This is a genomic window from Shewanella profunda (assembly GCF_023283765.1).
GTDB lineage: Bacteria > Pseudomonadota > Gammaproteobacteria > Enterobacterales > Shewanellaceae > Shewanella > Shewanella profunda.
Window position 1 is genome coordinate 1 of record NZ_JAKILG010000027.1, and the last position, 57,671, is coordinate 57,671.

Below are 57,671 nucleotides of genomic sequence, written 5' to 3' on the forward strand. Positions count from 1 at the left end.
TTCCACTAATTTATGCATAGGCCCTCCGGTGTGATGGGGTTTCTCTTGGTCGAAAGATCCGATCACTTGGAGGGCTATTAGTTCAAATTTTCTTATCCCGAGTTCAGGTTACTTAGACTAAGCGCAAATTTGTTTATCTGTAAAAACCGTTTTACCGCTATCGTTTTCCGGTAGTAATTAAGCCGCTTCTGGCATTCATAGATAACAAGTGCGCATCTTAGGGTGCGCGCTTTTTTTCGTTAACCCTTCCCGGCTTTTTATCCCACGATTATCAACCAATCCAAACCTCGCCATAACGACTGCATAAAACTGTGTGGTATATTAGCCAGCATTCTCGTGTCCCACTCTTTAAGTATTGAATCAAAAAGGTCTCCCATGAAAATTGGAATTATTGGCGCAATGGAGCCAGAAGTCGCTCACCTGATCGCCGCCATGACAAATGCAACATCGCAAACGATTGCTGGTATTGAATTTATTTCAGGCACCCTCGCGGGTAAAGACGTTGTCGTGACTCGCTCAGGTATTGGTAAAGTGGCCGCAAGTATTGCGACAACACTACTTATCGAAAAATATGCGCCGGATGCGGTGATCAACACAGGATCTGCCGGTGGTTTTGTTGATACGCTGGCGATTGGCGATATCGTGATTTCTTCCGAAGTGCGCCACCACGATGTGGATGTCACCGCCTTTGGTTATGAAATTGGTCAAATGGCACAGCAACCTGCTGCATTTATCCCTGCCGCACATTTAGTTGAAGCCGCCAACAAAGCCATTGCCCAACTGGGTGAAGTCAAAGCGATTGAAGGTTTAATCTGCACTGGCGACAGCTTTATTTGCGATCCAATTCGCACCCAAGCCATGTTGAAAAACTTCCCGACTATGGCTGCCTGCGAAATGGAAGGCGCTGCAATTGCCCAAGTGTGTCATCAGTTTGGTGTGCCATTTGTGGTTATCCGCTCACTGTCGGATAACGCCAATAATGATTCACCCGTTGATTTTGATTCCTATATCGTCAAAGCGGGTTACCATTCAGCGCTAATGGTGATGCTGCTGCTTGAGCAGCTAAAATAGTCAATCTAGAATAGTCCCCTAGGCGGAAAAGTATCGAATGCACAGTTCTTTTTATCAACGACTTATTGAGATTGATGGTGCTTTGTTTGAAGGCTTTTTGATACTTTTTTGTGCTTTACTACTCGCACGTTTAGCACCTTTACCGCGGGAAATGCAGCCGCTTATTTGGTTTACCCATTTAGCCAAACAGCTCGCGGCTAAAGTGAATCGCTCAGAACGTCCTGCAAGCCAACAAGCCACCGCTGGCTTTTTAGCAATGTTGCTGTTGGTATTTCCGTTTTGGGCCATTATTACCTTTTTACTCGAACTTGCCGCTTTCCCGTGGTTTTTTGAGTTTTTAGTACTTTATCTCTGCCTCAGTGACGCAGGTTTCAGTCAAGTGGCAGATGAAATCGCTAAGGCCCTAAAACGCCAAGATAATGCAAGCGCCAAAAAACTACTCCAGCCCTGGGTTGTCCGTGATACAGATAATCTATCGGAGGTCGGACTGGCTAAAGCCACGATAGAAAAACTCGCCACAGCGCCTATTTACGGGATTGCTGCAACGATTTTCTTTTTTGCAATAGCTGGTGCGCCTATGGTTCTTGCGGTGCGCATGATTAAACAGCTCGAACTCAGTTGGCCACCAATACAACCGAAATACCAACATTTTTGTAGTACAGTCAATAGTCTATCAACTGTTTTATTGGCAATTCCAGCGTGGCTTTGGAGCCTATCCATTGCCATTCAGGGTGGACCTAAGGCGATGACAACGCTTTTTAGCTTACCTAAAAATCACCCTGCTTTACGGGGTTATATTCTCAGTGTGGATTTGGTGGCCAGAATTTTACATATTGAATTGGGTGGGCCGCAAAAATTCTCAGGTCAACGTATCGATGTAGCCAAAATCACCTACGGGCCACAGCCCACCAACAACAATATTGCCTCAGCGATTCAACTAACCTCCCGCGCGAGTACCATATGGTTTAGTTTTGTTATTGTACTTCCCCTGTTATGGGCAGGTTTACGCTGGTTACAAAGCCTGTGATATGATGCAGTTTCCCTTAGCACTTGGTTAAAGGCAGACCCTCTTGTTCGAAAATATGCATGTTTCATTAACAACCCCAGCGTTGCTATTTCCCGCTATATCGTTATTACTACTGGCTTATACCAATCGATTTTTTGCTCTTGCTGCATTAATTCGTAACTTAAGTAATGGTGATAAGCCAGTACATAAAGATCAAATTAAAAATCTTAGCCAACGGATCCGCATCATACGAAGAATGCAAGAAGCAGGTGTTTCCAGTTTTGCGCTGTGTGTTTTATGTATGATTTTTATCTATATTGGTTTAAATAAAACGGGCTCTGTTATCTTCGGTGCCAGCTTATTACTACTGCTGTATTCACTGATTTTATCTGTGATTGAAATTCGTATCTCCGTGGATGCCTTAAATATCCATATCAAAGAGATGAGTAAATGATTCATTGGATCTACTTTTTTGACTTATGTGGCACAGCCGTTTTTGCCTTATCCGGCGCACTCGCCGCAGGGCGCCATAGAATGGATCCTTTTGGCGTAATAGTCCTTGCCTCGGTCACCGCTATTGGTGGCGGTAGCATCCGCGATGCTCTGATTGGTGCGACACCCGTATTTTGGATCCGCGATCCTAATTACATCATAGTGATCCTCGCGACCGTGCTCGCCTGTCTGCTATTGGTCCGTCGACCTCGCAAGGTGCCCGAGTACATTTTACCTGTCGCAGATGCCTTTGGATTAGCCCTTTTTACTGTGATTGGTGCCGAAAAAGCCCTCAATATGGGTTTGAGTGGCATGATTGCTGTCGTGATGGGCTTGATCACTGGCGTCGGAGGAGGCATTATTCGAGACTTGCTCTGTAGACAAATACCTATGGTATTACGCACAGAAATATATGCTACGGCTTCAATCATTGGTGGCATAGGTTATACCGTCAGTTTAGCCTACGGTATGAATGAAAAAACGGCGCTGTTTTTGGCGATGACCAGTGCCCTAGTTATCCGCTTAAGCGCCATCAAATGGCATCTATCTCTACCAGCCTTTGATCTCAAAACTAAGAGGGAATAGTTTGCGAATATTGTGTCTTATTTTGTGCCTCATTTTTGTTCCAGCCCTCAATCCTGCAGCGGCGCAAGCCAACTCAGGTGAAATGCCACAGGAACAACAGCTAGCCGTAAAGTACATGGATGCACTAACCGAGCACGACTACAAGACACTCAGAAAATTCTATAACCGCGAAAGCGTCTTCTTCGATAAAACCGCCAACCGTAAATACACTGGCGGCCGCTTTATCATCGACTTTCTCGAGCGCGCCCATGAGGGCGTGCTCGAGTATGACTTCAACATAGAACATATGTATAACGCAGGCTCTTTAGTGGTGATGATAGGCAACTATCACTTCAAAGGGCCCGGCGAACAATTCGGCAAACCTGGCAAAATTATCGATGTAGCCATTCCCGCTGTCACCAGTCTAAAGCTCGATATGCTCAACCATAGAGTGACAGAACATGTCGATCTTATTGATTACCAAACCATGTCAGACCAATTGGCGATGCAGTAATCACAAAATTTGTGCCTCCTTGAAACTTGAGACCAAGACACAGGTCAAAGCTAACAATGAATCAATCTCCAGATTGCTATGCATTCACTAGATTTACAGCATTGTTGCAATGAGGTATGTATGAAGTTTTTTGGATTATGTGCCCTAATCGCCTTTTATGGCTTAATCTTGGCACCCAAAGCACAAGCACAACAACCAATTATCGTTTCCTACGCCGTTCAACCTGTTAATCACTTCAATCAACAATTACGTATTGCGCAGGAGCAACAGCAAGCGTGGGCAGAAGATCCAAGCAAAATTAGTAGCCAATACGCAGGTAATCAATTTACCTTAGTGCGAACCCAAACTCATAAAGACAGCATTCTGACTTACCAAATGAGCGAAATATCTAAACAACAGCCACAAATGTTGCTGATTGTATCCCTTAAGAAAAATGCGAAACATTGGCAGGTGGATTCTGCGCAGCTGGCGTGGAAATGCAGTGATGCGCAGTACTTTGGCACCGACAGATGTAATATCGCCAAGCATGAAGCTAACACTGCGCCTTAATCTTGTGGTGTGAAAAAACTTAAAAACAAAGAGCGCCTTAAGGCGCTCTTTTTGTTCGTTTAAACTAATTCTGTGGCTTAAACCAGAGTCACTTTAGCAAACTTGCGTTTACCCACTTGGAATACGGCGACTGTACCTACTGGCAGCGTCATACGGCTATCATCCAGCTTTTCACCGTCCATCTTCACCGCGCCTTGCTTAATCATCCGCATGGCCTCTGAAGTCGACGACACTAAGTCCGCATCCTTCAATAAATTAGCAATCGCTAACCCCTCACCCGCAACTAACTCGATTTCTTCGATATCGTCAGGGATCATGCCCTTAGAGCGATCGACAAAGGCTTGGTGAGCACTTTCGGCAGAAGCTTCATCGTGGAAACGGGTGATGATTTCCTTCGCTAAGGCAATTTTAGTGTCGCGAGGGTTAGCACCATTAGCCACATCTTGCTTAAACTGTTCAATTTCAGCCAGAGGGCGGAATGACAACAGTTCAAAGTAGCGCCACATTAAATCGTCCGAAATCGACATCAACTTGCCAAACATTTCGTTGGCAGGTTCGCTCACACCAATATAGTTGTGCGCCGATTTAGACATTTTTTTCACGCCGTCTAAACCTTCGAGCAGCGGCATCATAATCACAGCTTGCGGCTTTTGACCCTCGGCTTTTTGCAGTTCACGACCCATTAATAGGTTAAACTTTTGATCTGTCCCACCAAGCTCAACATCGGCCTGCAGTGCAACTGAATCATAACCCTGAAGTAAAGGGTACATAAACTCATGGATAGCAATAGATTGACCCGATGCATAACGCTTCTTAAAGTCATCGCGCTCCATCATGCGCGCAACGGTTTGCTTGGATGCGAGGCGGATCATACCCGCAGCGCCCAATGGCTCTAACCAGCTTGAGTTAAATACGATACGGGTCTTAGCAGGATCAAGGATCTTATAAACCTGCTCTTTATAGGTTTCTGCATTGGCTAATACTTGCTCGCGGGTCAGCGGTGGACGTGTGCTGTTCTTACCGCTAGGATCACCGACCATACCGGTGAAGTCACCAATTAAGAAAATGACTTCATGACCTAACTTTTGGAATAATCTTAATTTATTTAAAATTACTGTATGTCCAAGATGGATATCCGGAGCGGTAGGATCTGCGCCTAATTTGATCCGCAGTGGACGTCCTTCCTTCAGTTTTTCCAGCAGATCCGCTTCGAGTAAAATCTCATCGGTACCACGTCTAATTTCTGCTAATACTTGGTCTAAATCAGCCATCTCGGCAGGGACTCCTAAGGCCACGATCATAAAATGAGGAGACTTATGTTACTTGTTAGCCAGCACAATTGAAAGTGTGTACACTAACGGGATTATTCAAGCTTCAGGTTATCGGTATCGGTGTCAATGGGAAAGGTTATTACGTTATTTAAATTGTTGCCTAAAAAGCATCAAATTCTCCTCAGCATTCTTTCTGTTATCACTATGATAACCATGCTCCTGCCCTCTGAAGAAGCTCAAGCTTCAAGACAAACCACAGGCCTAGATGGGCAAGCACAAACCAACATCCGTTATGATGTGCCCTTAGCCTTTCGCTCACCACAACGCCCAGAGTCGATTGAAGGTCAACCGAGTGATGCACCCGCAAATGCAGAACCTTTATCCTCGACGGATGCTCTGGCCGCAGGAAATGCCAATAATCAAATTGCTGAATCCATTGAAAGTGCGCACCACAGGGATGTTGAACATTTTAATGTCAAAAATGGCGATACCCTAGCTGCGGTATTCGATCGCGCAGGCTTAAGTAGTAAAGACGTTTATGAAATAACCCAGTTACCTATAGCAAAGCAAAATCTACTCATGATTATGCCGGGCGAAGAAATTGTTATTTCAAAGGATGCCAAGGGTGATTTAACTGAAGTGCGTTACCGAATCAATGCGATTTCTACACTGGTGATCAGTAAAAACCAAGGGCAATACCACGAGAAAATCTCTGAAAAGGATGTGGAAATTCGCACCCATTTCACCAGCGCTCAAATCAAAAGTAACTTTTGGAATGCCGCCGTTGATGCAGGAATGACAGCTAACCAAATCATGCAGTTATCGACAGTATTTGGTTGGGATATTGACTTTGCCTTAGATCTGCGAAAAGGCGACACTTTTGCCATTATTTATGAACAAGAATATGCCGAAGGAGAATTTTTGCGTAATGGCAATATTTTAGCGGCGGAATTTGTTAACCAAGATGAGCGTTATACCGCAATCCGTTACACCGATGGCAACTACTACTCAGAAAATGGCACTAGCATGCGCAAAGCCTTCCTGCGCTCGCCCGTTGATTTTAAATATGTCAGCTCAAACTTTAATCCAAAGCGTTTACATCCTGTGACAGGGCAAGTGAAAGCCCACCGAGGCGTTGATTATGTTGCGGCTATCGGCACACCAATTAAAGCAGCGGGTAGCGGTCGCGTGATCGAGTCTGGCTATAACCAATTTAACGGTAACTATGTGTTTATTAAACACAACGATACTTACACTACTAAATATTTACACCTCACAAAACGTAATGTCAGCAAAGGCGCAAACGTTAAGCAAGGCCAAATCGTTGGAACCTTAGGGAAAACAGGACGTGTTACCGGAGCGCATCTACACTACGAATTCATCGTTAATGGTGTGCACCGCAATCCAAGAACGATCACTTTGCCTAAAGCCGAATCAATTGCGAGAAAAGAAAAAAATCAATTCGATGCACTCAGCAAACAATTAATGACTACACTTTCGCAAAACAAACAAACGCAATTGGCCATGCAATAACCGACGGACGAATCCCTCCCAATGAAAAACGCTTATTATATTGGACTTATGTCAGGCACTAGCATGGACGGCGTCGATGCGGTATTAGTCGACTTTTCTGGCCCGCAGTCACAGCTAATTTGTAGTCATACAGAGGCAATTCCCTCTCATTTGCTTAAAGGGCTACAGCGTTTATGTTTACCCGGTGCCGATGAAATAAACCGCCTTGGACGGTTAGACCGTAACGTAGGGCAATTATTTGCTCTGGCAGTCAATAATCTGCTAGCAAAGTGCAATATTGCGAAAGAAGAAGTGATTGCCATTGGTAGCCATGGCCAAACTGTGCGCCATATGCCAAACCTTGAAGTCGGCTTTACATTGCAAATTGGCGATCCTAATACCATTGCGACCGAAACAGGCATAGATGTCATTGCTGATTTTCGCCGTAAAGATATTGCCCTCGGCGGCCAAGGCGCGCCCTTAGTACCCGCATTCCACCAGCAAACCTTTGCCGAAATCGGCAAAAAACGCATTATTTTGAATATCGGTGGTATCGCCAATGTCACTTACCTTCCCGGAACGAGTGAGCATGTGCTTGGTTTCGATACAGGTCCAGGCAATACCCTTATCGATGCGTGGATCCAGCAGGTGAAAAGTGAGCCTTTCGATAGAGATGGTGAATGGGCTGCATCGGGGAAAACTGACTCAGACCTATTAGCTCAGCTATTATCTCACCCTTATTTTTCGCTTGCTTACCCTAAAAGTACAGGCCGTGAATTATTTAACCAAGCTTGGTTAGAGCAACAACTATCGCCCTTCAATCATTTAGATGAAGAAGATATCCAATCGACACTATTAGATTTGACTTGCCATAGTATCGCTAGGGACATCATCAAGTTATCCCCTGAGGGAGAACTGTTTGTCTGCGGTGGCGGCGCCTTTAACACCCAACTAATGCAGCGTCTCAGGGCTCTGTTACCGGGTTATAAACTTGATACAACCTCCGCTCTTGGGGTTGATCCTAAATGGGCCGAAGGTATCGCCTTTGCATGGCTTGCCATGCGTAACCAGTTAGGCTTACCCGCCAACCTCCCCGCTGTTACGGGCGCCTCCCGCGAAGCCGTGCTCGGCGGACGATTTAGCGCTAAATAATTGCTATTGCCTTCCTAAAAGGTTTAGAACGATACCCGAAACAAGAGCTTCTAAATGAAGCTCTTGTTACATTTAAGCCTAGACTGACCACTTATCCCTTTTCCTTATCTAAATTGCTCAAGAAAATTAGCAGTCATTTCAAAGCAATCTATTATTAATCGTTGAAGTAGCAATGACTAAAGCATCAATCAGTTAAATATGAGTCATAGAAGCTTAATCTAGTCTCGATATAGTAAATGCTGATACTGATATGAGCCTAAAACAACTCAAATTCTCGGTCATTGTCTCACTGCAGTCGACAACTAACTGGTTGTAAGAAAAAGATTATCTACTGCGCGATGTTGATCTGAGCATCTACTCAGATGAAATCTACAAATAGACAGTCAATTTAGGAATAAAGACGCCTCTTTTAAAAAAACGAGCGTCTTTAAAATAATAGGAAATCAATCGATGAATATGTCACAAAAAATGACGGCGGAATTTCTTGGCACCTTGTGGTTAGTCCTTGGTGGGTGTGGCAGTGCAGTACTTGCCGCCGCATTTCCAGAGGTGGGTATAGGCTTACTCGGCGTGGCCCTAGCATTTGGATTAACGGTTCTCACTATGGCCTTTGCCATTGGCCATATTTCAGGTTGTCATCTCAACCCTGCGGTGTCATTGGGCCTTTGGGCTGGCGGACGTTTTCCGGCGGCACAATTATTGCCGTATATCATTGCCCAAGTAGCGGGTGGCATTGCAGGCGCTGGCATCTTGTATCTCATCGCTTCTGGGCAAGAGGGATTTTCACTCGCCGGCGGATTTGCCTCTAACGGTTTTGCTGAACACTCTCCAGGCGGTTATAGCATGCTGTCGGTCATGATCTGTGAAGTCGTTATGACGTTATTCTTCTTGATCATTATTTTAGGTGCAACCGATGAACGCGCACCCAAAGGTTTTGCCCCGATTGCCATAGGTTTAGGCTTAACCTTAATTCACCTTATCAGTATTCCAGTGTCTAATACCTCAGTAAACCCAGCTCGCAGCACAGGTCCTGCGCTGTTTGTCGGTGACTGGGCGGTATCACAACTGTGGCTATTTTGGGTAGCACCTATTGTCGGTGCCATTTTGGCGGGCTTTATCTATCGTTACTTCCGCCCGGCAGAATAAAAACCGAAGATCCAACACAACAGCGCCCTCTCGGCGCTGTTGTTCTTTTTCTAATTCCGCTCTAATGTTACCATTCAACCAACTCGCGAGTTTTTGCTGTGCCACTTTATCGGTGAGCGTAAATCAGTACAACAAATTCCGCCCAATCAATGCCAAGCTTATCTAAGCTAAGCGAATATGAGTAAAGAGATCTATTTCATGAGCAAAACTGTTAAAACCCTCGCTGAGACAGCAGCAATGACACCAGAAGGTCGTTACGATTACCTCGTTGAACAAGTCAAAGAACACAAAGTACTGTGGACCTTACAGGACCAGGACGGCTGCGTGATGCTAACAACCGAAGACGAAGATTGTATTCCTATGTGGCCAACGGAAGATGCCGCTGAATCTTGGGCTGTGGATGAGTGGAACGACTGCCAAACGTTAGCCATTCCCTATGACGAATGGCATGAAAGATGGGTGCCAGGCATGGAAGATGATGATCTGTTTGTTGCTGTATTTCCTGTACAGGACGACTTAGGAGTGGTTATTCCCCCTTACGAGTTAGATCAGCGTTTACTGCCCAAACAAAGCCACTAATCGCATTAACCGTTAAGCGAGAATGTCGATGAGCGAGCAAGAATCCCCTTCGCCAACGCCAGCAATAGATCTGACTAAGGACACATGTTTGCCAAAACGCTTGATTGCCCTGCTGTTACTTTATGTTGCGGCTTCAGTAAGTGGCTTAATTGCCAAACAAGGCGTGTTATTGTGCCTATTAACACTGTTTATGGTAGTTGCGATTATTGGTCGTCAGAAGGCTGGGCTTATCATGTTACGTGGCTATACTCTGGTGCAGTTAGCCTTAGTCAGTATGTTGCCAGTGATGCTATACGATCCTGATAATTTAGTTGTAGGCCCAACAACGGTACATTTAGGTGAATGGCAGGGGAAACTCCCTGACTATGTGATTTTTATCGCCTTGATAGCTTTGTCATTAATACAAGTGTGGATAGCATTTAATGGCAAAGTTAAAGCATGGTTTAAACCTAAGTTAAACCTAAATATTATGAACTAGCTCATTGTTATATAGTAAAAAAAAAAACAAAAATGCCGTCATTGCGACGGCTTTTTTAATCTGATTTAACGCCCTGCTAGCATAAAATAAGCAAAGCTTAAACGGAGAAACTGGCTCCACAACCACAGGTCGTTGTCGCATTCGGGTTTTTCACAAAAAAGCGGGAACCCTCGAGTCCTGAGGTGTAATCGACTTCACCGCCCACAAGATACTGCAAACTCATAGGGTCGACGACTAATTGGACACCTTGTTTTTCAACTGTAAAATCGCCTTCGTTGACCTTTTCATCAAAGGTAAAGCCGTACTGAAATCCAGAACATCCACCACCAGTCACATAAACGCGTAACTTAAGTGCAGGATTTTGCTCTTCTTCTAGCAAGCCTTTTACCTTAGCGGCAGCCGCATCAGTAAATTGGATTGGCATTGCTGCATCAGCTTGATCAGTCATTACTACCTCTTACATCAGTTTTCTGGGGCAAATTATCCATTACCTGACTATTTTGTTCAAGTATTACCCGCGGTTCTTTTTCACCCTGCAATAATTCAGGGACGCTATAAACATGTTCTGTCTGTGAATTCTTCGTCCAACGGCTTGATGGGACAACAACTTTCACTTTTACCTGCAATAAATTGAAGCCTGCTGGCACTGTCACTTTGGTATCTATGACCTGAAAATAGCGAAAATCAAATTCAAGCTTAGAGCCCGTGAGTTTGTTCACACTTAACTCAACAGATTTCCCCTCTTGCACACCGATTAGGGTTAATTCCGTGCGCCCTTGAATGGCTTGCTTACGCTTTTGCAACTGGGTCAGGATCAACTTTAGATTGTATTCATCGGCTAAGGCGCCCTGTGTCATCTCAAGCCCATGAATGGCGACACCTTCAGCATTATCTTCTGGCGACATAATACTGCGATAAAACGCTAACTCATACTCAAGTTCTTTTTGCTTTTTTATTTGCTGCCCAAACATCTCTTGCATTTGAGCATTCGCCTCACGCTCAATGGACAGCTCTAAATTTCGCGTTGCGAGCAGTTGAGTCTGCTCTTCCAATTCTGCTGTTAACCTTTGGGATTTATTACTGCCAATGTGTTTAACTACAGATTCGTCGCTACTCAAGATACAAAAACTTACCCAAGCACCTAAAAGAAAAGCAACTAATACTAAGAGTAATAAATATACTGAAGATGGACGATACTTGCTGTCAATCCCTTGCAGCCGATCTAGCCAACGATGATAATTTGGCATTAGGTAACAGCCCCTTATATAAAATACAATCAACTCAAGACGAGTTAGATACAATACAACTCAGGCCAATGCAGTGCAATTAACGATAAATAAAGTCAAGTTTCAACGTGCCATAGTCACAGCTAAGAAATACTTTGCAAATGAGCTACGTGACCATTTATCCCAAGCTAAAATTAGCGTCCAGCTGTGCATACTCGCATTGCTATTTGCTATTTTGGCTTCCAGTGTGATCCTGCTGTTTCGACTCATGCTCGTCTGGGCCAATCATTATACCCAAGTCGAAACGTTGGATTTTACGGGGAACATCACCGACTGGCGAGCCCTGTTACCCCTTTTAGGGGCAATATTAATTTGGATAGTGGCTAAACTTGGCTCAAAACGCTACAGACGTATGGGAATTGCCTATGTGTTACATAGAGTTAAATTGCACTATGGCAAGATCCCACTGCAATCTGCCGCAGGGCAGTTTTTTCAAGCGCTCTTTGCCCTAGGCACTAATTTCTCCGTCGGCCGTGAGGGCCCAGCTATTCATCTCGGTGCTGTAAGTGCTAGTGTACTAGCAGAAAAATTTAACCTCCCAGATAACAGTGTACGTATCATGTGTGCCAGCGGCATAGCAGCTGGGATTGCAGCAACCTTCAACGCTCCCTTAGCCGCGGTGATTTTTGTACTCGAAGTGATAGTGCGCGAATATAAAATCCATTACTTTTTCCCGATTATGCTATCGGCGATTTGCGGAGCCGTCTCAAGCCAACTGATATTTGGTAATGTGCACGAATTTGACCGTATTCAAGTGATCCACATTCCCTTAGACCACTACCCTATTCTCGCCATTGGCGGAATTGTTTTGGGCTGTGCTGCAGCATTTTTCAATTACTCACTCCTTAAAGTTACAGCAACAAGTCAAAACTGGCCCTTAATCTATCGTCTACTACTTGCAGGAAGCATCACAACATTGATTGGCCTAGTGTTACCTCAGGCATTGGGTACGGGGGATTTAGCCATCAGTGAAGCCATTAGTAAACACCCAAGTTTATTACTGTTAATAGCCCTGCTGGCAGCTAAAATCATCGCGACCGTCGCGGCTATAGGCTTAGGTATTCCAGGAGGTTTAATTGGACCGCTTTACGGCATAGGTGCCTTAATCGGGGCAATTTTAGCCTTAGTAAGTGCGATTATGTTCCCATCCATCGCCCCCTATGTGGGGTTGTATACGGTAATCGGCATGACGGCTATGATGGGGGTATGCTTAAGTGCTCCACTAGCAGCCTTAGTCGCCCTATTAGAAATGACCAATGATGCCAGCATTATTTTGCCAGCAATGTTCGTCACAGTCCCTGCCTTTTTGATCGCTTATCAAGGCTTTAAAACCGACTCCATTTTCTTTAAACAATTAGAAATTATGGGGCTAGGTTACAAAGTCGCACCGGTAAATCTAGCGCTGCAGAAAAAAGGCGTACGAGCCTTAATGGATAAACGCTTTGTAATCGTCAATAACAATGATGAATTATTACTGGAAGTGCTAAAACGCGCCGAAGGCCGCCCAGTACTTGTTCGTAATGCGGATGGTGCAATAGAAATGCTCAGCCTTGAAATGCAATCCTACGATGACAATACCACACTGTCACGTCATCCTATGCAAGGTCTGAGCGATACAGTCACCTTAAATGAAGCCTATTTATTATTGTCACCAAGCCGCAGTGGTGAAGTTTTTATTTATCAAGGTTCAGCCGATAATGTGGTTGGAGTGATCAGTTGGTCGAACCTACAACAGGAAATTCGAGCAGGCCAAGCCTAACCTAAGCAGAGAAATGAACTGTAGTCACAAAACCGATGGCTTTATCGCAAAAATCTAACACAGTGACAATGGGCTATTTCGTTGCCACTGTGCATCTGCTACAATCGCGCCTCAGCCACCCTACATAACATCAGGGCAAATAAGCGCGATAACGCAGCTTAAAATGCCCCCTAGCAATTGGAAAACAGGCTGATGAATCAGTTCGAAGGATCTCATATCCTCTCCGTAAACCAGTTAAACCTTGACTCAATCCAAACTATTTTTAATGTCGCTAGCCGCATGATGCCCTACGCTCTTCGAGAGAAGCGCAATAATGTGCTCGATGGCGCCATTTTAGGTAATCTGTTTTTCGAACCCAGTACCCGTACCCGCGTGAGTTTTGGCTGCGCCTTTAATTTACTTGGCGGTCATGTACGTGAAACCACAGGAATGGCCTCATCATCTCTGTCTAAGGGTGAGTCTCTGTATGACACGGCTCGGGTGCTATCCACCTATTCCGATGTGATTGCCATGCGCCATCCTGACTCTTACTCTGCAAAAGAGTTTGCCGAAGGCAGCCGCGTCCCAGTCATCAACGGTGGTGATGGCTCGAACGAACACCCGACCCAAGCTTTACTCGATCTGTTCACTATCCAAAAAGAACTCAAGTGTGCGGGCCGCGGCATAGATGGCATGCATATCGCTATGGTGGGTGATTTAAAATTTGGCCGTACGGTACATTCACTGTCACGTTTACTCTGCATGTATAAAAACATCAGCTTCACGCTAATTTCACCGGCTGAATTAGCAATGCCAGACTATGTGATCTCCGACATTGAAAATGCTGGCCATAGCATCAAAATAACAGACCAACTTGAAGGCCATTTAGATAAAGCAGATATCCTATATCTAACCCGCATTCAAGAAGAGCGCTTTCCTTCACAGGACGAAGCGAATAAATATCGCGGCAAGTTCCGCTTAAATCGCAGTATTTACACTCAGCATTGCAAATCTAACACTGTCATTATGCATCCGCTTCCAAGGGATTCACGCGCGCAAGCCAATGAGTTAGACAATGATTTGAACAGCCATCCTAACCTTGCCATCTTTAGACAGGCGGACAATGGGCTGTTAATTCGCATGGCTTTGTTTGCATTGACACTCGGCGTTGATACGCAACTCGAAAAATATGAGTGTCCGGTTAATTGGTATTCACGTAAAGCCGATCGCTAATTGGCTACAGACTTTAAGGACTAAACATGACCCGTTCCGAAGCGCTATTTGAACAGGCTAAAAAAACCATCCCCGGCGGTGTTAACTCTCCGGTTCGTGCATTTAATGGTGTAGGCGGTTCGCCTCTGTTTATTGAAAAAGCCAACGGCGCTTATATTTACGATGCCGATGGTAAAGCTTATATCGACTATGTCGGTTCTTGGGGCCCGATGATCCTCGGCCACAACCATCCTAAAATCCGTGCAGCCGTATTAGCGGCGGTGGAAAATGGCTTGTCTTTTGGTGCGCCAACCGAGCTTGAAGTGCAAATGGCCGAGAAAGTCATCTCTATGGTGCCTTCTATCGAACAAGTACGCATGGTGAGCTCAGGCACTGAAGCCACTATGAGTGCTATCCGTTTAGCGCGCGGTTTTTCCAATCGTGACAAGATCTTAAAATTTGAAGGCTGCTACCACGGCCACGCAGACTGCCTGTTAGTCAAGGCAGGTTCTGGTGCTTTAACCTTAGGCCAACCTAGCTCACCGGGTATACCTGAAGATTTCGCCAAACACACCCTAACCGCTGTGTATAACGACTTAGATTCTGTTAGAACCCTGTTTGAGCAGTATCCAACTGAGATTTCTTGCATCATCATCGAGCCCGTTGCTGGCAATATGAACTGCATTCCACCTATCCCAGGTTTCCTTCAAGGTCTGCGTGATATTTGTGATGAGTTCGGCGCCTTAATGATCATTGATGAAGTGATGACAGGTTTTCGCGTATCACGAAGTGGCGCTCAAGGTTACTACGGCGTAACGCCAGACTTAACGACACTCGGCAAAGTCATTGGTGGCGGTATGCCAGTGGGTGCTTTCGGTGGCCGTAAAGATGTGATGCAATTTATAGCACCTACGGGTCCGGTTTACCAAGCGGGTACGTTATCTGGTAACCCAATTGCAATGTCAGCGGGTCTGGCACAAATGGACGCGTTGTGTGAGGAAGGTCTATACGAAGAACTAAGCGCGAAAACCAAACGCATTGCTGAAGGCTTTAAAGCAGCAGCGGATAAGCACGGTATTCCAATGGCTATCAACTATGTTGGTGGCATGTTCGGTTTCTTCTTCACAGAACAACCGGAGATCACCCGTTTTGACCAAGTGACCCAATGTAACATCGAACAGTTCCGTATTTTTTACCACGGCATGTTAGACGAAGGTGTTTACTTAGCACCGAGCGCCTATGAAGCCGGGTTCCTCTCTATGGCCCATGGCGAAGAAGAAATGCGCTTAACCTTAGAAGCGGCTGACCGCGTATTAGCAAATATGAAAGCCGCAAGCTAATTTCCTGAACCACTTAGACAACAGAATAAAGGGACGCTAATGCGTCCCTTTTTAACTGCATCAGAAAAGTAGCTCGAATTAAGAAACATTAATTGAGAAATCACTAACCAACGACTTAGACTTTAATCGTAGTTCTCGCTTTACACACAAACCGCATCCAGCACAAAATACCAAAACACCATTTTTAATGGCTACATTTCAGTGCAAAACACCAGAAAGCAACCAATATCCACGCGATACATGTCACAAAACAACCAAGAATTGAGTTATAGCCAGCAGTTGCGTTATTTCCCCCATTATGTTCTGATCCGCACGCGTTAACACGGCAAGCTTAATTTAGCCTTGAAAACGCCAATCAATCGCTTGCCTTTGGCCTGCTACGACATTAAAAACAGCAGTTGGAATTGCAGTTATGTTAAATACCTTTCTCATCATACTGGCCGTGCTCGCCCTGCTCAGTATTATTTTCGAAGAAGTCACCCACCTTAATAAAGCAAAAACCACCTTATTCTTTGGCTGTATTTCTTGGGTAGCGCTGTTTATGGCTGCTGGTGATCCTGACCATGAGAAAATTATTGCCCATCAACTCAATGAAAACTTGCTTGAAATTGCCACTCTTTGGCTGTTTCTGATGTCAACGATGACCTTTGTCGCGTACCTGAACGCAAAAGGCATGATCCAAATCATGGTACAAAAGCTGTTTCCGCAAAAAGTCTCAGTACGAATGTTGATGATCCAAGTCGCCTTATTTGCACTGGTATTATCGGCATTTTGCGATAATGTCACAGCCACATTAGTATCCCTTGGCTTATTAACGACCTTTAAACTCGATAAGCAAATGCGTCGTAGAATGGCGGTATTGATTATTTTCGCAGTCAACTCTGGTGGTGTTGCATTAATCACCGGTGATGTTACCACTTTGATGATTTTCTTAGGCGGACATGTGCATATGTCCGAGCTATTGATACTGTTTATTCCCTCTGCCCTTAGCGTTATTTTGCTGGCAACCTTGTTTTCACTTAAGGCCGAAGGTGTTGTGAGCACAACACCTATCACACATACCTATCAAACGGTTGATGTGCTGATTGCTCTGGTATTCTTCTGCACCATTTTAATGACCATGTTACTCAATATTCTCTTTGGGATCCCACCAGTACTGACATTCCTAACGGGTCTATCTGTTATGTTCCTCATTGGTCACACTACGCGCAGCGATAAAGAAGAAGTCAAAATTCTTGAATATATTCGTCAAGTTGAATATGACACCTTATTGTTCTTCTTAGGTATCTTACTGCTTGTTGGTATGCTTAAAGAAATTGGCACCTTAGATATGCTGACTGAAGCATATGCTATGTTTAATCCGAATATTTCCAACTTTGTTGCGGGTATGGGCTCAGCCTTAATCGATAACGTGCCATTAACTGCTGCATTATTAAAAGCTGAACCAGTGCTGAGTACGCCACAATGGCTTGGTTTAACTTACAGCGTAGGCGTGGGTGGCTCCTTACTTGTCATAGGTTCTGCTGCGGGAATAGTCGCGATGAGTAAAGTGAAAGAATTGACATTCGTCAGTTACTTGAAATACGTGCCTGCTTTGTTCCTATGCTATAGCCTAGGTTACTGCCTGACCTTATTCTTGGCTTATCAGTTTTTCGCTCAATAAATATTCATAATTATGCGACTACCTATCACATAAGCAAAAGGCGCCTCTCGGCGCCTTTTCTATTTACTCTGGGGTATCACTTAAATAGCTGGCACCTTAAATTGTGTTCCTTGAATGTCTAACACTACATCCCTTGGACGGATAGAAACTATTGTCAATTTTCCACCAATCATATCCCCTTCTTGTAATTCCGCGCCGTCCACATTTAACCAGCGTTTGTTAGGGTCCGTGGAATATACATGAGCAACGATATTAAATTCAGGTACTTGTAGTTGTAATCCTGCAGGTAACTGACCATATTTAGGAATATCATCTCCCTCTTGTTTGGGGATAGGATCTAACTTAGGTTTAGTCACTGGGGTTTTAGCCGCATTGCTGTATTCTACATTTTTCAACGCATCCTGAAATGTAGAGACTAATTCATCATCTTTACGACTCTGGTTAGTTTCCAGCCCGACATCTACGGCAGCGGCACTCACCTGCTGACGTAACGCTTCCAGTTGCGCCAACCCCTGACGATTAGGATTTGCCCCCAATATAATCGGCTCTTGCATCTCTTGATATTCAGGCTGATCAAATTGATTTAACGTATTACTATCGTCTGTACTTGGTTTCGGTGCAGTGCGAGTATTAGCGTCAACCTGTGCCGAGGTAGCAAGATAATCATCATAGCTTGGATCACGCTGTTGATTGTTTACAACTCCAGTTGTAACGGGTAAAACTTGCCCTGTCTGCATACTGCCGACCTGTGGTAACTCCTGTGCCCTTGGCAACGCGACTTTTCCCGCTAACCGAACTCCAGTCGAATTTGCATCGACAACTTCACTCTCTGGTACTTCAATTGGTGATACGGTTTGTTGTGGATTTACAGAGGATAAATTAGCCTGTTGAGTTACCTCTCGGGTAGTTGGCTTTATGGCCGTTGCAGCTCCAGCTAAAACACCTGTCATCGGCTGTAAAGACTTATCACCTTGCTCTAACACACTCACACCCCAAGCTATCCCAACCCCAATGGCAACTGCCAACGCTAATAGCGACAGTTTAGCCAGAGGGATGCTAGCCTTGCGGGACTCAGGATAATTTGTCCGCGGCGTTAACACGGCATCGGGTAAAGGAGATAACTGTTGTTGCTTATTACGCATTACCGCATCGAGTAGAATGGACATTAGCCATGTGCTCCATTATCGGTTAAACGCGGGCCTTGCTCACTTAAATACAAGTTCAGTCTCACTAATGTTTGGGTTCCTGCAATACCATCGGCCTTCAAGCCATGCTGACTTTGAAAAGCCTTAAGATCATTTTCTAATTTAAGATCAAACTGGATTACCCTTCTCGCATTACGATTACCCACATGGGCAAGCGCATTTTCCAACCACTGAAGTTGTCCTAGGCTCGACTTTTGGCTGATCTCCATCATAGGTAAACTAGGTGCCTGCCATAAAATCTCAAAGGTACCGCTAAAATGCTGATTAAACCACGCCTTATCTACCCACAGTTGTTGCTCACCCAATTGCATAAGTAATTGTTCACCATCAACAGCAAGCACTGCACCGTAAAAATCCTGTTGATTATCATCTACTAAATATACTACTGCAGGATAATTTAACCGTGTAAGGGACATCCAATTTCCCTGTTGTTGATAACAGGAAAGCCCTTGCTCAATGGCCGATTGACAGGCTGTTAGGCCTTTAAAGGGCACTTTACCCCAAACACTGAATAATCCAGCAAAGGCTGTATCGATTTGACGACTTTGATTTATTGCCTCATTTAACACTCTTTGGCTTGGATCGGGTTTGGCGATTGTAGGTGGGGTGTTCGACGGCTCAATTAAAACCTGATTTTGCTTGGTTTCGCTATTTGTATCTTGGGCAACGGCGCTAACATCTAGAGGTGGTTGGATCTCCTGAGTGGAAGCTTGGACACTCATAGTGCTTTGATTGGCGGTAAACTGCCAATAGGACACGCCAAAGGCAATGGCGAGAGTGGTGACGATAGCTGTCGGCCATAGATATTTATTCTGTTGCTTTTCTTCCTCACCTAAAACTTCAGCAGCGGCTTGCCTCACCATACGATGATCGAGTGGCACTCTGGATTGTGCATACCCAGCCATTAAAGCGCGCTCACAGAGCAAGTTAATTAGGCGTGGAATTCCTCCACTATATTTTTGTAGCACTTTAATCGCTTTACGGGTAAACAGTGGCTCAAATCGACCAGCAACCTGCAAACGGTGTAACACATAAAGCGCAATTTCATCTTCATTTAGCGGTAATAAATGGTAACGCGCAGTAATGCGTTGAGCTAGCTGTCTTAATTCTTGGCGCTTCAGCAGTAATTGCAGCTCAGGTTGACCAATCAAAATCACCTGTAACAATTTTTTAGTATCGGTCTCAAGATTCGTGAGTAACCGCAATTGCTCTAACACTTCAGGTCGTAGATGCTGAGCTTCATCAATAATCAGTACCGTATTACGGCCTTTCTCATGGTTAGCGAGTAAAAAGCGGCTTAAATGATCGGTCAACTGCTTGAGTGTAGGGTTTTCTCCATAACTGATCTTTAACTCATCACAGAGAGTGGCTAATAATTCCAATTCAGTAAGCGAGGGGTTAAGGATAAATGCAGTATCGGTATTATCGGGCAATTGCCCAAGCAAACAACGAGACACCGTTGTTTTACCCGTCCCCACTTCACCTGTTAACAGCACAAAACCACCCGTTTCACCTAAACCATAGGTTAAATGGGCTAAAGCCTCTCTGTGCCTATCACTCAAAAACAAATAATGGGGATTGGGTGCAATTGAAAAAGGGTTATCACTGAGTCCATAAAAGGCCTTGTACATACCACCAATCATCCTTATCTAAAAATAACGCTCACGTTAAAGCGTCCTAGTGCTATTGTCAAAACATCTGCAACATCAATGTGACATCTAAATGGCAGATAAATTTCTGGGCTAGATTAATCTCTGTCCGCTATGGTCATGTTAAGCTACCACTATGACACATAGCCGAAGCATACCTGTGAAAATATACTTAGTCGGTGGTGCTGTACGTGACAGCCTGCTCAATCTCCCTATCAAAGATAAAGACTATATGGTGGTTGGCGCCACACCAGAGCAAATGCTGCAACTGGGTTACCGCCAAGTGGGTAAAGATTTTCCCGTATTCCTACATCCAACGACTCAGCAAGAATATGCGCTCGCCCGTACTGAACGTAAAGTTGGATTAGGCTATGGTGGTTTTAGTTGCTATGCCAGTCCAGATGTCACACTTGAGCAAGACTTACTCAGGCGAGATCTGACGATCAATGCTATTGCACAAGATGAAGATGGCAACCTACACGATCCTTTCAATGGTATTGAAGATATCAAAGCACGCCTATTGCGCCATGTCTCCGAGGCATTTGTTGAAGATCCACTCAGAGTATTGCGGGTCGCGCGGTTTGCCGCACGATTTCACCATTTAGGTTTTCAAGTCGCACCAAGCACACTCCAGCTCATGCAGCAGATAAGCCAAAGTGGTGAGTTAAACGCCTTAACGCCCGAACGCGTCTGGCAGGAAATCGATAAAACCTTAAGTGGCCCAAACCCTGAGGTATTTTTTGAGGTATTACGTCAATGTGGTGCACTTAACGTACTGCTCCCAGAACTAGAAGCCCTATTTGGCGTCCCACAACCGGAGAAATGGCATCCAGAAATCGATACTGGTGTGCATACCTTAATGGTATTAGCCCAAGCTGCGATACTAACGCAGGATAAAGCGGTTCGTTTTGCCGCACTCGTTCACGACCTAGGTAAGGCGTTAAGTCCAAAAGAAAATTTGCCTAAACATTATGGCCATGGACAAAAGGGGCTGCCCATTATCAAAGATCTGTGCGCACGTCTACGTGTTCCTAATGAGTTCAGAGATCTTGCATTAATTGTCAGTGATCAGCATCAAAATGTGCATCAAGCCTTCGAACTAAGGGCTGAAACGATCATTAAAATATTTGATAAAGCCGATTTTTGGCGCAAACCTGAGCGCCTAAAGCAACTCGTACAAGCCTGCATCGTAGATATGCGCGGTCGTACAGGATTTGAACATCGAGATTATCCGCAAGGTGAATATCTCAGCCAATGTTTTGCGGCCGCGACTAATGTCAACATTAACGCCATTATCAAAGCGGGCTTTCAAGGGGAAGAGATAAAACAGATACTCCACATGCATAGAATCGACGCAGTTAATCAGTTAAAACGTGATAAACAGAATGCTGTGGAATAGTGTGCACAGTCAAATAGTAACAACTTTGTAAATACGTCTCTATTTTACGGTAAATTAGCGCCAATTTCCGTTCAAAAATGATGATATAACCAATAAAAAATACTTTAAAAAAAAATTTATATGTCTATAGTAGATAAACCCATTAATATTCGTAGCAAATTAAAATAGCTATGTCATAATTAGGCAGTTTCGATTACAAAGTGGCGAAACATTCAAATCCAACCTATTTTAAGGGATTTTTTACAATGAACAAAAAAGTACTGATGATTGCTGGTTTAGCAATGACTGCCCTGCTAGGTGGTTGTGCAAACACTACTGCTCTGGAAGAAAGCGTTGCTACTCTGGGCAACAAAGTTGATCAATTGTCAGCTGATGTCGGCTCTCTGAAATCTGAGCAAAGCAAACTGTCTGCAGACGTTAAAGATGCTAAAGCAGCAGCTATGGACGCACAAGCAGAAGCTAAACGTGCTAACGACCGTCTAGACAACGTTGCTACTCGTTACAAAAAGTAATGATAAGTAATTTAACCTATAATTTATTAGGTTAGCATAAAAGGCTTGGGAGTGATGAAAGCGAATAGCGCATCTATCCAAGCCTTTTTTTATGCCTGTTATTCAGGTAATTTTATCTATATACCCTTAAATCTATGGCCTAGACTAATGCCAGAGTTATCGGTAGACACTCTGCACACGATCGCCCCTTTACCCCTCACTATTTTAATTATCTTGCAGTATAAATCAGCTCACTCATACCTATTCACTTAAGCATTTTTGTGCCAATACTAATATAAAATCAATTTCGAGAGAGTCAAAGTAACTGGCTTGAATATTATGTTTCATCTTATCTGTTGCCCGCCAAGCGAAGGGGGTCATATCCAATAATGTTAAAGCTTGCTCACCTGTGACTGACAAGGTAAAGCGTAGTGTTTGAGTTTCTTTTATCAATAATTCGGAGGGTAAATTTATTTGCACTGTCTTTTCGGCCAAATCAGAATAGATATATTGTTTCAGTTGCCATAAATGCCTAGCTCCAGGTAATACTAACAGCATCAGCCCATCTTCTTTGAGCACACGCACAGACTCCTTACCCTTAAGTGGTTTATCGATCACAGTAATAACATCAATACAACTATCGCTAAAAGGCAATACTTTTGAGGTGCTCAAACATAAGATCCCTGGTGTTTGTGCTTTAGCGGCAGAAAATATGGCATTTTCAGCGTCCGCTACACCCACGTATTGAATAGTTAATCCATTTGCAATATCGGTCAGCTTTGATGACAAAGCACGTAAATAGAAACCCTCGGCACACTCGTAATCCAACAGACTTATATCATTTTGCAATGAACCCACTAGCATTGCGGCCATTTTATCAATTAAAGGAGCAAAAAAACCTGACTCTAACAGGAAACGTTTAGCCCGCACTTGCTGACGAGAATCTCCCGTTGGCTTTTGTCTTTGGGGCTTAGTGAAAACCCAATAACCTTGTTCACTCTTATCGAAATGATGTTTATTAGTACAGTAAAAGCCTTGTGATGATTGATGTTGTAGTAATGACTGACCACATGTCGGACATTGAAATTTAAGACTCATGGTTAGCTCCAAAAAAGGGAAATACCCAAAATATAAAAATCGGGTACTAGACCCGATTCTTCAAAAGGATTGCAAATAAGGTATTACAGAAATATAAATCCACATAATACAGCACCAAGTACAAGGCGATAAATAACGAAAGGTGTCATCCCTATCCGGCTGATTATTTTCAAGAAATAATGAATGCAAAGATATGCGGCAACAAAAGAAACCACAGTTCCTAGGGATAGTGCTTGATAATCAATAGGAAGCGAGCTTTCAGATAAGTCTTTACCCACTAAAATAGCAGCACCTAAACTCACAGGAACAGACATTAAGAATGAAAAACGGGCTGCGGCATCACGGCTTAATCCAAGCATAAGGGCTGCAGTCATAGTGGCGCCAGAGCGTGAAGTGCCAGGGATTAATGCCAGCGCCTGCGCAAAACCAATCAACAACGCCTTACGCCATCCTGTTTGGTAAACGGTTAAGTCTTGGCGTGACATCTTATCTGCCCACCAAAGCAATAAACCAAAAACGATGGTGGTAACAGCAATCACTTCAGCACTACGTAAATGGGTCTCAATAAAACCTTTTGCCATAAAACCAAAAAATACTGCAGGTAGTGTCGCGAGGATAATCCACCAAGCAAGTTTACTGTCGTCCGAATGCTTACCTTTAAATATACTGGCAATCCAAGCATTAGACATGTTCCACAGTTCATGTCTAAAATAAATCACGACAGCAAATAACGAACCTGTGTTTACGGCCACATCGAAGGATAATCCTTGATCTTCCCAACCTAAAAGCTCGGCGGGTAAAATTAAATGAGCAGAACTGGAGATGGGGAGAAACTCAGTTAACCCTTGAATTAACGCTAAAATAATTACCTGAAACGTATCCATGACAACCCTATCAATAAATTAAAACGTCAGCCCAGAGGGCCATTCAAACGTCACAGGCCAAAGTCGCTGTGCATCTTTATCGTACTCATCCCACAATGTTGCATAGGTTTGCTGGACTAAGGGGTGAACGAGATCCGGAGCTAACTCCGCTAAAGGCCACAATACAAAAGCGTTATTGACTATCTCAGCTCGGGGTAACACCACTGGGATTTGGCATACTATGTCATCATAAAGTAACAAGTCTAAATCTAATGTTCTTGGACTAAACTTCTTAGCGCCAACAAGCCGGCCGTGATTTTGCTCGATTTGCTTAAACTGCGCAACTACCGCTGCGATATTCAAATCGGTTTCAGCACTTGCCACCATATTTAAAAAATTTGTGCCACTAAACCCAACTGCTTCACTCTCATACATGGAAGAAAGCCTTAGCGGGCCAAAGCATTCTCTGAGTGACTGTAACCCTGCCTGCAGATGCCTAGTGGGCTCAATATTACTACCTAAACTAATGTAAATACATGCCATGCTGTTGTCCGAATCGTCTTTAAACGACTATCACTCGTCACTATTATTCATTGAACATTACTGAATAATCTCTAGTAATAAGAGTTAACGTGAACGCTCAATTTCAACCCCGACAGAGGCTGCCGTAGCAACAGCACCGGGTTTCATCACCACCACTTTGACCCAAGCCACATTAAACTCGCTAATTAAACAGTCGGCAACGCGTTCTGCAACGGTTTCAATAAGTTCGATGGGCTGCTCAGTAATAAGTTGGGTAATCCGTTTAGATACAGTTTCATAACACAGCGCAAACTGGTAATCATCACTTGCCGCTGCCGCTTTGTTATCCCAAGCCATATCTAAATCTAAAAATAAGCTCTGCTGGATTTTCTTCTCCCACTCATAGACACCAATCACAGTATCAACTCGTAATTGTCGTATAAGCACCTTATCCATATTGTCTCCAACTAACTTATGACTATGAGGTCTGATAAGCTAAGCGTGATTAAGCCTGTATAATTCGCAATGTTCTGAGAGATAACTAATTTACTTTCTACTCGAGCAAATCCGAAGTAGGATAACGTCCTAAAAGGATTTGTTCGTTCAGAAATGACCTCTGCTTTCGACTGCGGAGTTATCGCTTTAGCCTATGACTGAATATACAAGCCAAACAGGCTTATTAAATTGTTGCGCGATAATACCTTAAGACGCGTAAGGAAACCAATGTGAGTCAATTAACACTGACACTTTTGATGATTGTGTCCGCCTATTTGGCAGGTTCTGTCTCGAGTGCTGTGCTGGTATGTAGGATGAGAGGTCTACCAGACCCAAGATCCGAAGGTTCTGGGAACCCAGGAGCGACGAACGTGCTGCGTATCGGCGGTGCAAGTTCGGCTGCCATGGTGCTATTTTTCGATATGCTTAAAGGCGCGCTGCCCACGTATATTGCTTATTTAATGGGTATTGATGCCATCTCCCTTGGCCTTATCGCCATAGCGGCATGTCTTGGCCATATCTATCCCATCTTTTTTGGTTTTAAAGGCGGTAAAGGAGTCGCGACAGCCTTTGGGGCCATGGCGCCCATTGGCGATGACCTTGCCATCTGCCTTATGGCTTCGTGGGTGGTGTTATTGTTAATCAGTCGCTACTCATCCCTCGCCGCCATAATTACGGCCCTACTCGCCCCTCTTTATACTTGGTGGCTAGACGAACGATTTACCATTCCCGTGGCGATGTTATCCGCGCTTATTATTATCCGCCATAAAGAGAACATCCAGCGACTACTCAAAGGCGAAGAGTCAAAGGTATCGCGTAAAAAACGTCCTAAAAATCCTTAATCAAAATCGTAGACCTATAAAAGAAAAACTGCGCTCAAGGCGCAGTTTCTTTTTAGAAAATATGACGTTTCATCAAGGCGATTAGGTCAGCGGCGGTAAAGTATCTAGCGGCCATCTTGGTTGACCTTTTACCGCGAGATCTTCACGCTGTCCCGCCTTTAAACGCTGTAACCCCGCGTAAGCAATCATAGCGCCATTGTCGGTACAAAACTCTCCTCGGGGGTAATAAACTTTCCCACCGATTGAAGTCATCACTTCAGCTAGCGTTTCCCGTAAGCGAGTATTCGCACTCACTCCACCAGCGATCACCAAACGGTTATAACCCGTCTGCTTTAAGGCACGGCGACATTTAATCGCTAAAGTATCAACCACAGCTTCTTCAAAGGCGCGAGCAATATTGGCGCGAGTCTGCTCATCATCAGGTTCTGCGGCTATGGTATTGGCCGTAAATGTCTTTAGGCCGGAAAAACTAAAATCAAGACCGGGTCTATCCGTCATTGGACGCGGAAACTTATAGCCTGCAGGTAAGCCTTTGGCGGCAAGTTTTGCTAAGCGCGGGCCTCCCGGATAATCTAAGCCCATCAATTTAGCCGTTTTATCAAAAGCTTCACCCGCAGCATCATCCACAGACTCGCCCAAGACTTCATAAAGACCGATACCATCGACTTTAACCAGCATGGAATGACCACCTGAAACTAATAAAGCAACAAAGGGAAACTCAGGCGCATCCTCTTCGAGCATAGGGGCGAGAAGGTGTCCTTCCATATGGTGCACACCAATAGCTGGCTTATCCCAAGCAAAAGCGAGCGAGCGCCCAACGCAAGCTCCAACCAAGAGAGCACCAATTAAACCGGGGCCTTTAGTGTAGGCAATACCATCTAAATCGGCGATTCTAGTATTGGCATTTTTTAGGGCTTGGCGAATAAGCGGCACAATTTTACGTACATGGTCGCGGGAGGCTAACTCAGGTACTACTCCACCATAATCGGCATGCAACTTAACTTGGCTATATAAAGCATGGGATAGTAACCCAAGCTCATCGTCATAGACGGCAATGCCTGTCTCATCACAGGATGTCTCAATACCTAAAACCCGCATGGTGCCTCATCAAAAATAACCAAAGGGCGCTAATTCTACCTGCATGCTGACAATTACTCCAGTCGTAGACTTCTTATCTTATTCATCAGCCAGAAAGTTGAACTCAGTATTAGGGCTTTACAAGCCATGTAGTCTCGGTATAAAATTCCGCACCATTTTAAATAGACTTGGTTCGAGTGATTGAACCAGAACAACCTACACCTAAGGGGTGATGGCGTATGCCAATTATTAAAGTACGTGAAAACGAACCATTCGACGTAGCTCTGCGTCGTTTCAAGCGCTCTTGTGAAAAAGCTGGTATTTTAGCCGACGTGCGTGCTCGTGAATTCTACGAGAAGCCAACTACTGCACGTAAGCGCGCAAAAGCGGCTGCAGTTAAACGTTTAGCTAAAAAGCTTTCTCGCGAAAACGCACGTCGCGTACGTTTATACTAATCTCTTATGAGCCTAATTGATCAGCTAAAAGACCATATGAAACAAGCCATGATCGTCAAAGAGAAGGCGAGATTGGGAACTATTCGTATGGCGTTAGCCGCCATCAAACAGATTGAAGTGGACACCCGCGAATCTCTGACTGATGAACAGGTTATAGCGGTCTTAACCAAAATGGTGAAACAACGTCGCGATTCGATTGCTCAATTTGAAGCAGCTGGACGTAACGAGTTGGCCGAAGCGGAAGCAGCAGAGATTCAAGTTATTGAAACTTTCCTGCCAACTCCCCTCTCAGAGGCGGAAGTCGCAGCGTTCATCGATGCAGCTATTGTTGAAATAGGTGCATCCACCATGGCGGATATGGGCAAAGTAATGGGAGCATTAAAACCTAAAGTTCAAGGACGTGCAGACATGGGCGCTATCGGCGCTATGATCCGTGCAAAATTGCAATAATTAGCGTTTCAATGTATGAACAAGCCGTGCCTATGCGCGGCTTGTTTGTTTAAATTCGCTTTAGGCGAGATTTTAAGCACTTAATGGCAATACCTCGTGATTTTATCAATGAGCTGATCGCTCGCACCGACATCGTCGAGCTAATCGATCGTAAGGTGCCCTTGAAAAAGGCGGGTAAGAACTACTCGGCCTGTTGTCCTTTTCATAGCGAAAAATCACCTTCGTTTACCGTTAGCCGTGACAAACAGTTCTATCATTGCTTTGGCTGCGGTGCCCACGGCAATGCCATCGATTTTGTAATGGAATATGATCGACTCGATTTTATTGATGCCATCGAAGATCTGGCCGGACAACTTGGATTAGAAGTTCCAAGAGAACAAGGTACCGGCAAACGCCATGATGATGGTTTAAGTCGCGACTTATACCAACTAATGGAAGAAGCGAGTCGTTACTTTCAAACCCAACTTAGACAACACCAAGATAAACAAAAAGTTATCGATTACCTCGCCTATCGCGGCTTATCCGATGATGTAGTAGAGCATTTTGGTATTGGTTTTGCACCAGACGGTTGGGATGGCTTACTGAGCCGCTACCGTCAGAACCAAGATGCGCAGGATAAACTGCTGACCGCTGGCATGCTCATCAGCAACGACAGTGGCAAACGTTACGACAGATTCCGTGACCGACTGATGTTTCCTATCCGCGATCGACGCGGACGAGTCATTGGTTTTGGTGGCAGAGTTTTAGGTGATGGCACACCCAAATACTTGAATTCGCCAGAAACGCCCATATTTCATAAGGGTAATGAGCTCTATGGTTTATACGAGCTAAAGCAGCGCCATCGCGATCCTGACAAGGTTTTGATCGTCGAAGGTTATATGGATGTGGTCGCACTCGCGCAATTTGGTATCGATTATGCGGTCGCTTCACTGGGCACTTCAACCACAGCAGAGCAATTTCAGCTATTACTACGTAGCGCTAAGGAAGTGGTCTGTTGTTATGATGGTGATAGAGCGGGCACTGAGGCCGCTTGGCGCGCCTTAGAAACAGCATTGCCATTATTAAAGCCGGGCGATCAAGTGCGATTTATGTTCCTGCCTCAGGCCGAAGATCCTGATTCTATGGTGCGTAAGATTGGTAAAGAAGCATTTGAAACCTTAATGGGCAGTGCAATAGCACTACCCGAGTTTCTATTTGATACCTTAGCGACTAAATACGGTACCGATAAAGGCAATTTAGCGAAACAAGCCTTTATTTTGATTGAAAAGATTCAAGATACTGTGCTGCAAAACCTACTACTTGAGAACTTAGCTCACAAGCTTGGTATGAACAGCTCAGAAGATATGAAGAAAAAGCTAGGTTTTAGTGTCAAACAAACTAAAACAATGGCGAAACAAGGATTAAAAGGACGTGGTACACCATTGCGACTCGCCATCGCACTGCTAGTACAACATCCTCAGCTGGGACTGGGTTTACCCCCACAACCCGCACTTAACCACCTGCAGATGCCAGGCATTGATTTGCTGCCACTGCTGTTGGATTTAACTCGAGAGCAAAGGTTAAACAGCGCACAACTACTTGAACAATTCAGAGATAATCCCCACAGTGGGACGCTCCATAAATTGGCCCAATGGGACCATCAAGTGGCGGATGAAAACCTGCTCGAAAAGTTTAAACAAACCCTAGTTTGGTTGAACAATCAATATATTGAGCAACGATACCAGGAATTGAGTCTCAAACAGGCTCATACAAAAGAAGAAAAGATACAGCTACAGAAGCTGATCTCAGTCATGAAAGGATTAAACTGAGGCAAAAATGTCCTCATTCGCTATCCCAGTGACTAGCACAGACATGTGCACACGGCTATAATTGACGATTTGCGCGGCACTTAAGCTTATTAAGCTAACTGTCCGTCGTTGTAACAGTTTCCCAACTTGGATGATATCTATGGATCATACTCCGCAGTCGCAACTCAAGCTGTTGCTTGCCAAAGGTAAAGAGCAAGGTTACTTAACCTATGCAGAAGTGAACGATCACTTACCTGCAGACATGGTCGATTCTGACCAGATCGAAGATATTATCCAGATGATAAATGACATGGGTATCCGGGTATTTGAAGAAGCCCCCGATGCCGATGACATGATGATGTCGGAAGACAACACAGACGAAGATGCCGCAGAAGAAGCCGCAGCAGCCCTAGCCACAGTAGAAAGTGAGCTTGGCCGCACAACCGACCCTGTACGTATGTATATGCGTGAAATGGGAACGGTTGAGCTACTTACCCGTGAAGGCGAAATTGTTATCGCCAAACGCATCGAAGAAGGCATCAATACAGTTCAAAGCTCTGTCGCCGAATACCCACAAGCGATCGCCATGATCCTTGAACAATTCGACCAATTCGAAGCCGATGAACTGCGCCTGTCTGATATTATCTCTGGATTTGTCAACCCGGATGAAGACGACGTAGCACCAACTGCGACGCATATCGGCTCTGAATTATCTGAAGAAGAGCTGGATGATGAAGACGATGAAGATGAAGAAGATGAAGACGCGGATGAAGAAGATGATGCCAACAAAGGCCCAGATCCTGAAGAAGCCCGCGAACGCTTTAGTCAACTAAGAGCCGCTTATGAAAGCGCACTGAAAATCATCGACGCTAAAGGCCGTGAGCATCCTGAGTCGGTCAAAGCGCTGTTTGAAATCGGCGAAATCTTCAAAGAATTCCGTTTAGTCCCTAAACAATTTGACCGTTTAGTGAAAAGCATGCGTTCTATGATGGACCGCGTGCGCGTGCAAGAACGTCTGGCGATGAAGCTTTGTGTTGAGCAAGCTAAAATGCCGAAGAAAAACTTTGTTAAGTTTTTCACTGGTAATGAAACCAACCTCGATTGGTTCCATACAGAAAAAGCCTCGAATAAACCTTACGCCGAAGGCCTAAGAATGGTTGAGGAAGATGTACTGCGTTGCCGTACCAAGCTTGCCGCTGTTGAAGAAGAAACTGGCTTAGCTATTTCAGCAATCAAAGATATCAACCGTCGCATGTCAATCGGTGAAGCTAAAGCCCGCCGTGCGAAAAAAGAAATGGTTGAGGCCAACTTACGTCTGGTAATTTCTATCGCGAAGAAATATACCAACCGCGGTTTACAATTCTTAGATCTCATCCAAGAAGGTAACATCGGTCTGATGAAAGCCGTGGATAAGTTCGAATACCGCCGTGGCTACAAATTTTCGACCTATGCAACTTGGTGGATCCGTCAGGCGATTACCCGTTCTATCGCCGACCAAGCGCGTACGATCCGTATTCCAGTACATATGATCGAAACGATCAACAAGCTGAACCGTATTTCTCGTCAAATGCTTCAGGAAATGGGCCGTGAGCCATCACCTGAAGAACTGGCAGAACGTATGATGATGCCTGAAGATAAGATCCGCAAAGTGCTGAAAATCGCTAAAGAACCTATCTCCATGGAAACCCCTATCGGTGATGATGAAGATTCGCATTTAGGTGATTTTATCGAGGATACCACCCTCGAGTTGCCGCTTGATAGCGCCACCAGCGAAAGTTTGAAGAGTGCAACCCATGAAGTGCTCGCAGGCTTAACAGCCCGTGAAGCCAAAGTATTACGTATGCGTTTTGGTATCGATATGAATACTGACCACACACTTGAAGAAGTGGGTAAACAGTTCGACGTAACCCGTGAACGTATTCGTCAGATTGAAGCTAAAGCACTGCGTAAACTGCGCCACCCTTCACGCTCTGAGATCTTGAAATCTTTCTTAGATGAGTAATCAAGCTACCTGACAAACAAGCCCTGCCCCCGTGCAGGGCTTTTTATTACATAAGCATTAACATTCGTTATAGCTCGATTCTAAACAAACCGTTAAATAGTTAAAGTCATGCCGGACAGGTGATTTAAGGCCTGATTTAACCTTTATAGTCAACTGAGTTGATTAACAGATAACCAATTGAATCAATTGCGTGAATTTCGCTCTAAAACACGGGTGACAAGCGCAAGTAAGCTTAGTATACTTCCACCCGCTTTAGGTAATGACGATTACCTTAAGTCGGCCCCTTAGCTCAGTTGGTTAGAGCACACGACTCATAATCGTTAGGTCCACGGTTCAAGTCCGTGAGGGGCCACCAATTATTTAACGAAAAAGCCCATTGATTAAATGGGCTTTTTTGTATCTAAAATGTCTAATATCTTTTTTGAATCGCTCCAGAGAATGACTTCTTCACTCATCGATTTCTGTAACTGGAATATCTATTCTGCGCTATCACATTATTCTGTTATTCATTCTGCAATAAAAATAGGCACTTCGATTACAATCCAAGCACCTATTAGATCTAAAATCCATTACTTCAATACTCAGTGCCGATTAAGTTTTTAACTTACCTAACTGTTCATGTTGTTGTTTCACTAAGTCAGCTAAGACCACACTGCTTTGCTGTGCTTCACCGGCAAGGCGGGCAAGCTCAGATGCCGAATCGGAAATCCCTGTGATATTGCGGTTCACTTCTTCCGTTACTGCGCTTTGTTCTTCAGCGGCCGCGGCAATATGGGTGATCTGCCCTGATATTTCCTCAATTTGGCTAACCATTGAGTTTAACGAAACAAGCGCCTGTTCAGTTTGTACTACCGCCATTTGCGCACGTTCAGCACCTTTATCTATGATACCCGATGCACTATGCACTTCTTTTTGCAGTGCATCGATCAGCACACTAATATCATCGGTCGAGCTTTGAGTCTTAGATGCTAATGCCCTAACCTCATCGGCAACGACAGCAAAGCCTCGGCCCTGTTCTCCCGCCCTTGCCGCCTCAATCGCTGCGTTTAAGGCGAGTAAATTAGTTTGTGCCGCGATAGAGCTAATCACCTCAAGGATACGGCTGATATTAGTGCTGCTTTCAGCCACTTTACTCACGGCCATTTTGGCTTGTATGGATTCCTGCGACATAGTCGCCACATAATCCATCGCCTTAGTTAAGCTTTCTTCACTGCGGCGGATATTACGTGACATAGCCTCGGTTTCAGATGCGGTTTGCTCGGAAGCTTTAGCGACTTCGAGCGCCGTTGCACTCATTTCGTTAACGGCTGTCACCACACTCTCAATTTCACCATACTGGCGATGAACGCTATCGCGGGTCAGTTGGGCAATTTGAGCCGATGATAGGCTCTCTTGTTGGGTACGACTAGCAAGTACTTTTAGCTCCGCAATAAGATTTTTTAACTTATAGATAAAGGAATTAAATCCTTTACCTAATGCAATAAGCTCTGCGTGCGCATCCACCTCAATTGATTGAGTCAGATCACCTTCGGCACTGGCCAAATGTTCAACACGACCTTGGATCATTTTGAGTGGAGAGATAATGCTACGAATGACAAGGCTGATTGTGATGACTGACACGACAGAAACCACGAGTCCCACAATTAACAGCAAGCTGCCAAGAGAAGCTGCCATTTCATTCATATTTTTGTCGAGTTCAATTGAGCTTTTAAGAGCCTGAACTTTAGGGACTTGAATAACAAGTGACCATTCCGCATTTGCTAGCGGAATTTTAATAGGATAAGCAACGATGATTTCATCTTGATTCATCATGTACTTAGCATTCTTATGGAGCGAGATAATTTGGGCGGCAAGTTGAGGATCGATTGACTCAGATAAAGGTCGAGCCTTCTTACTGTAATGACTCGCGGCAACGACTAAACCGCGATTACTGAGTAAAGTTACTTTTGCTTGCCCGTCGTAAAGGCTCTTAGACAAAGTGTCAATCAAGGACTGGAATACGGGTAGATTGACATCGACGCCAACCACCCCGATAAACTGTTTATATTTAAGTACTGGAACGGTCAGTGATGTCATTAACACATTGTTACCAGGAGTAATTTCGTATAAATATGGCTCCATCAAACACGGTTTTAAGGTTTCTTTAGCACAGAGATACCACTCGGCATCACGGAGCCCAAACTCGTTCACAGTAGTGAGATATTTCGCTGATGAGTCATCAACTTGCTGGTGAACAACGCTACCATCATCGTTGCGAGTATAATAAATTTCTAGCACGCCCGATGAAGCAACGCTGTGACTGGCTTGAACATTTAAAAACTCACTATCGAGCCCATCATAGCCGTTGGGTTCAAATTGAGCGTACATGGAGGATGTTTGCGCATTTTTCTTCAGCACGGCAGCAACAGAAAGTTCTAAGCGATCACGCTTTAACGGTAACTCTTCTGCGGTACTTTCAAGCATTCCCGTAAAAGAATATGGGATCCGATAAGACTCATTAATAAAACCCGCTACCATTTCACCATATTCACCCGCACGAGCCTCAAGCTTATCGCGGGTTTCATTCTGGAGATAATTCTGCACTTGGTCAGATAATTGAGAATTTTGCTCTGATAAGGTCCACCAGAGACTCAAGGACAAGATAGAGACTATTGATAAGAACAACGCTGAAGTGATCCACAACAACTTAGTACTAATGGATAAATGCTTCATCTAGCTAAACTCCCAAGGGAACGACAATAGGGCAATTATTTCGATCTAATTTATTTTTATATTGATTAACTTCCCATAAAAATAGCACCCACCATAGGTATTACCAGCACTTAAGATAAATATTAGTTGATAATAAGTAAAACTTTAGTGTGATGACAAAAAAATAATACCGCAATGGCTAACAACTTCGCTCAAATCAGCCCATCTATTGATTAATCTTAACTTAAAGTGTACGAACTGATTTGTAACAAAGTCTGTTTTTGCCAGTCTCTGCCATTGGTTTGCTTTGGTTATCGCCTTATACTTTTGAGCTCAAATATTAAAATAACAATGTTGGAAGCAAGCGATATGACTATTGGGACAGCTCCGGTAAGTAAAACGCATTCATTTATGACTGTGTCTCTTATCGAATTATGGGAACGCTTTGGTTATTACGGCATGCAAGCGCTTATCGTGTACTTTATGGTGCAGCGTCTTGGCTTTGATGACTCTCGGGCAAATTTAGTCTGGAGTGCCTGTGCGGCGCTTATCTATGTATCACCAGCGATCGGCGGTTGGGTTGGAGATAAAATCCTTGGTACTAAGCGCACTATGCTGCTCGGTGCAGGTATTCTATCCCTTGGTTATGCACTAATGACTGTTCCCACCGAAAACACTTGGTTTATGTTTTCAGCGCTTGGTGTGATTGTGGTCGGTAACGGCCTGTTCAAACCGAATGCGGGTAACTTAGTCCGAAAAATCTACGAAGGTGACGATTCTAAAATTGACAGTGCATTTACCATTTATTACATGGCGGTCAACGTAGGCTCTACCTTCTCCATGCTGTTAACCCCATGGATTAAAGATTACGTTAATGCTCAATATGGCAATGAATATGGCTGGCACGCAGCCTTTGCGGTGTGCTGCGTCGGCTTGCTGGTCGGTTTAGGCAACTATGCGCTAATGCGCAAGAGTTTAGCCCATTATGGTTCTGAGCCTGATACTCGCCCTGTAAACAAGAAGAGTCTCGCGCTGGTATTAGTGCTATCGGCATTATCTGTTGTCGCCTCGGCCATTATCCTTGAATATGAAGCGGTTGCGCGCATATTTGTGTATGCCGCAGGTATTGCAGTATTGGCTATTTTCTTCCACTTGATCCGCACTAGCGAGCCCAGCGAACGAGCAGGATTGATTGCTGCGCTTATTTTGACAGTGCAAACCGTGTTCTTTTTTATTTTCTATCAGCAAATGTCAACGTCACTGGCGCTATTTGCCCTGCGTAACGTGGATTGGGATTTCCAAGTCTTTGGTACTCATTTGTGGACTTGGTCACCCGCCCAGTTCCAAGCATTAAATCCATTATGGATTATGGTATTAAGTCCTGTACTCGCTTGGAGTTATTCATGGGCGGGGCGAAATAATAAAGATTTCTCTATCGCAGCTAAGTTCGCGCTCGGTTTTGCAGTCGTGGCTATCGGTTTCTTTATCTATGGCTTTGCGGGCCAATTTGCCGTCAATGGTAAAACCTCTTCATGGATCATGATCTGGGGCTATGCATCTTACTCTTTAGGTGAATTGCTGGTCAGTGGTCTTGGCCTTGCGATGATTGCCCGCTACGTACCTGCGCGCATGGGTGGCTTTATGATGGGCGCCTATTTTGTAGCATCAGGTATTTCCCAGTATCTGGGTGGCGTAGTGGCTAACTTCGCCAGTGTGCCAAAGGATTTAGTCGATCCACTGCAAACCTTACCCGTGTATACCAGCCTATTTAACAAGCTGGGCATAGCCGCTGTGGTCTGTACTTTTATCGCGCTTGCGGTATTACCTCTGATGCGCCGCCTGACTGAAACGCACCATTCACATAGCAGTATTGGTGATGACAGTGCCGCGGCATCGCTACGTGATGTAAAAGCCGAGCAGTAATGCTCAACTTAACAATCTCTATTGCATAAAATCAACTGCCGATAAGCCATGCTATCGGCAGTTTTTTATCACTTCACTCATCTGCGTTTATACCCTTATGTTGCAACTCATAACCAAATGAGCTTTAGCAAAAGTCACACAATCCCACTGCTACTGGTTTAGCGCTGGGTTGCTGACAATACGTTCGTCAGTTCTACATTCTCCATCCTCGAACCACAATGACTTTACAACATCGAATAGTGGTCAAGCTTGATAAACGACTCCCTTAACCCCATATCAGAGTAGATTAATTAAACATCTATTTATGCGCGTTATTTGATAAGACTTATTCACTCGCAATGAGCCCAGCGCCGCCATCACACTATGATCAAAATAGATTTATGATCAAAACAGATTTATGAGCAACAGACTGCAGTCACTTGGAGACACTATGTCACAACAGACATCAATATTGGCCGACATTCCCTTCTCGCTATTGGAACTCGCGCCCATGCGCCAAGGCTCAACCGTGGGTGAAACGCTACACAACAGTTTGCAGTATGCCAAGGAAGCCGATCGACTCGGCTTTAATCGTTTCTGGTTTGCCGAACACCACAATATGCCAGGTATCGCCAGCGCCGCGACCTCGGTATTAATTGGCTATATAGCGGGTAATACCGAGCGTATTCGCGTCGGCGCGGGTGGAATTATGCTGCCGAATCACGCGCCGCTAGTGGTCGCAGAACAATTCGGCACCCTTGAAAGCCTCTATCCCGGTCGAATCGATTTAGGTCTGGGACGCGCGCCGGGCAGCGATCAAATCACCAGCCGAGCACTGAACCGTGATACCAGTCGCGCCGAACAATTCCCTGAAGAAATCAGTGAATTACAAACTCTACTTGGCCCTTACAATGGTCGCCATGCGGTGCGAGCCATTCCCGGAGAAGGCACCAATGTGCCTATTTGGCTGTTAGGCTCAAGCCTCTTTAGCGCACAGTTAGCGGCGCAGCGCGGTTTGCCCTATGTGTTTGCAGGCCACTTTGCACCACGTTTTCTCTACGATGCAATTGAAATCTATCGTCGCGACTTTAAGCCTTCTCAAGTGCTTGATAAACCCTATGTTATGTTAGGTTTGCCACTAGTTGCAGCAGACAGCGATGAAGAGGCCCAATATTTGGGTACGACCTCGAAACAGCGCGTGTTAGCGCTTATCCGTGGTCACGAGTTATGGTTAAAGCCACCGGTTGAAACTATGGATGGCTTGTGGAGTGCGCAAGAAGAAACCTATGTCGATAATTTCTTAGGTTTATCTGTCACTGGCGGTCCAACGACTATTAAGCATCGCTTGGAAATGATCACCAAAGAACTCGGCGTGAATGAGTTTATCTTCACCAACGACTTATACGATCTCGATAAACGCCAAAGAGCACTGCAGATCCTAATGGATATTAAAAAGTAGTGATTCATTAGACGTCACAGGTACTGAAAGTCATTGGCAGTAGCATAACTGCCAGTAAAAAATGGCTGGTAAAACAACTGCTAGTAAAATAATCGTCACTCCCATAAAAAATCCCGCGGAAGCGGGATTTTTATTATGTATAACTTTCATCTAAAACAAATTTCAAATCAAAACCGCATTAACTTTTCAATACCGCATCGAAACTGGCTTTAAGAATACCAAGCCCTGCATCAATTTGTGCGTCCGGCGCGGTTAATGGCACCAAAATACGCAGCACATTACCGTAAGTGCCGCAGGACAATAAAATCAATCCACGGTCACGGGCATCACTCAACACTTTTGCACAAGCGTTTGGCGCGGGTTTGCCCTCTTCCATCAGTTCGATGGCGATCATGGCACCTAAACCGCGCACGTCGGCGATTTGCGGATGCTCTACCTGCATCACATTCAGTGCAGACTTAATGCGTGCACCTATGGCATTGGCTCTTTCTAAAAGCTTTTCTTCTTCAAACACTTCGATAACGGCGAGCGCAGCGGCGCAGGCTAACGGACTGCCGCCATAGGTGCCACCTAAGCCTCCGGGGCCAATTGCATCCATCACCTCGGCGCGACCAGTAATGCCAGAAAGTGGGAAACCGCCCGCAATGGATTTAGCAAAGGTCGTGATATCCGCAGCAACACCCATTTGCTCCATGGCGAAGAAAGTACCAGTACGGCCCGCGCCCGTTTGCACTTCATCGGCAATCAACATAATGCCTTCGCGGTCGCACAGTGCCCGCAAACGCTGCATAAAGGCGGGCGATGCGGCGTAGAAACCGCCCTCGCCCTGCACAGGTTCTAAAATAATGGCGGCAATATCACTCGGCTCGGCATCATTTTTAAAGATACGTTCGATGGAAGCCATAGCATCGTCATCGGACACGCCGTGCATCTCGCAGGGGAACTCGGCACGGAACACATTAGCCGACATCAGCCCCATGCCCTTACTGTAAGGTGCAACTTTTCCTGTCAGTGCCAAGGCCGCGATAGTGCGACCATGGTAACCCGAGGTAAAGGCAATCACGCCAGCACGTTTAGTGTAGGCGCGAGCCACTTTAACCGCGTTTTCAACCGCTTCTGAGCCGCTGGTGAATAATGCTGTCTTCTTAGCAAAATCCCCTGGCACTAAGTGATTAAGTTTTTCACACACTTGGATATAGCTCTCGTAACCGAGCACCATAAAACAGGTATGGGAGAAATTATCCAGCTGCGCCGCAACCGCCGCCTTGACCTTAGGGTGAAGATGACCAGTATTGAGCACGGCAATGCCGCCCGCAAAATCAATAAACTCACGGCCTTCAACATCCCACACGGTCGCATTTTCAGCGCGCGCAGTAAAAATAGGGTGTATTTGCCCGACACCACCCGCAACCGCGGCTTGGCGACGTACCATCAATGAATCATTGGTTGTTGTCATTTAGTCTTCCTCACACGCCAAATCGGACCGTATTAAACGGACATACAGATGTATTTGATTTCTAGATATTCTTCGATACCGAACTTAGAGCCTTCGCGGCCAAGCCCTGAGGATTTCATCCCACCAAAGGGCGCGACTTCGGTCGAAATCAAGCCAGTGTTGACCCCTACCATACCGTACTCCAAGGCTTCGGCGACTTTCCACACCAGTGAAATATCGCGGCCATAGAAATAGGCGGCGAGGCCAAATTCAGTATCGTTGGCTTGTTTAATCACATCGTCGACATCGCTAAATTTAAACAGCGGTGCGAGTGGACCGAAGGTCTCTTCGCGGGCAACACGCATACTTTTATCGACATTGGTGAGCACGGTTGGCTCGAAGAAATTACCGCCAAGGTCGTGGACTTTGCCACCCGCGAGCACTGAGGCGCCCTTCGCAATGGCATCAATCAGGTGACTCTGCACTTTTTCGACCGCAGCAGCATTGATCAGCGGACCAGTGGTGACGCCCTCATTAATGCCCTCTCCAACCTTAAGCTTGCCCACAGCAGTGCTGAGTTTTAAGGCGAACTCGTCGTATACCCCGTCTTGCACATAAATGCGGTTAGCGCAGACACAGGTTTGGCCGGCATTACGGTACTTAGCTATCATGGCACCTTCGACGGCGGCATCGATATTGGCATCGTTAAACACGATAAATGGTGCATTGCCGCCAAGCTCTAACGACAGTTTTTTTAAGGTAGGCGCACATTGCGCCATTAATTTAATACCGATATTGGTTGAGCCCGTGAAGGATAATTTACGCACTATGGGATTAGCACACATTTCATTACCAATCTGCACCGCATCACCCGTTAACACACTAAATACGCCCGCAGGAATACCGGCACGCTTAGCGAGTTCAGCCATCGCTAATGCGGTAAATGGTGTTTGGTGTGCCGGTTTTACCACCATAGTGCAACCCGCAGCTAACGCGGGAGCGGCTTTGCGGGTGATCATCGCGGCAGGAAAGTTCCACGGCGTTATCGCGGCGGTTACACCGACAGGCTGCTTAATTACCATCAAGCGCTTATCCGCTTGATGCCCAGGAATGGTATCGCCATAAATACGTTTAGCTTCTTCGGCAAACCACTCGATAAACGAGGCAGCATAGGTTACTTCACCCTTGGCTTCAGCCAGCGGTTTACCCTGCTCAGTCGTCATGAGCAATGCTAAGTCATCACTGTTTTCATTGAGTAATTCAAACCAACGCCTTAACTTAGCGCCGCGCTCTTTGGCTGTGAGCGCTCGCCATGCAGGTAAAGCCGCTTCTGCCGCCTTAATCGCCATCTCAGTTTCAACTTGTCCCATATTAGGAACGTAACCAATCACGGCATTGGTTGCGGGATTAACCACTTTTAGCGTGTCACCAGAAACGGCATCACACCATTGACCATTAATAAAAGACTGTTGACGTAGCAAACTCGGATCATTTAATTGCACAAGGATTTCCTCGTATTGTGAAGCTACCTAGCTTCTTAAAAGTGATGATGTTAGAGACCTAGTTTGTCTCTTAACGTGTAATACCAAGCTCCGATAGCACTAAAAGGGACGCGAAGTGCGTGACCACCGGGGAAAGGATAATGTGGCAGTGACGCAAAGGCGTCGAAGCGCGTGGCTTGGCCGTTGAGCATTTCGGCCAGTAGCTTGCCCGCCAGATGGGTATAAGTCACACCATGGCCACTACAACCCTGTGAATAATAGATATTTTTACCGATACGACCGACCTGTGGCAGGCGCGATAACGTCAGTAGGAAGTTACCTGTCCATGCATAATCGATCTTCACATCCTTTAATTGTGGGAAGGTTTTGAGCATATTGGGAATAATGATCGACTTAATATCCGCCGGATCGCGGGCGCCATACACCACACCACCGCCGTAAATCATTCGCTTGTCACCAGACAAACGGAAATAGTCGAGCAGATAATTACAGTCTTCGACGCAGTAATCCTGTGGTAATAGACTCGCGGCGAGATCTTCACTCAAGGGCTCAGTGGTGATCACTTGCGTGCCGCAGGGCATAGATTTCGCCTGCAGCTCCGGCATTAACTTACCTAAATAGGCGTTACCCGCCACCACCACAAACTTGGCTTTCACACTGCCCTGCGCCGTATGCACAACTGGGCTATCACCCTCATCGACACGCAGCACGGCCGAATCTTCAAAAATCTTACCGCCGAGGGATTCAACCGCCCGCGCTTCGCCTAGGGCTAAATTAAGCGGATGAATATGGCCGCCGCTTTTATCCAGTAGTCCACCAACATAGCGCTCAGAATTTACCACACCGCGAATGCCGTTGGCATCGAGGAGTTCGAGCTGATTTACATGGCCGTGGCTTTCCCACAGTTGCTTTTGATGGCGCAAATGGCCCATTTGCTTTTCGTTTATCGCAGCGAACACGCCGCCATCTTTTAGATCGCATTGAATATTATATTTAGCGATACGATCGCGGATGATTTGACCGCCCTCAAAGGCCATTTGGCCAAAGAGTTTACCTTGTTCTTTACCGACTGTTTTTTCAATAATATCAATGTCACGACTATAACTATTGACGATTTGTCCGCCATTACGGCCCGAGGCACCCCAGCCGATACGAGCGGCTTCTAATACCACCACACTAAAGCCAGATTCTAATAAATGCAGCGCGGCAGAAAGGCCCGTATAACCTGCACCAATCACACAAACATCGGCTTCAATCGATTCCTGTAGACGCGGACGTTCAACCTTATCGTTGGCCGATGCCGCATAATATGATCCCGCGTGAGCTATGGCAGACATGTTGTTCCCTTGAATTCTAATGTTCATTATTTTAAACAGCCATCACATCCTACACCTTCATAAAACGAAACACTAGCCAGAGAAATGCAATAATTTACATTTCGTTTGATATATCAAACACACAAGTATTTTGCTACTCGAACTTCAAATTTAGAGATTGTGCAGGGAGGTGTAAGCCTAGAAGAATATCTTGAATCATATCGAGCAACACAGCAGCGGTTCTGTGACCCAAACCGCTGCTATTTGAGAGAGCTAATTCATCGGTGCACGATCACGCTTTTCAGCCCGTCTTGCCATATACCAGGATAGGAAGGCAATTAAAGACACACAAAGGATAATCAGCGTTGCTAAGGCATTGATCTTAGGTGATACCCCTAAACGTACCGAGGAGAACACCACCATAGGCAAGGTAGTAGCACCTGGGCCTGAGGCAAAGCTTGCGATCACTAAGTCATCTAAGGATAAACTGAAAGACAACAACCAACCCGCCATTAGTGCAGGTGAAATCATAGGTACGGTGATAAGAAAAAAAGTCTTGAGCGGTGTTGCGCCTAAGTCCATCGCCGCCTCTTCAATTGACATATCTAGCTCACGTAATCTTGATGACACCACCACAGCCACGTAGGCGGCGCAAAAGGTGGAGTGTGCAATCCACACCGTCACCATGCCGCGCTCCCTAGGCCAGCCCAATAAATCTGCCATATGCACAAACAGTAAAAGCAAAGACAAACCTGTAATCACCTCAGGCATAACCAACGGCGCGGTGATCATGTTCGACAGGGTCAGCTTTGCCCATGAACGCTTAAAGCGCGTCATCACAAATGCCGCCATAGTGCCAATAATCACCGCCATGGTTGAGCTATAAAACGCAATTCGTAGACTGGTCCATACTGCATCTAAAATCTGTTGATCTTGAAATAATTCACCATACCATTTAGGGGAAAATCCCCCCCAAACCGTCACTAACTTAGAGTCGTTGAATGAATAAATTACAAGGATCAGCATAGGTGCGTACAAAAAAATCAGTCCGAACCACAGCATCACAGAAGAAAAACTTAGCTTTTTCATAGGTCTTTCTCCAAGCTACGCGCCTGGTAGCGATGGAATAAGGTAATAGGAATAATCAAGAGTGCCAACATCACAATCGCCAGTGATGAAGCCACAGGCCAATCACGGTTATTAAAGAATTCTTGCCATAACACTTTACCTATCATTAATGAATCCGGACCACCGAGTAACTCTGGGATCACAAACTCACCAACAGCGGGAATAAACACCAGCATTGACCCAGCAATCACACCACTTTTCGATAGTGGGAAAGTGATTTTCCAAAAGGTATTTATCCGGCTAGAACCTAGGTCGGACGCGGCCTCAATTAAACTCATATCCAGTTTCACTAGGGTGGCGTATAACGGCAGGATCATAAAGGGTAAGTAGGCGTAGATAATGCCAATATAGACTGCAATATTGGTATTTAAAATTTGTAATGGCTCAGAAATGACACCTAACCATATAAGCGCATTATTAATAATTCCAGTATTGCTGAGTAGTCCCATCCAAGCATAAACGCGGATTAAGAACGAGGTCCATGATGGCAACATGACCAATAACAGTAGTACTGTCTGCAAACGCGCAGGCGCGCGGGCGATGGCATAGGCCATTGGATAACCAATAATCAAGCAGCCTAAGGTAGAAATAAATGCCATTTTCAATGAGCTGAGATACGCGGAGTAATACAGCGAATCATCAAGCAACATCAAATAGTTACCTAGATGTAAAAAAATACTTAAGACATCATCGACATACTGAAATGTCGGCTCATAGGGCGGAATTGCAATCGCGGCTGTCGAAAAACTGATCTTGAGCACAATCGCAAAAGGTAAGGCAAAAAATAACAGCAACCATGCATAGGGTAATCCTATGGTCCAGATACGTCCGTTAGGCCATTTAAATCTAGAGAGTAAGTTCATGATCTCAACACCACGCCACTGGTGTCCTCCCAACTGATGAACACTTCGTCATCCCAAGTGGCATGATCGGCACGGCGTTCACGGTTAGTCATACTGCATTGAACGATTTGACCATTCTCTAAGCGTATGTAATACACTGAAATACCACCTAAATAAGCAATATCATGCACAACACCCTTCGCCCAGTTATATTCTCCTTCAGGTTGTTCACGGCTAATGATGGTCTTTTCAGGGCGCACCGCTAACCATACATGCTTGTCTTCAACGTTAGTCGTAACCCCATAACCCACATAAAAAGATTGAGCTAGTTCATTGGGTTTAATGATTAAGTGGTCAACTTCATCCACTTCAATTTCACCACCAAACAAATTCACTGAACCAATAAACTCGGCAATCATACGACTGTTAGGGCTTTCGTAAATGTCCATTGGCGAGCCAGTTTGAGCAATCCAGCCATCACTCATAATCGAAATACGGCCAGCCATAGTCATGGCTTCTTCCTGATCATGGGTCACCATTACACAGGTCACTCCAACACGTTCAAGGATTTCAACCACTTCAAGCTGCATTTGGGTTCGTAGTTTTTTGTCCAATGCGCCCATAGGTTCATCGAGCAACAATAGCTTAGGGCGTTTTGCCAAAGATCGAGCCAGTGCTACACGTTGTTGCTGACCACCGGACAACTGGTGAGGCTTACGCTTACCGTATTGTTCCATGTGCACAAGTTTGAGCATATCTTGCACCCGCTGCTCAATCTCGGCTTTAGGTAACTTGTCTTGCTTCAAGCCGAAGGCAATATTTTGCGCCACCGTCATATGCGGAAACAAAGCATAGGATTGGAACATCATATTAATAGGGCGCTCGTAGGGTGGTAAGTCGGTGATATCTTCACCATCAAGATAAATGCGACCCGAAGTCGGCTTTTCAAAACCCGCAAGCATACGCAGTAAAGTCGATTTTCCCGACCCAGAACCACCAAGTAAGGCAAAAATTTCACCTTTATTGATCGTCAACGACACATCATCAACTGCACGTACATCGTCGAATAATTTACTGACCCGATCAATCTTGAGCAGTACATGTTCTTGCGTCTTTGTTGTGGGTTTATTGGTGACGCCCGAGGTGATTGCCATAGTACTTCTCCACCCAAATACCGATACGCCTCGCGTTCAAGCCTTGGGATTTACGCAATAAATGAATGATAGAGGCAAAATCTGTTTGCCCATCCAAGCCCAGTTTTGAAGGGGATTTCCCTTTTCAAATTTGTAAACCAAAGAAGGGGCAAGCTAGGCTTGCCCCCAAAATCGATTATTTACCCGATTTCACTTTGGTCCAAACGCGGGTTAATACCCGTTGGATTTTTAAAGGACGGACTTCACCGATATACAATTTGTCTAACACTTCTTTAGATGGATAAATCGCAGGATCGGTACGGACGGCTTCATCAACCAAAGGTTGAGCAGGATCGTTCGGGTTGGCGTAAGCCACATAGTTAGAGATAGGGGCAATCACTTCTGGACGTAATAAATAGTTTATAAACTTGTGGGCATTTTCAATATTTTGAGCATCTGCAGGGATAGCTAACATATCAAACCAAAGATTTGCACCCTCTTTTGGAATGGAGTAACCAATTTTATTGCCGTTACCGGCTTCATCGGCACGTGCTGCCGCTTGGAATACGTCGCCCGAGAAACCAAAAGCAACACAGATATCCCCATTGGCGAGGTCAGAGATATAACGAGATGAGTGGAAGTAGGTCACAAAAGGTCGGATTTTTTCCAGCAATTCGCCTGCTTTTTCATAATCTTCAGCTTTAGTGCTGTTGGGATCTAAACCTAGATAAATCATAGCCTGTGGCACCATATCGTCGGCAGAATCCAACATAGCAAAGCCACACTTAGATATTTTTTCGGCATATTTCGGGTTAAAGATCAGCTCCATAGAATCAAATGGGGCATCTTCACCTACCGCGGCTTTCACTTTGTCGATATTGTAACCAATGCCATTGGTGCCCCATAAATAGGGAACGGCATACTGGTTACCCGGATCGGCCTTTTCAAGCTGTTTCATGTGTTCTGCATTAAGATTTTTAAAGTTGCTCAATTTAGAACGATCTAATGGTTTAAAAGCACCCGCTTTGATTTGCTTCGCTAAAAAGTGATTAGAAGGGACGACAATGTCATAACCGCTGCGGCCAGACAATAACTTAGCTTCTAGCACTTCGTTACTATCAAACACATCGTAAATAACCCGAATGCCTGTTTCTTTCTTGAAGTTTTCTAAGGTATCTTCCGCGATATAATCAGACCAGTTATACACGCGAACCACTTCCTCAGCCTGTACAGTAACACTCGCTAGAACGCCAGTGGTCACTAAAGCCAAGGTGGTCATCTTGTTAAATAGCTTCATGCTTTCTCCTTTCTCGGGTAGCAGAATTGCCTATATCAATCCTGAAATTGTGTCACCGACCAACAGCTCGGTTATTGTTGTTATTCTCGACCAATGCTACACCTTAAAAACCGCATCGGCAGTCTTCACAGCACCATAATCATGACTTCTGTTTGAGGTGACTGCAATTATGTTCGTTATCAGATTTCATGCCAAATCTACTTATTTTTTAGATTGCATTATCAATCATAAAAACAGACTAGATATGAAAAATCCGCTACATATTGCAACATAAAGACAAATGCCTCAAGTCCCTAAAACAACCATACTGACTATCGAAGTAAAACCTTTTTTTATCTTACTAACAATCAGTTAGCTGAAATGAATTTTGTACAGTTACTCAGGCTAACGCTTAACTGAAAAAATCATTCCATTGAAAGTCTTACTGAATGGCTTATCGGATTTCCCTTTAAGCTTAGTAAGATTAGTTGAAGATATTTTATTCAAAAAACCTCTGCACCAAAGTAAAGCAAAATCACCACTATGGTGCAGAATTTTTCTATTTAATTTGGCGATCCCATTTATCCGCATACAGAATTATGCAAAAACTGGGGCCAATTTGTATACTAAACCCACATAGGTTAAACACTTAAAAGCAGGAATTCCCGTTCCCACGAACTGACAACTCGGCGGAAGTTTTCAAGTTCAGCTTGCTTCACGGCCACAAACCCTGTGGTGAAGGATTCACCTAAATACTCCTTACAAGCCTCACTCCCTTCCATTGCCGCTAACGCTTCTTCCAAGGTCAAAGGTAAGCAATGTGGGTTGTTGCTTCGACTTTCATTTGACTTACCTTGAACTGGCGTTGACGGTTTGAGCTTTTCTACCATACCGATATAACCACAGAGTAAACTGGCCGCAATGGCTAGATAGCAGTTAGCATCCGCCCCCGGAATACGATTTTCGATACGGCGGTTTTGTGGTGATGATTCAGGTATGCGTAGACCACAGGTGCGGTTTTCAACCCCCCACTCCAAGTTTACTGGTGCTGATGTGCCAGGCAAAAAGCGGCGAAACGAATTGGCATTAGGTGCCATCAGAGGCAATAGCTCAGGAATAAATTTTTGTAATCCCGCGATATAACTCAAGAATAATGCACTTTGAGTACCATCTTCATTGGTGAAAATATTCTTACCCGTTTCTTTATTGATCACACTTTGGTGAATATGCATTGCACTGCCAGGCTCATCAGTGACGGGCTTAGCCATAAAAGTAGCGCAAACATCATGCTTTAATGCCGCTTCACGCAGGGTACGTTTAAAGATAAATACTTGATCGGCTAGCGATAATGGATTGCCGTGGCTGAAGTTAATCTCCATTTGTGCAGGCCCATCTTCGTGGATCAAGGTATCGATATCTAAACCTTGGATTTCACACCAATCGTACATATCTTCGAATAAGGGATCGTATTCATTAGCCGCATCGATAGAGAAAGACTGGCGACCGGCTTCCGGTCTGCCTGAGCGGCCAATAGGTGGCTTAAGGGGTAAATCGTGGTCATCACTGCGACGGGTTAAATAGAACTCCATTTCGGGCGCAATCACTGGTTCCCAGCCCTGTTCAGCGTAGAGAGATAACACTTTTTTCAACACGTTACGTGGTGAAAGCTCGATGGGATTACCCATTCTGTCGTAGCAATCGTGAATAACCTGAGCCGTTGCTTCGATTGTCCAAGGCAACATAAACACAGCGTTTTCATCGGGAACACAGACGAAATCAATATCCGCATCGTCGAGTAACCTGTAGTAAACCTCGTCATTGACAAAGTCGCCAGTCACGGTTTGTAACAATACGCTTTCGGGTAAGCGCATGCCTTTCTCATCGAGAAACTTATCGACGGGTGCGATCTTGCCGCGAGCGATGCCAGTCATATCACTGATAACACATTCGACTTCTGTGATTTTTCGTTCTTTTAAGAAAGCAATTAGCTTATTCATTATTATTTCACTCGAGTTGTAGCCCTACGCCGGCATGCATCACCAAACGCATTGAAAATTGAGAGATAAAATGGATTTTCGGCCACCTTCCACTCTGGGTGCCATTGCACACCAAGGGCAAATTCTTTGGTATCGATCACGGAGAAAGCCTCCACTAATCCATCTGGAGCATAAGCTTCTGGCCGCAACCCAACACCCAAACGCTCCACGCCTTGAGTATGAACAGAGTTAACCTCTGCAGAATTACGGCCCCAAGCCTCGTAAATGACCCCCCCAGGCTCAACAGTAATACTGTGTGAGGGCCCATATTGCACCTCTAAAGAGGCGCTTTCATTTTCTCTATGTTCAATAAAACCAGCAACTTCATATAACTTTTGATGCAAACTGCCACCAAAAGCCACATTCATTTCTTGAAAACCACGACATATTCCTAGTACTGGTACACCTGCGGCAATAGCGGCATGGATCAGCGGCAAGGTGGTGGCGTCACGCTTTGGATCATGGTGAGTACCAGTCTCACTCGGTTGGCCAGCATAATGGTGTGGCTCAACATTGGAAGGGGAACCCGTAAACAAAATGCCATCAAGCCGGGCTAAGATCACATCAATGGGCAAATTAGTGCCGAGTGATGGGATCACCAACGGCCAGCCTTTTGCACCATCAACAACACCTAGCAGATATTTTTCACCAACAATATTAAAGGGATGTGAGTCCAATTCTTGATTACACGCGATAACACCAATGAGGGGCAACTCTGCAGACATAACTCACCTTAGGGTCTCATTTTACTAGCATATCGAACACTTTAACTTTAAATGTTCATTTTTTCACACAGTACACCGAAATTTAAATCTAGGCAAGAGGTTATCCATTTGTTAACTACTCTAATCGGACTGTCTTTATTTGTTATAAATAACATTATGTTAGCTACGATTAATCGCTACCATTTATCAATAATTATCTATTAATCAGCTGTAATTAAAGACGAATACCAGCATAACTACCGAGCATCAACTACATGTCTAGATGCTAATTTGACTAATATTATTTACACAGGGAAGGGATTTCTAAAGGATAACGCTGCTAGATAGTGGTTAAAAGGTAAACAATCACAATGAAGAGAAGATCGCCACTCTAAATGGCGAATAGAGTAGCGCAACAAAATAAGAAAAATTAGAAGTTTGCAGGTGTCGTTGCGCTAACCAGTCGACAAGGTTCATCGAAGGGATTGCGGAATCTATGGGGCAACTCACTGTTGAAATAATAGCTATCGCCCGCTTCCAAGATATACACTTCATCCCCTACGGTAAGCTCGAATTTCCCTTCGATAACCATAGCGGCTTCTTCACCTTCGTGTTTTAACATCTCTTCACCCGTATCAGAACCCGGAGGATAAGTTTCGCTCATCACTGACATGGCTCTATTGGGAAAATCACGGCCAATTAACTTAAACTCCAGTGGCCCTGTACCTATATCAAGCATCTCGTCGGATCGATATACGACTTTTTGTTCACACTCTGATGAGGCTTCAATTGAGAAAAAATCCACTAACGACATAGGAATGCCCGACAATACTTTTTTTAAAGAACTGACAGACGGACTAACACTGTTTTTTTCGATCATTGAAATGGTACTGTTTGTCACCCCAGCACGTTTAGCTAACTCTCGCTGAGACAAGCCTTTCATTTTTCGAACAGTTTTAAGACTGGTACCAATATCCAAATTTCACATCCCCCAAAAGGTTCGGGCAACCCCCGATAGATGACGAACAGGTTGTTCAGGATAAACATCATCCCAAATGCATTCACACCCCAAAAGCGCTTGAATTAACGCTTTAATTGTATTCTATAGAAAAAGCGTGTTAAATAAAACGAACACTTTTCCGAATATCTAAAAAGTGTGATGAGTATACTGAGACAAGTCCAATTTACAATAAAAACAATTTTTGGAGCCATCATGGCATGCAAACCTCCAGTCCACAGTGAACAGTATCCCCACTCTTATTATGTTGATACTGCTAAAGAAATTTACGCCCATCCACAACTCGAAGGCAGTATCAGTGCCGATGTATGCATAGTGGGCGGCGGCTTTAGCGGTATCAATACCGCTATTGAATTAGCACAACGCGGCTTGAGTGTCGTGTTACTGGAAGCTAAGCGCATCGGCTGGGGCGCATCGGGGCGTAATGGTGGCGAACTTATTCGCGGCATAGGTCATGATCCTGCGCAATTTCAAAATGAGATTGGCACTGAAGGTGTTCGAGCCATTCAACAAATGGGCTTTGAAGCTGTTGAAATTGTGCGAAATCGCATCCAAGAACACCAAATCGATTGCGATCTGAAAATGGGCTACTGCGACTTAGCGATTAAACCTCGGCATATGAGTGAGCTTGAAGAAGAATATAGTGCACTTAAAGCCATGGGATACCAGCAAGACATCAAGCTGCTAACTAAGCCGCAACAGGGTGAAGTGATAGGCTCAGATTTTTATCAAGGCGCGCTGGTCGATATGGGCAGCGGCCATCTGCACCCTCTTAATCTTGCCCTGGGTGAAGCTCGCGTCGCCCGCAATCTCGGTGCCCAACTATTTGAATACAGCGCCGCCGAAAAAATCATAAAAGGCGCTAAACCAAAAGTCATTACTGCCAAGGGTGAGGTCACTTGCCAGTATTTAGTGCTCGCGGGCAATGCTTACATTGGCCACAAACTCAATGGCTTTATTGGTGGCAAAGTATTACCAGCAGGCAGTTATTTACTGGCGACAGAACCCTTAACCGCAGCACAATGTATAAGTATTATCCCGCAAAATATGGCCTTTGCGGATATGCGCATTGCCTTAGATTACTTTCACTTATCCTCAGACCGTCGCCTGCTGTTTGGCGGTCTGTGCACCTATTCGGGTAAAGATCCTAAGGATATTGAAGCAGCACTTAGACCGAATCTTGAGAAGGTCTTCCCACAATTAAAAGGCGTGCGTATCGATTATGAATGGGGCGGGATGATAGGTATCGGCGCCAATCGTATGCCTCAAATTGGTCGCCTGCCCGATGCTAGCAATATTTTCTATGCCCAAGCCTATGCAGGACACGGCGTGAATGCCACCCATATGGCGGCAAAACTGATTGCAGAAGCGATTTGCCAGCAGGCGGGACATTTCGATGTGTTCGCTAAAATCAAGCACATGACCTTTCCCGGCGGCCCAACATTCCGCTCACCTATGCTCGCAGCAGGCATGCTGTACCACAGGTTTAAGGATATGTTTTAAGCCGCCTTCTACGCCTTGCCCAAAGTAGAAAGGGGATAGAGCCCAAATAATGGATCACTACAGCAACCACGACGCCAAAACCAATACCGCTCGCCGTCAAGGGAATGCCCGGTTTAAAGTTACTTAGGGTTTTCTCTAGATAATCAAAGCGGCTCGGAGTAAACATATAAGCAGTTTTCTCAAATAAATTACCCGAATCAAAAATCGTAACACCCTGTTTTAACTCTTCATAAACAGCAAGTGTCATTAGCTTTTGCTCTGCATCGGCACGTACACTGGGCTCTTCATTTTGTTGATGACGGGCAATCATTTCGTTGGCATCAGCATATTGGTATTCCTTAGCCGTCGCTTCGTAACCTTCTACCTGCCAACGAGTTGATTCGTAGAATCCTGACAAAAATTGCTGATAATGATCAGCAAGTTGTGGCAATTGTAGTGCAAGCACTAGAATAAACCCAAAAACTAACTTATCAATTAATCTACCAATCAAAGGGATCTCCTTAACGATTTACCAAAGTACGCAAAGTCGAATATTGTTAACTTAAACGACTAGCACTCGATTGGCAGATCGGTTCGACTGCCCCAATCCGCCCAAGAACCGTCATAGAGGATAGGATTTTTATGTCCTGCTGCGACCGAGGCTAAGATCAAGATGCAAGCCGTGATCCCAGAACCACAGCTGAATATCCGCGTAGCCTTATCGCCAACAAGCTCGCCATAAAGAGTTTGTAACTCGCTGGTCGTTTTAATTTTATGACCATCAAGTACTTGCGCAAAAGGTAAATTGACTGAGCGGGGAATATGCCCAGAGCGCACACCGGGGCGCGGTTCACTCATTTGGCCTAAAAAACGTGGCGCACCACGAGCATCGAGAATTGCAGTATCGGCATCATCAATTCGTGTAAGCACGGCTTGGGCATCCATCACCCGATCAGGATGATATTCGAGCACTGCCAACAAACTGTTGATATCCGTAGGGCCATAATCGACGCCTTCGGCTTGGTAACGCGATGAGGTAATACGGTCTTCTTCAATCCATTGGGGTAAACCACCATCGAGCACATACACACGATGAAATCCCATCACCTTAAAGATCCACCATGCTCGAGGAGATGAATAAATGCCTTGATTATCATAGATTACGATTGAACTATCAGGCTCAATACCAAGCTGCGCTATCCCTTGAATAAATTGCTCAAAGGTCGGCAGTGCATGAATTTGGGTCGAAGTCTTATCACAAAACTTATTCTCCACATCAAAACGACGTGAGCGCGCAATGCAAATAGGCTCATCGTATATCAAGGGTTCCTTACCAATCACGATTTCCATACTGGCATCGAGCAAGACCAAATTGAGATCGGTCAGGTGTTCTTCGAGCCACTGCGTACTGACAAGCGGGTATTCCATAGCGGGTCCTTTTACTGTTATCAAACACTCGCGCTAGTCTCTCACCAAATAGTATAAAGCCCAAATATCAGCTTAAAAATTGCGATCTTGGGTGTTCCCATTAAAGGTGTAAACTCAGTGTTGTGACACTAAAACATTAAATTACGAGTATCTAAGCCGCGATACGGCGCTTGCCATCATTTTAGGTACTTAACCGCTACTTAATGACTTCAATTTTCACGTCAATTAAACCAGACGACGTATTGCCTATACTGCTAAAAGCCGATTTTGAAAGATCAATAATGCGGCCACGCACGAAAGGTCCTCTATCATTGATTTCTACAATGACACTTTTACCATTCTTAACATTAGTTACCTTAACATTTGAACCAAAGGGTATCTTTTTATGGGCTGCAGTTTTTAATTTATGTTGATAAAGCTCACCACTTGCCGTCTTCTTATTTTGATGTTTATTCCCATAAAAAGAAGCTTGACCAGACTCAGTGAAGCCCTCCCAATTACCATTTTTACCCGTCTGCAGCGAAGAACAACCGACCAAAAAGCTTAACAGTGCGAACACAGATAATTTTACGAAAGTGGACTGCATAACTTGGTTTTGAAGTGTGTTCACATAACACCCTCTCTAATAAGTGAACTCATTGCTGGCGCGCAATTTGCCCAGCAAAAGTCACGGGGAAATAACGAAGAACCTTAGATGGCAGAAGCTCGAAGCTTGCATCCTAAAAGATCAGAGCAAGAAACAATAAATTTCCACGAGGCTACAGCAGTTACACGCTAAAATCATGTATTCACAAGTGAACGAAGCCGATTTTAGGCAAAAATGTGGCAGCCATACTGACTTCGAAAATGGACAAAAGCAATTTAGTTTTTCACAAAATCATCTTCATTTCGGATGACCAAACCTAATGCGGAGTTCATGATAGATGTTCAAGTAGTTCAGATTGTATGCGACTTAAAATAGTCTGAGTATTCTCTGATTCTAAATCTAGTTCACACCAACCATCAGTGCTCATGAATTCAGCCGACGAATATTCAATTTTAACGTTCTGCGATGAAGGAAGTAGTTTCCCAGACAAGCGAAATATACCTAGCCTCGTATTGATTCTACTAACTTTAAATTCTTTCATATCATCCTAGGAACAACGCTAAAATAATGGGTGAAAAATAGCTGGTTATAATTAGCGACGCAGGAGCAAAAACCAACAGTTTTTAAAATTTTCCAAGAAAATTTTCCAAGCCACCCATGATATAAAACATAAACTACAACACCTAAGTCGCATTTACCAAACGGATTTTTACTGAGGTTGAAAAGTCACGTTTTCGGGGGGTTTGGGGTGTTTTTTTGTTGATGTGCCGAGAGTTAACTGGAATTGGGGCGATTACGTTCGAGGCATATTCTCCACTGCGATGGATTAATCAAGCTTACAGATGGATTATCTCTGGATGGGTTAACTTGCCATTAAGTGCTGGCAGGTGTGTCGATAGTGCCTTCGTCGCTTTTCAAGGTGTTCGCAGTAGTAAGTGAGTTCTTGCAAAGTACCTACTGGGCCTTTAAATAGCTGCCCGAAATGGTGAGTGAGCTTAAGCCAATGCTCTGGAGGAATATTAAGGCGACTCAGTAAGCGAGCACTGCTCGTACTGATACTGCCACGTTTATCATCGCGAATAATTCTGCCTGTATCGTCAACTAGTTGCAGATAATCTTGTGGATCAAAGTGCAGCCCTCTAGGCATATTGTCCCGCTCATTACCGATAAAAGGCAGTAATGTTTCGGGTTGTTTACTTGCAAATGCCGCACGGATACGCCGTTGAATACTGGTGAAATCCGAAGTTTCGGGTGTTGTGGCCAGTTGAGCGCGGATAGGGTTGAGGTCGACATAGGTCATACAAGCGAGCACTGCCGCCTCATCGAGTAAGGCTTGGGATTTAAAACGTCCCTCCCAGAAGCGTCCTGTGCAGTTATCCTCTTGATTTGCCTTACGGGCGATAGGTTCATTTAAGGCCCGCATAAACCAAGATATATCACTTAAGCGACTGCGATAGAGGGCAATGTGGTGTTTAAGGTTAGCCACTTCATGGGCTTCAACAACTTGCCCTTGGACAAATTGTTGTGTTAATTCAGAGCCTTTAAACACCTGATGCCAATGCTCAAGCACTTCTCTATCACTCCATTGATTGGCTTGGTAAATGTCCACGCACAGTACCAGATGCAGATGGTTGCTCATCACCGCATAAGCTGCAACATCAATCGCAAAAACCTGAGCCAGTTTAAGCAATTGCTGCTCTACCCACTCGCGTCTATGGTCATAGTTATTACCTGAAAAAGGGTCTTCACCACATAAATATGCACGTCTAACTACTCTACTACAGCAATGATAAAACGGCGTATCTTCCAAACTGATTTGGGTTCTCCTTGGCTGTGGCATCATCACACTCCTTGTGCTGGGTTACAGTAGGTAAGCCTAGTCGATAATAGGGTGACTCACCAAGGAGCATCACCAAATTAACAATGGGTGGCTTAGAAAACAGCATTAATCCTAAAAAATACAACACCTGTCCCAAATTTTTTTTTTGGGGTCTAAATTCTTGAGAAGTGTTTAATCGTGTCTATCAGTTGTGACTTTTGAGCTGGGGAAACCCATTCCAAGGAAAATAGATAACAATTTGATTCGGCCAGTGTTATTTGATGTAAGTTACTATTCGTTCCAGTTAAAAGCTCAAAGCAGGCAGACTCTAAGCTGTGTTTAGATATTTCATTGTTGCCAGTAAAACTGATTTGCGGCTTATCTGTATCATCTTCCAATTTCCAGTGGCACTGTTCATCTAGGTTGGCTAGCAATTGTCTAAAGAGAGCTTCGGGTATTTCGTATTCTATCCGTAAAATTGACGTTAAAGCGATAAGGTTGTGCCCCCAGAAACCAGGCTGTTTAAGCGCGCTTTCAAGTACTGTTTGAGCATGAATAATTGTTGGTTTGATATAATCTTCACGGAGTGGGTATGACTGGTGATTGTTACCGTAAAAAGTTGCAGTAACAAACTCACAGAAGCGTTCAATGAACCGAAGCCTTTGGTTTTCAGTGTTAATAAGAGGCCAAGCTTGTTTAAACGCTATAAGTACTGATACGTTGTGAGTCAGGTATTCGTTTTGCTCTGCACATTGCTCCATGTAATAAGCAAAAATCTCGTTAGCATCGTTTTTTTGAAACCAATCTTGCATCGTGAAGTAGGCGTATGGATAGATAGCATGGGCTAAAGTCCAGTGGCGCCTGCGTGCTACTGGCTCAAAAGGTGTAGAGCCAGACTTTAGGATCGTTAAGTCAATATTAGGCTCTTCTAACGCAATTAAGTTTTCGATTTTCATCCAGTCGGTTTCAGGCCAAATAAATTGATTTTTTAACGACTTGATTGCTAGATAACACTTTAGCGCGTGTTGCTGATGTATCGCTGCGATTCTTGTCAGTACTTCATCCATGCTTGCCTAATCCTTTTAAGCTACGTTGTTTAGTGGCATAGGTATTTTGGCCACTGTTTTATACGTCAATAAATTTCAACTAAATGCCTATGATTAGATAAATGTATACAATTGGCAATGGTTTGTAGTTCGTTTCTAGGCAATAGCTTTTTAGTTAAACGAACAGTGTCAGGGGTAGTTAAGATTGGCATTGTTGCACCAGTGACCTTCTAAAACATGGATGTGTTAGTAGAGCCCTCAGGGAGGAGTTTATGGCGTGTCACTGGGGAAGCAATGACTATTAATGCGTAATGCACGTAACTCAACTGTCTTGCTTTGAGGTAAAGCCATCCTAAAAATAAAAAGCCTCGTTCCATGCAATATGAAAAGAGGCTTTATCATTTAGCGAAATCGACTACTTATAAAAAGCGTGCTTATAACACGATCCAAGTTGCTTTCAGCTCAGTGTATTTATCGAAGGAATGCAGGGATTTATCTCGACCATTACCTGACTGTTTATAGCCTCCGAACGGCGCAGTCATGTCGCCGCCATCGTAATGGTTGATCCACACCATGCCTGAGCGTAGGGCTTTGGCGGTTTTATGGGCCTTGCTGATATCCGAAGTCCACACCCCAGCGGCTAAGCCGTAGATGGTATCGTTGGCTATTGATATCGCCTCTTCCATGCCATTAAATTCAATGACAGATAACACAGGGCCGAAGATCTCTTCGCTGGCAATTTTCATCTGATTGTTTACGTTAGAGAATACCGTGGGCTGCACATATACACCGCCCGTGTCGGCCATAACTTGGCAGCCACCGTGGACTAAGGTTGCACCTTCGTCTTTACCCGCTTTGATGTAACTGAGTACTGTGTCTAACTGTTGTTTATCGACAACGGCGCCGCTCACAGTGGCGGGATCGAGTGGATGCCCCGGATGCCATGATGCTAACTCCTCT

At 44.7% G+C, this 57,671-nt stretch carries 53 protein-coding genes and 1 tRNA gene (1 of these 54 running past the window's edge); 27 read left to right on the forward strand and 27 right to left on the reverse strand.

Annotated elements, in window-relative coordinates:
• The first annotated feature begins 375 nt into the window (after positions 1 to 375).
• The 6 genes from L2744_RS13250 (at position 376) to L2744_RS13275 (ending at position 4,196) form a co-directional block, all read left to right on the forward strand.
• On the forward strand, positions 376 to 1,071 hold the full coding sequence (locus tag L2744_RS13250) for a 5'-methylthioadenosine/adenosylhomocysteine nucleosidase (protein ID WP_248992348.1): 696 nt from the start codon (positions 376 to 378) through the stop codon (positions 1,069 to 1,071).
• A 37-nt stretch (positions 1,072 to 1,108) separates the two neighbouring features.
• Positions 1,109 to 2,098: a cobalamin biosynthesis protein CobD/CbiB gene (locus tag L2744_RS13255; protein WP_248992349.1), complete on the forward strand. Its 990-nt coding sequence runs from the start codon at positions 1,109 to 1,111 to the stop codon at positions 2,096 to 2,098.
• A 55-nt stretch (positions 2,099 to 2,153) separates the two neighbouring features.
• On the forward strand, positions 2,154 to 2,531 hold the full coding sequence (locus L2744_RS13260) for a DUF2721 domain-containing protein (RefSeq protein ID WP_248992400.1): 378 nt from the start codon (positions 2,154 to 2,156) through the stop codon (positions 2,529 to 2,531).
• Positions 2,528 to 3,154 (forward strand): trimeric intracellular cation channel family protein, encoded by a 627-nt coding sequence (locus L2744_RS13265; protein ID WP_248992350.1) that lies wholly within the window; start codon positions 2,528 to 2,530, stop codon positions 3,152 to 3,154. The genes L2744_RS13260 and L2744_RS13265 overlap by 4 nt, the downstream gene beginning before the upstream one ends.
• A gap of 1 nt (position 3,155) precedes the next feature.
• On the forward strand, positions 3,156 to 3,647 hold the full coding sequence (locus L2744_RS13270) for a nuclear transport factor 2 family protein (RefSeq protein ID WP_248992351.1): 492 nt from the start codon (positions 3,156 to 3,158) through the stop codon (positions 3,645 to 3,647).
• A gap of 120 nt (positions 3,648 to 3,767) precedes the next feature.
• Positions 3,768 to 4,196: a hypothetical protein gene (locus L2744_RS13275; RefSeq protein WP_248992352.1), complete on the forward strand. Its 429-nt coding sequence runs from the start codon at positions 3,768 to 3,770 to the stop codon at positions 4,194 to 4,196.
• A 77-nt stretch (positions 4,197 to 4,273) separates the two neighbouring features.
• Here the strand turns inward: L2744_RS13275 and tyrS are convergent, their stop codons facing one another.
• Positions 4,274 to 5,467, reverse strand: coding sequence for a tyrosine--tRNA ligase (tyrS, locus tag L2744_RS13280; RefSeq protein ID WP_248992353.1), 1,194 nt, complete (start codon positions 5,465 to 5,467; stop codon positions 4,274 to 4,276).
• 126 nt (positions 5,468 to 5,593) lie between these two features.
• Between tyrS and L2744_RS13285 the strand changes: the two genes are divergently transcribed.
• The 5 genes from L2744_RS13285 (at position 5,594) to L2744_RS13305 (ending at position 10,334) form a co-directional block, all read left to right on the forward strand.
• On the forward strand, positions 5,594 to 7,000 hold the full coding sequence (locus L2744_RS13285; protein ID WP_248992354.1) for a peptidoglycan DD-metalloendopeptidase family protein: 1,407 nt from the start codon (positions 5,594 to 5,596) through the stop codon (positions 6,998 to 7,000).
• A 21-nt stretch (positions 7,001 to 7,021) separates the two neighbouring features.
• A complete protein-coding gene (locus L2744_RS13290) occupies positions 7,022 to 8,131 on the forward strand; it encodes an anhydro-N-acetylmuramic acid kinase (RefSeq protein ID WP_248992355.1) in 1,110 nt (369 codons plus the stop codon).
• 450 nt (positions 8,132 to 8,581) lie between these two features.
• Complete coding sequence (aqpZ, locus tag L2744_RS13295; protein WP_248992356.1) at positions 8,582 to 9,277, forward strand: aquaporin Z; 696 nt, start codon at positions 8,582 to 8,584, stop codon at positions 9,275 to 9,277.
• A gap of 198 nt (positions 9,278 to 9,475) precedes the next feature.
• Positions 9,476 to 9,856, forward strand: a complete 381-nt coding sequence (locus L2744_RS13300) for a DUF2750 domain-containing protein (protein ID WP_248992357.1) — start codon at positions 9,476 to 9,478, stop codon at positions 9,854 to 9,856.
• Positions 9,857 to 9,884: 28 nt separating this feature from the next.
• The gene (locus L2744_RS13305) at positions 9,885 to 10,334 is read left to right on the forward strand and encodes a hypothetical protein (protein WP_248992358.1); all 450 of its coding nucleotides are present in this window, start codon (positions 9,885 to 9,887) and stop codon (positions 10,332 to 10,334) included.
• A gap of 97 nt (positions 10,335 to 10,431) precedes the next feature.
• Here L2744_RS13305 and erpA read toward each other — a convergent pair whose 3' ends face one another.
• A complete protein-coding gene (erpA, locus tag L2744_RS13310) occupies positions 10,432 to 10,782 on the reverse strand; it encodes an iron-sulfur cluster insertion protein ErpA (RefSeq protein WP_248992359.1) in 351 nt (116 codons plus the stop codon).
• The gene (locus tag L2744_RS13315; protein ID WP_248992360.1) at positions 10,775 to 11,581 is read right to left on the reverse strand and encodes a DUF6776 family protein; all 807 of its coding nucleotides are present in this window, start codon (positions 11,579 to 11,581) and stop codon (positions 10,775 to 10,777) included. The genes erpA and L2744_RS13315 overlap by 8 nt, the downstream gene beginning before the upstream one ends.
• Positions 11,582 to 11,654: 73 nt before the next feature.
• Between L2744_RS13315 and L2744_RS13320 the strand changes: the two genes are divergently transcribed.
• From L2744_RS13320 to nhaD, 4 genes are all read left to right on the forward strand, one after another.
• Positions 11,655 to 13,379 (forward strand): chloride channel protein, encoded by a 1,725-nt coding sequence (locus L2744_RS13320; protein ID WP_248992361.1) that lies wholly within the window; start codon positions 11,655 to 11,657, stop codon positions 13,377 to 13,379.
• 192 nt (positions 13,380 to 13,571) lie between these two features.
• Positions 13,572 to 14,591 carry an aspartate carbamoyltransferase gene (locus L2744_RS13325; RefSeq protein ID WP_248992362.1) on the forward strand — a complete coding sequence of 340 codons (1,020 nt, stop codon included), beginning with the start codon at positions 13,572 to 13,574 and terminating at the stop codon, positions 14,589 to 14,591.
• 26 nt (positions 14,592 to 14,617) lie between these two features.
• Positions 14,618 to 15,910, forward strand: a complete 1,293-nt coding sequence (gene hemL, locus L2744_RS13330) for a glutamate-1-semialdehyde 2,1-aminomutase (RefSeq protein ID WP_248992363.1) — start codon at positions 14,618 to 14,620, stop codon at positions 15,908 to 15,910.
• A gap of 412 nt (positions 15,911 to 16,322) precedes the next feature.
• Positions 16,323 to 17,573 (forward strand): sodium:proton antiporter NhaD, encoded by a 1,251-nt coding sequence (nhaD, locus tag L2744_RS13335; RefSeq protein WP_248992364.1) that lies wholly within the window; start codon positions 16,323 to 16,325, stop codon positions 17,571 to 17,573.
• Between the two features lie 80 nt (positions 17,574 to 17,653).
• On the opposite strand, the gene L2744_RS13340 is transcribed toward nhaD, so the two are convergent.
• Positions 17,654 to 18,739: a general secretion pathway protein GspB gene (locus L2744_RS13340; protein ID WP_248992365.1), complete on the reverse strand. Its 1,086-nt coding sequence runs from the start codon at positions 18,737 to 18,739 to the stop codon at positions 17,654 to 17,656.
• The gene (locus tag L2744_RS13345) at positions 18,739 to 20,409 is read right to left on the reverse strand and encodes an ExeA family protein (protein WP_248992366.1); all 1,671 of its coding nucleotides are present in this window, start codon (positions 20,407 to 20,409) and stop codon (positions 18,739 to 18,741) included. The genes L2744_RS13340 and L2744_RS13345 overlap by 1 nt, the downstream gene beginning before the upstream one ends.
• Positions 20,410 to 20,587: 178 nt before the next feature.
• On the opposite strand from L2744_RS13345, the gene L2744_RS13350 reads away from it, so the two are divergent.
• Both L2744_RS13350 and L2744_RS13355 read left to right on the forward strand, forming a co-directional pair.
• Entirely contained in the window at positions 20,588 to 21,826 is a 1,239-nt protein-coding gene (locus tag L2744_RS13350) for a multifunctional CCA addition/repair protein (protein WP_248992367.1), read from the forward strand.
• Between the two features lie 245 nt (positions 21,827 to 22,071).
• A complete protein-coding gene (locus L2744_RS13355) occupies positions 22,072 to 22,338 on the forward strand; it encodes an Lpp/OprI family alanine-zipper lipoprotein (RefSeq protein WP_011790319.1) in 267 nt (88 codons plus the stop codon).
• A gap of 240 nt (positions 22,339 to 22,578) precedes the next feature.
• On the opposite strand, the gene L2744_RS13360 is transcribed toward L2744_RS13355, so the two are convergent.
• The 4 genes from L2744_RS13360 to folB all read right to left on the reverse strand — a co-directional run bounded on the left by L2744_RS13360 (position 22,579) and on the right by folB (position 25,256).
• Complete coding sequence (locus L2744_RS13360) at positions 22,579 to 23,415, reverse strand: putative RNA methyltransferase (protein ID WP_248992368.1); 837 nt, start codon at positions 23,413 to 23,415, stop codon at positions 22,579 to 22,581.
• An 83-nt stretch (positions 23,416 to 23,498) separates the two neighbouring features.
• Positions 23,499 to 24,299: an undecaprenyl-diphosphate phosphatase gene (locus L2744_RS13365; protein ID WP_248992369.1), complete on the reverse strand. Its 801-nt coding sequence runs from the start codon at positions 24,297 to 24,299 to the stop codon at positions 23,499 to 23,501.
• An 18-nt stretch (positions 24,300 to 24,317) separates the two neighbouring features.
• Positions 24,318 to 24,821 (reverse strand): 2-amino-4-hydroxy-6-hydroxymethyldihydropteridine diphosphokinase, encoded by a 504-nt coding sequence (folK, locus tag L2744_RS13370; protein ID WP_248992370.1) that lies wholly within the window; start codon positions 24,819 to 24,821, stop codon positions 24,318 to 24,320.
• Positions 24,822 to 24,905: 84 nt separating this feature from the next.
• Positions 24,906 to 25,256, reverse strand: coding sequence for a dihydroneopterin aldolase (gene folB, locus L2744_RS13375; RefSeq protein WP_248992371.1), 351 nt, complete (start codon positions 25,254 to 25,256; stop codon positions 24,906 to 24,908).
• A gap of 269 nt (positions 25,257 to 25,525) precedes the next feature.
• Between folB and plsY the strand changes: the two genes are divergently transcribed.
• Positions 25,526 to 26,137, forward strand: coding sequence for a glycerol-3-phosphate 1-O-acyltransferase PlsY (gene plsY, locus L2744_RS13380; protein ID WP_248992372.1), 612 nt, complete (start codon positions 25,526 to 25,528; stop codon positions 26,135 to 26,137).
• Between the two features lie 81 nt (positions 26,138 to 26,218).
• On the opposite strand, the gene tsaD is transcribed toward plsY, so the two are convergent.
• Complete coding sequence (gene tsaD / locus L2744_RS13385; RefSeq protein WP_248992373.1) at positions 26,219 to 27,235, reverse strand: tRNA (adenosine(37)-N6)-threonylcarbamoyltransferase complex transferase subunit TsaD; 1,017 nt, start codon at positions 27,233 to 27,235, stop codon at positions 26,219 to 26,221.
• A gap of 218 nt (positions 27,236 to 27,453) precedes the next feature.
• Between tsaD and rpsU the strand changes: the two genes are divergently transcribed.
• The 5 genes from rpsU to L2744_RS13410 all read left to right on the forward strand — a co-directional run bounded on the left by rpsU (position 27,454) and on the right by L2744_RS13410 (position 32,263).
• Entirely contained in the window at positions 27,454 to 27,669 is a 216-nt protein-coding gene (gene rpsU / locus L2744_RS13390; protein ID WP_006080725.1) for a 30S ribosomal protein S21, read from the forward strand.
• A gap of 6 nt (positions 27,670 to 27,675) precedes the next feature.
• Positions 27,676 to 28,119, forward strand: a complete 444-nt coding sequence (locus L2744_RS13395) for a GatB/YqeY domain-containing protein (protein ID WP_248992374.1) — start codon at positions 27,676 to 27,678, stop codon at positions 28,117 to 28,119.
• A gap of 83 nt (positions 28,120 to 28,202) precedes the next feature.
• A complete protein-coding gene (gene dnaG, locus L2744_RS13400) occupies positions 28,203 to 29,927 on the forward strand; it encodes a DNA primase (RefSeq protein WP_248992375.1) in 1,725 nt (574 codons plus the stop codon).
• A 139-nt stretch (positions 29,928 to 30,066) separates the two neighbouring features.
• Entirely contained in the window at positions 30,067 to 31,908 is a 1,842-nt protein-coding gene (gene rpoD / locus L2744_RS13405) for an RNA polymerase sigma factor RpoD (protein WP_248992376.1), read from the forward strand.
• 278 nt (positions 31,909 to 32,186) lie between these two features.
• A tRNA-Ile gene (locus L2744_RS13410) sits at positions 32,187 to 32,263 on the forward strand.
• Positions 32,264 to 32,499: 236 nt separating this feature from the next.
• Here the strand turns inward: L2744_RS13410 and L2744_RS13415 are convergent.
• Positions 32,500 to 34,620 carry a methyl-accepting chemotaxis protein gene (locus L2744_RS13415; protein ID WP_248992377.1) on the reverse strand — a complete coding sequence of 707 codons (2,121 nt, stop codon included), beginning with the start codon at positions 34,618 to 34,620 and terminating at the stop codon, positions 32,500 to 32,502.
• Positions 34,621 to 34,968: 348 nt separating this feature from the next.
• Between L2744_RS13415 and L2744_RS13420 the strand changes: the two genes are divergently transcribed.
• Together L2744_RS13420 and L2744_RS13425 are read left to right on the forward strand one after the other, a co-directional pair.
• Positions 34,969 to 36,522, forward strand: coding sequence for a peptide MFS transporter (locus tag L2744_RS13420; RefSeq protein ID WP_248992378.1), 1,554 nt, complete (start codon positions 34,969 to 34,971; stop codon positions 36,520 to 36,522).
• Positions 36,523 to 36,952: 430 nt separating this feature from the next.
• On the forward strand, positions 36,953 to 37,960 hold the full coding sequence (locus L2744_RS13425; protein WP_248992379.1) for an LLM class flavin-dependent oxidoreductase: 1,008 nt from the start codon (positions 36,953 to 36,955) through the stop codon (positions 37,958 to 37,960).
• Positions 37,961 to 38,138: 178 nt separating this feature from the next.
• On the opposite strand, the gene gabT is transcribed toward L2744_RS13425, so the two are convergent.
• The 7 genes from gabT to L2744_RS13460 all read right to left on the reverse strand — a co-directional run bounded on the left by gabT (position 38,139) and on the right by L2744_RS13460 (position 46,613).
• The gene (gabT, locus tag L2744_RS13430) at positions 38,139 to 39,416 is read right to left on the reverse strand and encodes a 4-aminobutyrate--2-oxoglutarate transaminase (RefSeq protein WP_248992380.1); all 1,278 of its coding nucleotides are present in this window, start codon (positions 39,414 to 39,416) and stop codon (positions 38,139 to 38,141) included.
• A 32-nt stretch (positions 39,417 to 39,448) separates the two neighbouring features.
• Positions 39,449 to 40,897: an NADP-dependent succinate-semialdehyde dehydrogenase gene (gabD, locus tag L2744_RS13435; protein WP_248992381.1), complete on the reverse strand. Its 1,449-nt coding sequence runs from the start codon at positions 40,895 to 40,897 to the stop codon at positions 39,449 to 39,451.
• 50 nt (positions 40,898 to 40,947) lie between these two features.
• Positions 40,948 to 42,234 carry an NAD(P)/FAD-dependent oxidoreductase gene (locus tag L2744_RS13440; protein ID WP_248992382.1) on the reverse strand — a complete coding sequence of 429 codons (1,287 nt, stop codon included), beginning with the start codon at positions 42,232 to 42,234 and terminating at the stop codon, positions 40,948 to 40,950.
• Positions 42,235 to 42,486: 252 nt separating this feature from the next.
• Entirely contained in the window at positions 42,487 to 43,302 is an 816-nt protein-coding gene (locus L2744_RS13445) for an ABC transporter permease subunit (RefSeq protein WP_248992383.1), read from the reverse strand.
• On the reverse strand, positions 43,299 to 44,204 hold the full coding sequence (locus tag L2744_RS13450; protein WP_248992384.1) for an ABC transporter permease subunit: 906 nt from the start codon (positions 44,202 to 44,204) through the stop codon (positions 43,299 to 43,301). Before L2744_RS13450 ends, L2744_RS13445 begins: the two co-directional genes overlap by 4 nt.
• The gene (gene potA / locus L2744_RS13455) at positions 44,201 to 45,337 is read right to left on the reverse strand and encodes a polyamine ABC transporter ATP-binding protein (RefSeq protein ID WP_248992385.1); all 1,137 of its coding nucleotides are present in this window, start codon (positions 45,335 to 45,337) and stop codon (positions 44,201 to 44,203) included. Before potA ends, L2744_RS13450 begins: the two co-directional genes overlap by 4 nt.
• 175 nt (positions 45,338 to 45,512) lie before the next feature.
• Positions 45,513 to 46,613 carry a polyamine ABC transporter substrate-binding protein gene (locus L2744_RS13460; RefSeq protein ID WP_248992386.1) on the reverse strand — a complete coding sequence of 367 codons (1,101 nt, stop codon included), beginning with the start codon at positions 46,611 to 46,613 and terminating at the stop codon, positions 45,513 to 45,515.
• Here L2744_RS13460 and L2744_RS13465 point away from each other — a divergent pair.
• Positions 46,597 to 46,752, forward strand: coding sequence for a hypothetical protein (locus L2744_RS13465; protein WP_248992387.1), 156 nt, complete (start codon positions 46,597 to 46,599; stop codon positions 46,750 to 46,752). The two genes, L2744_RS13460 and L2744_RS13465, sit on opposite strands and share 17 nt — an antisense overlap.
• A 481-nt stretch (positions 46,753 to 47,233) precedes the next feature.
• Here L2744_RS13465 and L2744_RS13470 read toward each other — a convergent pair whose 3' ends face one another.
• The 3 genes from L2744_RS13470 to L2744_RS13480 all read right to left on the reverse strand — a co-directional run bounded on the left by L2744_RS13470 (position 47,234) and on the right by L2744_RS13480 (position 50,311).
• Positions 47,234 to 48,589: a glutamine synthetase family protein gene (locus L2744_RS13470; RefSeq protein WP_248992388.1), complete on the reverse strand. Its 1,356-nt coding sequence runs from the start codon at positions 48,587 to 48,589 to the stop codon at positions 47,234 to 47,236.
• A 2-nt stretch (positions 48,590 to 48,591) separates the two neighbouring features.
• Positions 48,592 to 49,353, reverse strand: coding sequence for a gamma-glutamyl-gamma-aminobutyrate hydrolase family protein (locus L2744_RS13475; RefSeq protein WP_248992389.1), 762 nt, complete (start codon positions 49,351 to 49,353; stop codon positions 48,592 to 48,594).
• A gap of 409 nt (positions 49,354 to 49,762) precedes the next feature.
• Complete coding sequence (locus L2744_RS13480; RefSeq protein ID WP_248992390.1) at positions 49,763 to 50,311, reverse strand: cupin domain-containing protein; 549 nt, start codon at positions 50,309 to 50,311, stop codon at positions 49,763 to 49,765.
• A 234-nt stretch (positions 50,312 to 50,545) separates the two neighbouring features.
• On the opposite strand from L2744_RS13480, the gene L2744_RS13485 reads away from it, so the two are divergent.
• The gene (locus L2744_RS13485; protein ID WP_248992391.1) at positions 50,546 to 51,853 is read left to right on the forward strand and encodes an NAD(P)/FAD-dependent oxidoreductase; all 1,308 of its coding nucleotides are present in this window, start codon (positions 50,546 to 50,548) and stop codon (positions 51,851 to 51,853) included.
• Here the strand turns inward: L2744_RS13485 and L2744_RS13490 are convergent.
• The 6 genes from L2744_RS13490 to L2744_RS13515 all read right to left on the reverse strand — a co-directional run.
• Positions 51,837 to 52,343: a DUF2937 family protein gene (locus L2744_RS13490; RefSeq protein ID WP_248992392.1), complete on the reverse strand. Its 507-nt coding sequence runs from the start codon at positions 52,341 to 52,343 to the stop codon at positions 51,837 to 51,839. The two genes, L2744_RS13485 and L2744_RS13490, sit on opposite strands and share 17 nt — an antisense overlap.
• Before the next feature lie 59 nt (positions 52,344 to 52,402).
• On the reverse strand, positions 52,403 to 53,260 hold the full coding sequence (locus L2744_RS13495) for a sulfurtransferase (protein WP_248992393.1): 858 nt from the start codon (positions 53,258 to 53,260) through the stop codon (positions 52,403 to 52,405).
• A gap of 196 nt (positions 53,261 to 53,456) precedes the next feature.
• Entirely contained in the window at positions 53,457 to 53,870 is a 414-nt protein-coding gene (locus L2744_RS13500; protein WP_248992394.1) for a septal ring lytic transglycosylase RlpA family protein, read from the reverse strand.
• A gap of 838 nt (positions 53,871 to 54,708) precedes the next feature.
• A complete protein-coding gene (locus tag L2744_RS13505; RefSeq protein ID WP_248992401.1) occupies positions 54,709 to 55,686 on the reverse strand; it encodes a transposase in 978 nt (325 codons plus the stop codon).
• A gap of 152 nt (positions 55,687 to 55,838) precedes the next feature.
• On the reverse strand, positions 55,839 to 56,732 hold the full coding sequence (locus tag L2744_RS13510) for a hypothetical protein (RefSeq protein ID WP_248992395.1): 894 nt from the start codon (positions 56,730 to 56,732) through the stop codon (positions 55,839 to 55,841).
• Between the two features lie 413 nt (positions 56,733 to 57,145).
• On the reverse strand, positions 57,146 to 57,671 hold the 3' end of the coding sequence (locus tag L2744_RS13515; protein WP_248992396.1) for an aldehyde dehydrogenase. The gene runs 971 nt beyond the window's last position; only the last 526 of its 1,497 coding nucleotides appear in the window; the start codon falls outside the window, past its right edge; the stop codon is at positions 57,146 to 57,148.

Excerpts from the sequence above, each read along its gene's own strand:
- L2744_RS13485 (WP_248992391.1), top strand. The coding sequence starts at position 50,546 with ATGGCATGCAAACCTCCAGTCCACAGTGAACAGTATCCCCACTCTTAT.
- L2744_RS13505 (WP_248992401.1), bottom strand. The coding sequence starts at position 55,686 with ATGCCACAGCCAAGGAGAACCCAAATCAGTTTGGAAGATACGCCGTTT.
- L2744_RS13355 (WP_011790319.1), top strand. The coding sequence starts at position 22,072 with ATGAACAAAAAAGTACTGATGATTGCTGGTTTAGCAATGACTGCCCTG.
- hemL (WP_248992363.1), top strand. The coding sequence starts at position 14,618 with ATGACCCGTTCCGAAGCGCTATTTGAACAGGCTAAAAAAACCATCCCC.
- L2744_RS13345 (WP_248992366.1), bottom strand. The coding sequence starts at position 20,409 with ATGTACAAGGCCTTTTATGGACTCAGTGATAACCCTTTTTCAATTGCA.
- L2744_RS13340 (WP_248992365.1), bottom strand. The coding sequence starts at position 18,739 with ATGTCCATTCTACTCGATGCGGTAATGCGTAATAAGCAACAACAGTTA.
- L2744_RS13450 (WP_248992384.1), bottom strand. The coding sequence starts at position 44,204 with ATGAACTTACTCTCTAGATTTAAATGGCCTAACGGACGTATCTGGACC.
- tsaD (WP_248992373.1), bottom strand. The coding sequence starts at position 27,235 with ATGCGGGTTTTAGGTATTGAGACATCCTGTGATGAGACAGGCATTGCC.
- L2744_RS13470 (WP_248992388.1), bottom strand. The coding sequence starts at position 48,589 with ATGAATAAGCTAATTGCTTTCTTAAAAGAACGAAAAATCACAGAAGTC.
- L2744_RS13495 (WP_248992393.1), bottom strand. The coding sequence starts at position 53,260 with ATGGAATACCCGCTTGTCAGTACGCAGTGGCTCGAAGAACACCTGACC.
- L2744_RS13425 (WP_248992379.1), top strand. The coding sequence starts at position 36,953 with ATGTCACAACAGACATCAATATTGGCCGACATTCCCTTCTCGCTATTG.
- L2744_RS13300 (WP_248992357.1), top strand. The coding sequence starts at position 9,476 with ATGAGCAAAACTGTTAAAACCCTCGCTGAGACAGCAGCAATGACACCA.
- L2744_RS13260 (WP_248992400.1), top strand. The coding sequence starts at position 2,154 with ATGCATGTTTCATTAACAACCCCAGCGTTGCTATTTCCCGCTATATCG.
- L2744_RS13445 (WP_248992383.1), bottom strand. The coding sequence starts at position 43,302 with ATGAAAAAGCTAAGTTTTTCTTCTGTGATGCTGTGGTTCGGACTGATT.
- L2744_RS13265 (WP_248992350.1), top strand. The coding sequence starts at position 2,528 with ATGATTCATTGGATCTACTTTTTTGACTTATGTGGCACAGCCGTTTTT.
- aqpZ (WP_248992356.1), top strand. The coding sequence starts at position 8,582 with ATGAATATGTCACAAAAAATGACGGCGGAATTTCTTGGCACCTTGTGG.
- L2744_RS13290 (WP_248992355.1), top strand. The coding sequence starts at position 7,022 with ATGAAAAACGCTTATTATATTGGACTTATGTCAGGCACTAGCATGGAC.
- L2744_RS13395 (WP_248992374.1), top strand. The coding sequence starts at position 27,676 with ATGAGCCTAATTGATCAGCTAAAAGACCATATGAAACAAGCCATGATC.
- L2744_RS13415 (WP_248992377.1), bottom strand. The coding sequence starts at position 34,620 with ATGAAGCATTTATCCATTAGTACTAAGTTGTTGTGGATCACTTCAGCG.
- L2744_RS13325 (WP_248992362.1), top strand. The coding sequence starts at position 13,572 with ATGAATCAGTTCGAAGGATCTCATATCCTCTCCGTAAACCAGTTAAAC.
- L2744_RS13440 (WP_248992382.1), bottom strand. The coding sequence starts at position 42,234 with ATGTCTGCCATAGCTCACGCGGGATCATATTATGCGGCATCGGCCAAC.
- dnaG (WP_248992375.1), top strand. The coding sequence starts at position 28,203 with ATGGCAATACCTCGTGATTTTATCAATGAGCTGATCGCTCGCACCGAC.
- L2744_RS13510 (WP_248992395.1), bottom strand. The coding sequence starts at position 56,732 with ATGGATGAAGTACTGACAAGAATCGCAGCGATACATCAGCAACACGCG.
- gabT (WP_248992380.1), bottom strand. The coding sequence starts at position 39,416 with ATGACAACAACCAATGATTCATTGATGGTACGTCGCCAAGCCGCGGTT.
- L2744_RS13360 (WP_248992368.1), bottom strand. The coding sequence starts at position 23,415 with ATGAGTCTTAAATTTCAATGTCCGACATGTGGTCAGTCATTACTACAA.
- erpA (WP_248992359.1), bottom strand. The coding sequence starts at position 10,782 with ATGACTGATCAAGCTGATGCAGCAATGCCAATCCAATTTACTGATGCG.
- L2744_RS13365 (WP_248992369.1), bottom strand. The coding sequence starts at position 24,299 with ATGGATACGTTTCAGGTAATTATTTTAGCGTTAATTCAAGGGTTAACT.
- L2744_RS13250 (WP_248992348.1), top strand. The coding sequence starts at position 376 with ATGAAAATTGGAATTATTGGCGCAATGGAGCCAGAAGTCGCTCACCTG.
- L2744_RS13315 (WP_248992360.1), bottom strand. The coding sequence starts at position 11,581 with ATGCCAAATTATCATCGTTGGCTAGATCGGCTGCAAGGGATTGACAGC.
- folK (WP_248992370.1), bottom strand. The coding sequence starts at position 24,821 with ATGGCATGTATTTACATTAGTTTAGGTAGTAATATTGAGCCCACTAGG.
- tyrS (WP_248992353.1), bottom strand. The coding sequence starts at position 5,467 with ATGGCTGATTTAGACCAAGTATTAGCAGAAATTAGACGTGGTACCGAT.
- L2744_RS13475 (WP_248992389.1), bottom strand. The coding sequence starts at position 49,353 with ATGTCTGCAGAGTTGCCCCTCATTGGTGTTATCGCGTGTAATCAAGAA.
- L2744_RS13255 (WP_248992349.1), top strand. The coding sequence starts at position 1,109 with ATGCACAGTTCTTTTTATCAACGACTTATTGAGATTGATGGTGCTTTG.
- rpoD (WP_248992376.1), top strand. The coding sequence starts at position 30,067 with ATGGATCATACTCCGCAGTCGCAACTCAAGCTGTTGCTTGCCAAAGGT.
- folB (WP_248992371.1), bottom strand. The coding sequence starts at position 25,256 with ATGGATAAGGTGCTTATACGACAATTACGAGTTGATACTGTGATTGGT.
- L2744_RS13275 (WP_248992352.1), top strand. The coding sequence starts at position 3,768 with ATGAAGTTTTTTGGATTATGTGCCCTAATCGCCTTTTATGGCTTAATC.
- L2744_RS13285 (WP_248992354.1), top strand. The coding sequence starts at position 5,594 with ATGGGAAAGGTTATTACGTTATTTAAATTGTTGCCTAAAAAGCATCAA.
- L2744_RS13305 (WP_248992358.1), top strand. The coding sequence starts at position 9,885 with ATGAGCGAGCAAGAATCCCCTTCGCCAACGCCAGCAATAGATCTGACT.
- nhaD (WP_248992364.1), top strand. The coding sequence starts at position 16,323 with ATGTTAAATACCTTTCTCATCATACTGGCCGTGCTCGCCCTGCTCAGT.
- rpsU (WP_006080725.1), top strand. The coding sequence starts at position 27,454 with ATGCCAATTATTAAAGTACGTGAAAACGAACCATTCGACGTAGCTCTG.
- L2744_RS13460 (WP_248992386.1), bottom strand. The coding sequence starts at position 46,613 with ATGAAGCTATTTAACAAGATGACCACCTTGGCTTTAGTGACCACTGGC.
- potA (WP_248992385.1), bottom strand. The coding sequence starts at position 45,337 with ATGGCAATCACCTCGGGCGTCACCAATAAACCCACAACAAAGACGCAA.
- L2744_RS13420 (WP_248992378.1), top strand. The coding sequence starts at position 34,969 with ATGACTATTGGGACAGCTCCGGTAAGTAAAACGCATTCATTTATGACT.